Raw genomic sequence first — 57,468 nt, forward strand, 5'->3', positions numbered from 1 at the left:
CTCGATATACGCCATGCCAGAAGATTACACTGCCGAGATGCGCACGGGAATCAGGATCCGCGTTTTCGGACGGTTTCTGTTCCCAATCAGGAATGAGGTGCCATCGGCGTTTGCAGGCCGTGTCCCCCGGCGCATAAGGTCTGCGTCGGGGACACAGAGGTTAGGAATATATGGACACCCGCATAGCATCACTTGATGATGCGGCAGCTATGAGCCGAGTTCTACGCGAGATAATCGCGCATACAGGTCGAGAACGGCCCAACGATGAAGCGTTCGTGACCCGGCAATATCTCGCCAACCCGGCCAGTATTCGTTGCACGGTCGCGATTGACAACGAAGGGGTTGTTCTCGGCTTTCAGTCCTTGGTTCGAGCGGAAGCGGATAACCGTTACGACGTTCCGGCGGGCTGGGGGATCATCGGCACCCACATCAGCCCGCGCGTGCACCGACAAGGCGTAGGGAGCGCGCTGTTTCGATCTAGCCGGGAGGCGGCAGAACAAGCGCGATTGGAGAAGATCGATGCCTATATCGGCGCTGATAACCCATCGGGCCTTCGCTACTATGAAGCGATGGGCTTCCATACCTACCGTGCGCCAGAAGGCATTGTGCAAAAGGTCTACACGGTCGGCTAACACCACCCGGCACGCCCCTTTTCCGATACTCGATCCCATGCGAGGCGGGATCGCAGAACCTTGGGGTGTCATTCCGCCCCCAACAGCAACAACCACCAGCAGCGCATTTTTCAACAGCCCCGATCGTTTTCGGGACAGCGGCGGACGGCAGCTCACAGTTGAACCCGCCGTTCGGCGAGGCCCCGTATTTGGCTGTTTTGTCCCATGCGCCGTAAGGGCGGCCCCTCGCCCGAGCGAGGAGCCGACAGGTCAAATCTCGGTGTTCTCGGCGAGGGCAAGTGCGTCTTCCACATCGATGCCGAGATAGCGGACCGTGTTCTCGATCTTGCTATGGCCGAGCAGGATCTGGACAGCTCGCAGATTGCCGGTTGCCCTGTAGATGATTGATGCCTTCGTTCGGCGGAGCGAGTGCGTACCGTATTCACTTCGCATCAGACCGACCCCTGTCACCCATTCATCGACAAGCCTGGCGTACTGGCGAGTGCTGAGATGCCCATCACGATCGACTCGACTGGGGAAGACGTAGTCGTCCACCGTGCCGCCCCGCCGCTCCAGCCAAGCCAGCAGGCTGGCGCGAGCATCTGGAAGTAGCTCGAACTGAACCGGTCGGCCTGTTTTCTGCTGCATGACAATCGCTCGCGTTCGGACTTGCCCGCTGCTGACAAGGTCGCCGATCCTCATCTGCACCAAGTCGCAGCCTCGGAGTTTGCTGTCGATCGCCAGATCGAACAGCGCCCGATCTCGCAGGCGTCGACGCTGATTGAGATAGAACCGAATTTCCCAAATCTGCTTCGGTTTGAGGGCACGCTTCGCACCGACGGTTCTTCCGGCATTCCAGACTTGCCGCTTTGTGACGGTGCGCTCGGTTTCAGGCATCTCCATGATCGTTCTCCAATGGCCAGATCGGCCATCGGAAGAACGCTTGCGGGTATGACGGTCTCGTATTGCTCGGGGGCCTATGCCGACCAAAATATGCCGTTTAGCCATGTCGCAGCGAACGTCCGAATCTGCCAGAAGCCGCCGTCCAATGACGGATTTTCCAGCGCCCAAGGAATGACCGACATTGGGGACTTTCCTGCTAGGCGGCTTTGAGGATCGGAAGGCGCGAAAGCCGCCGGTGCGCTGTGTCAAAACCGTTCGGTTGTGACACTATGCCCGAGCCGTGGCGATGCTCGAGAGATCGGTTGTGGGGTCGATCTGCACCCCAGCTTCCTTTCGTTCGGAATAGCGATCGACGAGCTGGCCAGTGTGCGGGCGCAGCAAGATCGTGAAGCGCACCAGCTCTTCCATCACGTCGACGATCCGGTCGTAGTAGCTGGACGGCTTCATCCGGCCGGCGTCGTCGAACTCGTTGAACACCTTGGCGACGCTTGACTGGTTCGGGATCGTCACCATCCGCATCCAGCGGCCTAGCACGCGCAGCGTGTTGACGCTGTTGAACGATTGCGATCCGGCCGACACCTGCATGACAGCGAGCGTCCGGCCCTGCGTCGGTCGCATCCCGCCCATCGACAGGGGCAGGTGGTCGACTTGCAGCTTCATGATGCCGGTAATCTGGCCGTGCCGCTCGGGGCTGCACCACACATGCCCCTCCGACCACATCGACAGTTCGCGCAGCTCGTGGACGGCCGGGTGATCGTCCCCCGTCACCTGATCGGGCAGCGGCAGCGTGGCGGGATCAAAGATGCGCGTTTCGCAGCCGAAGAATTGCAGCAGGCGGGCCGCTTCCTCGACACACAGCCGCGAAAAGGACCGTTCCCGCAGGGAGCCGTAGAGCAGCAGGATGCGCGGGGGAGGATCACCGGCCCCCAACCCGAGGGCGGGACGGTCGAGCGCATAGCGGCGATCCAGCGCGGGAAGATGGTCGGGGTCGGAGAGCGTTCGGAGCGGCATTACAGACTAAGCCTTATGGCAAGCGCGGCGAGTGTCACCAACAGCACGGGAATCGTCAGCGTTGCGCCGACCTTGAAGTAATAGCCCCAGCCGATCCGGATTCCCTTCTGCCCGAGCACGTGCAGCCACAGCAAAGTCGCGAGCGAGCCGATCGGCGTGATCTTGGGGCCGAGGTCGCACCCGATCACGTTGGCGTAGATCATCGCTTCCTTGACCGCGCCCGTGGCGTGCGTCGCGTCGATCGACAGCGCGCCCACCAGCACGGTCGGCATGTTGTTCATTACCGATGACAGCAGCGCGGCGATGATGCCGGTCCCGAACGACGCGCCCCACACGCCGCCTTGCGCGGTGCGATCGAGCAGGCCGGCAAGATGATCGGTCAGCCCCGCATTCCGCAGGCCGTAGACGACCAGGTACATGCCGAGCGAGAAGATCACGACCTGCCACGGCGCGCCGGCCAGCACCTTGCGCGTCTGGATGACGTGGCCGCGCGCGGCGATCATGAGCAGGAGGACCGCACCGGCAGCGGCCACGGCGCTGACCGGCACGCCGAGGGGTTCGAGCAGGAAGAAGCCGGCGAGCAGCAGGGCGAGGACGACCCAGCCTGCCTTGAACGTCGCACGGTCGCGGATCGCGTCAGCGGGCGCGCGGAGCTGCGCCACATCATAGCTCGCCGGTATGTCGCGTCGGAAGAACAGCAGCAGCGCGACCAGCGTCGCGGCGATCGACGCCAGATCGACCGGCACCATCACTGAGGCATAATCGGCAAAGCCGATCCGGAAGAAGTCGGCCGACACGATGTTGACGAGGTTGGAGACAATCAGCGGCAGACTGGCGGTATCGGCGATGAACCCCGGAGCCATCACGAACGCCAGCGTCGCCTTGTCCTTGTAGCCTAGCGCCCGCAACATCGCGATAACGATCGGCGTCAGGATCAGCGCCGCGCCGTCATTGGCGAACAGCGCGGACACCGCCGCGCCGAGCAGTACGATCAGCACGAACAGCCGGCGACCATGCCCCCGCCCCCAGCGCGCGACATGGAGCGCCGCCCATTCAAAGAACCCGGCTTCATCGAGCAACAGGCTAACGATGATGATCGCGACGAACGTCGCGGTCGCGTTCCAGACGATGCCCCACACTACCGGCACGTCGGAGAGCGAGACGACCCCGATGAGCAGCGCGATCGCCGCTCCGCCCAGCGCGCTCCATCCGATGCCGAGGCCCCTGGGTTGCCAGATGACGAGCGCGAGCGTGACGACGAAGATAGCGAGCGCGAGCAGCATCAGGCGATGCGCTGACCTGCGGCGTCCACGACCTTTTCGCCGTCTTCCTTGGCAAACGCACCCTGTTGTGGCTCGGGCAGCAGATCGAGGACCGCTTCGGAAGGTCGGCACAGCTTCACGCCGAGCGGCGAGACGACCAGTGGCCGGTTGATGAGAACCGGATGCGCCATCATCGCGTCCACCAACACGTCGTCCGACAGCGCATCGTCACCAAGGCCCAGCTGCGCATAGGGCGTGCCCTTCTCGCGCAGCAGAGCGCGGGGCGTGATCCCGGCGCGCTCGATCAATTCGACCAACAATGCCCGTGAGGGCGGCGTTTTCAGATATTCGACGACGTGCGGCTCGATGCCGGCATTGCGGATCATCGCCAGCGTGTTGCGCGACGTGCCGCACTCGGGGTTGTGATAGATCACGATATCGACGGCCACGGGGCGTCCTTTCAGCAGCAGGGGGTAAGTTCGGCCAGAAGCGGCGCACACAGTTCAGGCGAACCGGCGCAGCAGTCCTTGACGAGGAACAGCATCAGCGCGCGCAGCCCGTCCAGATCGGCCCGGTAGATGATCGACCGGCTATGCCGTTCGGAACAGACCAGCCCGGCGCGGGCGAGAATGGCCAAGTGCGCTGACATCGTGTTCTGCGGCACGTCGAGCTGGCGGGCGACTTCGCCGGCGGCGAGGCCGTCCGGTTCATGGCGCACCAGCAGGCGGAACACATCGAGCCGCGTGCTTTGCGCGAGCGCGCCCAATGCAGAGATAGCCGACTTGTTTTCCATATATCCAGTTTAGAGGATATATGGAGCGACAGGCAACCCGGCCATTTCGGCGAAACCAGACCCGCAATGCCTTCCGGTTCGGAACAGGATATTAGGCGTAGCTCGCGCGCCGGCCTTTCCCGAAGACCAGCAGCATGATTGACTTGGATGACCCCCAGGCCGTCAAGGAAGCCGCGCCAAAATCGCCAGCGTCGCCTTCGTGGCCTTTCAAGACCAGTACGCCTCACCCCGCCAACTGACGATTAGGCTCCGGACTCAATCAACACCAGAAGGTGATGACGGCGGCGAGGACGACACCGGCCATGTAGTTTGTGGCGAGCTTGTCGTAGCGGGTGGCGATACGCCGCCAGTCCTTCAGTCGGCACCATAGTCGCTCGACGAGGTTGCGAGCGCGGTAAGCGTCGCGATCGTAGGGGATTGGGGTTTTGCGACTGCGGGTTGACGGTATGACGACTTCTGCGCCCTGGGCCTCAACCGCGGCGCGGATGGCGTTGCTGTCGTAACCCTTGTCGGCGATCAGTCGGTCGAAGCGGCCTGACGCCGCTTCGATCAGCGCCGGCGCCATTGTCATATCGGACAGATTGCCAGGTGAGATCAGCAGGATACGCGGGCGCCCGGCCGCGTCGGTCAGCCCGTGGATCTTACTGGTACGGCCGCCGCGCGATGTGCCGATGCCTTGGGCGAAGGCCCCCCTTTTGCGCCTGCCGCCGAGCGGTGGACCTTGATGCTGGTCGAATCGATCGCGACCGAGCCCCATACTCCGCTATACCCGGTCAGCGCTTCGAACACCGCGAACCACACACCTTGCTGGCTCCATCGGTGGAAGCGGTTGTAGATCGTCGTGTACGGCCCGTACTCGGGCGGACAGTCGCGCCAGCGCGCACCACTCTTCAGCATATGCACGATGCCTGAAATCACCCGCCGGTCGTCGACCCGTCGCGCCCCGCTACGGCCTTGCGGCAGCAACGGTTCGATCTTCGCCCACTCCGCATCGCTCAACCACGTCAACTGCCGCGCCATCCAACGCCTCCGTTCCATCCAGAAGCCTTGAATCAACACAAACGCCTGATCGCAAGTTGATTGAGTACGGAGCCTAGTCACCTGAATCCGAAGTTCGCCTCATTGTTTTTTGGCAGAAGCGTTTGACCGAGGCGAGGATATCATCGGCCGATTTGACCCATTTATAGGGCCTGGGTTTCTCGTTGTGGGCGGCGATGAAGGCGGCGATATCGGCTTCGAGTTCGGCCGTTGATCGGTGGACGCCCCGCTGCAATTGCTTTCGCGTCAGCTCGGCGAACCAGCGTTCGACCTGATTGATCCACGATGCCGATGTCGGCGTGAAGTGCACGTGCCAGTGCGGACGCCGGGCAAGCCAGGCCTTGATCCTGGGCGTCTTGTGGGTGGCATAATTGTCCATCACGAGGTGGACCTCGGGACCTTCGGGCATGGCCGCATCGATCTGCCTGAGAAAGTCCAGAAATTCGGTGGCGCGATGCCGCCTGTAGCATTTGCCGATGACCGCGCCGGTGGCGATGTCGAGCGCGGCGAACAGCGATGTCGTGCCATTGCGAACGTAGGTGTGGGTGCGCCGTTCGGGCACGCCCGGCGCCATGGGCAGGACCGGCTGCTCGCGATCGAGCGCCTGGATCTGCGATTTCTCGTCCACGCACAGCACGACCGCGCGGGTCGGGGGCGACAGGTAAAGGCCGACGATGTCCTGTACCTTGTCGACGAACAGCGGATCGCTCGACAGCTTGAACGTCTCCGACCGATGCGGCTGCAAGCCGAACGCATTCCAGATCCGGCGGATCGTCGTGTGCGACAGCCCAGCCTCGGCCGCCATCGAACGGATCGACCAATGGGTCGCATCCCGGGGCGTGGTGTTCAGCGTGCGCTCGATCACTTGTGCGACTTGCGCATCGCTCACCGTACGAGGCCGGCCCGCCCGATACTCGTCGGTCAGCCCCTCGACGCCGGCTTGCGCAAAGCGACGCCGCCACTTGCCAACGGTATGCTCGTGAACCCCGAGGCGCTCGGCAACCTCCTTGCTCTGCAGCCCGTCCGCACACAGCACAACCATCCGGCAGCGGTCCGATAATGAGCGCGGGGCCTTGTGGCGCCGCACCTGCGATTCCAGGAACGCGCGATCGGCCGCGCTCAATACCAATACGTTCGCCTGACGACCAACCATCCGTGCCTCCCGCCTTCGCGTAGAGACATGCAATGTAGCTTACTTCAGTTCCAGGTGATTAGGACATGGTGTCAAAATCGGTCGGTTTTGACACCATGTCCTAATCGCTCAGCTCCGTAGGGGCTGTACCTCTTTGATAAGATCGATCAGCAGGCGCAGCCCGGTCGGAAGGTGTCGGCGTCCAGAATAGTAGGCGTGGAAGCCGCTGCCTGCGCTCGCCCAATCCTTCAAAATCGGTTGCAATGCTCCGCTGTCGAGGTGGGGGCGAAGAGCGGCCTCCGTCGCGTAGATGATGCCCGAGCCACACAGTCCAAACGCGATGGCAGCGTGGCTGGCATCGACAGTCAGCGGGCCGGGTGTCGCAATGGCGCATTCGCTACCGCCGCGCTCGAACTCCCATTGATAGACCTGATCGTTCCCCAGGCGGATGCCGACGCATCGATGGTTTTGCAGGTCCTGCGGATCAGTCGGGGCACCGAAACGGGAAAGGTATGCCGGTGACGCTGCCGCGATCCAGCTTAGGTCCGGAGACAGCCGTTGTGCGATCATGTCCTCGGGCACCGTGCCGCCATAGCGGATGCCGGCATCGAAGCCGCTGCCGACGACATCGATCATCCGATTGCTCACGCTGATATCGATTGCGACCTCTGGATAGCGGTCCACGAAGATCGGCATGACCGGCTTGAGCAACAGCTCGACGGCATCCTCAAGAACGTTGATTCTGACGCGGCCTGCCGGGGCGTCGCGATACCGGTCCAGGGTCTCGCCCGCCGCAGCTATGACCTGCATGGGAGCTTCGATGGCGGCACGAAGCTCCTCACCCGCTGCGGTAAGAGTGACGCTGCGCGTTGTCCTGTTCAATAGCCGAACGCCGCGACGCCCCTCCAGTGCCGTGATCGCGTGGCTAAGGGCAGAGGTAGTAACGCCCATTGAGGTCGCCGCCCGACGAAAGCTGCCGTGCTTGGCAATCGCAAGGAAATAGGCGAAGTCCGCTAGGTCTGCTCGGCTCAGTTGCATGACGACCCCCTACACCATTGTTGAGCATCGTTCATCGGCTCGTTGCGGGCGGGGCTGGTAATGCTGGCGTGTACAGCACCTTAGATTGTGGTCCGAGACGCTCGTCATCGTGACGATCGGCTGATTGGAAGGGCGGCAACCATGATGAGGATCGGCATGTGCCTCGCCACGCTGCTGCTGCCCGTGGGCGCGCAGGCGCGGCAAGGAGCGACTGACATGAGCATCGAACGCAAAGCGGACATGAAGACCGTCGACGGTCCGGCGGAGTATTTTACCGGCAAGGCCACCATCACCGGTCAATTCCAGCGCGATGAGCCGTCGCGCGTTTCCGGGGCCATCGTTCACTTCGAGCCCGGTGCGCGTACCGCGTGGCACACCCACCCCGCCGGTCAGACGCTGATCGTGACCGAGGGCGTTGGCTGGACCCAGATCGCGGGCGGGCCGAAGCTGGAGTTTCGTGCGGGTGACATCCTGTGGTGCCCCGCCGAACACAAGCATTGGCATGGCGCCACGCCGCATGAAGGCATGACCCACGTCGCCATCCAGGTGTCGGTCAACGGCACGCCCGTGACGTGGATGGAGAAGGTGACGGACGAGGAATATCTCGCGCCGCTCGGCACGGAGTGATCGGATGCCGCACGTCATCGTGAAGCTCTGGCCCGGCAAATCCGACGATCAGAAGCAGCGTCTGACCGAGACCATCACCCGCGGCGTTATGGAGACGCTTGGATATGGCGAAGACACGGTGTCGGTCGGGTTCGAGGAGGTCGCTCCCGCCGAGTGGACGCCCAAGGTGTACGACCCCGACATTGCTAGAAAGTGGGCCACCCTGACGAAGCAGCCCGGCTACGGCGAGCAGCCAGCCGGACGGAGGAAAGAACGATGATCCTGAACGAAACGTTCGCGCTTTTCGATGGCGTCGTGATCCCCAAGCTGGGGCTCGGCTCCTGGCGGATAGATGACGCCGCAGTGTCACATGTCGTTCGCGATGCCGCAGCGATCGGCTACCGCCACTTCGACACGGCCCAAGCCTATGAGAACGAGCGCGGTGTCGGCGAAGGGCTGCGTGCCAGCGGCATTCCGCGCGACAATCTGTTCGTCACCACCAAACTCGTGGCAGAGTCCAAGCGGTACGCCGATGCGAAGAACCGCATCGATGGTTCGCTTCAGGCGCTCGGATTCGATCATATCGACCTGATGCTGATCCACAGTCCGCAGCCGTGGACCGAGTTCCGCGAGGGCGGCGATTTCGACGCCGGCAACCTTGAGGCGTGGCGCGCGCTGGAAGAGGCGCAGCAGGCCGGAAAAATCCGTGCGATCGGCGTGTCCAACTTCGAACGCGCCGACCTCGACAACATCCTGCGGCATGGCTCGGTGAAGCCCGCGGTCAACCAGGTGCTTGCGCATGTCGGCAATACGCCGTTCGATCTCATCGACTATTGCCGTGAGCAGGACGTGCTGATCGAGGCATATTCGCCGGTCGCACATGGTGCGGCGCTACAGCATCCCGTGCTTGTCGAGCTGGCGGCAAGGTACGGCGTCGGCGTAGCGCAACTCTGCATCCGCTACTGTCTGCAACTCGGACTGCTCCCACTGCCCAAATCGACCAACGCCGATCACATGCGCAGCAATGCGGCCGTCGATTTCGAGATCGGCGAGGACGACATGGCGATGCTCACAGGCTTGTCGGACGCCATCGACTACGGCGAGGCGAGCGCCTTTCCCGTGTTCGGCAAGTCGCGCCAGACCGCCGGATCGAACGCGGCCGCCTGATCGGCCGACTCTTCCCCATACAACCGGAGAGGTTCTCTCATGTCTGATCATCATCGTTTCGCCGGCAAGGTCGCCTTCATTACCGGTGCCGCCAGTGGCATCGGCCGTGCCACGGCCATCGCCTTTGCGGCCGAGGGCGCGCGCATCGCCATCCTGGACCGCACCGAGGACGCTCTGGCCGAAACGGCCGAGGCTGTGAGGAAGGCGGGGGCTGAAACCCTGGTCATCGCCTGCGACGTGTCCCAGCCCGATCAGGTCGAGGCGGCGGTCGGCCGGGTGGTCGAGATCTTCGGACAGCTCGACATCGCCTTCAATAATGCCGGCGTCGAGAACAAGGCTGCGCCTGTCCACGAGATCGAACTGGCCGAATGGGACCGCATCCTCGACATCAACCTGCGCGGCACCTTCATCTGCATGAAGCACGAGCTGGCGCAAATGGTGCGTCAGGGCAGAGGTGTGATCGTCAACACGTCCTCAGGTGCCGGCGTCCGCGGGGTGGCGGGTGGTGCCTCCTACACTGCATCCAAGCACGCGATCATCGGCCTGACCAAGGCCGCGGCGCTCGATTATGCCAAACAGAACATCCGCGTGAACGCGGTGCTGCCGGGCAATATTGAAACGCCGATGATGGATCGTTTTACGGATGGCGACATCCAGAAAGCGATTGATCTTGAGCCGGTCGGGCGCTTGGGCAAGCCGGAGGAAATTGCGGAAGCCGTTCTCTGGATGAGCGCTGATCTGGGCGCGTTCGTCACCGGCGCCGCAGTGTCCGTTGATGGGGGTTGGTCTCTCTGACCCGCACCATCCGATCGACGGTGGCTGATCTAAAAGATAGTGCCGGTGTCAAAACCGGACGGTTTTAACGCTCCAGACCCGACCACGGTTTGCCAGTGGTTTGCGCGTGCCAAAACCCCGGTTCAGAATGTCCGCTCTTAAGATCGGCAACTTACCTCGGCTACGTCTTCCTTTGGGTCGCTAGCCGACCGGCAGGCGATGCGCCGGAAGCCGCTATACAACTGAGCCGCAAGGAACGGCGGATTTGTCCCAAAGCATGGTGAAATGGCTCCTCGCCTACGGCGAGGAGCCATCGGGTCAGATCTCAGTGTTCTCGGCAAGGGCAAGCGCGTCTTCCACGTCGATGCCGAGATAGCGCACTGTGTTCTCGATCTTGCTATGACCGAGAAGGATTTGAACGGCACGAAGGTTGCCGGTCGCTCGATATATGATCGAAGCCTTCGTTCGGCGAAGCGAGTGCGTTCCATACTCGTTTCGCATCAGGCCGACACCGGTCACCCATTCATCGACAAGCCGTGCATACTGGCGGGTGCTGAGATGCCCGTTATGATCAATTCTGCTGGGAAAGACATAGTCGTCCACTGCGCCGCCCCGCCGTTCAAGCCACGCCAGCAGGCTGGTCCGGGCGTCTGGAAGCAATTCGAACTGAACCGGCCGACCGGTTTTCTGTTGCATCACGATCGCACGCGTTCGGATCTGCCCGCCGCTGACAAGGTCGCGGATCCTCATCTGCACCAGATCGCAGCCCCGGAGTTTGCTATCGATCGCCAGGTCGAATAGCGCCCGATCTCGCAAGCGGCGGCGCTGATTGAGGTAAAATCGGATTTCCCAGATTTGCTTCGGTTTCAGTGCGCGCTTCGCGCCGACGGTTCGTCCGGCATTCCAGACTGGGCGCTTTGTCGCGGTGGGTTCGGTTTCAGGCATCTCCATGATCATTCTCCGATGGCCAGAGTGGCCGTCCGAAGAACGCTTTGGCGCCTGATAATCAGGAATGCCCCGAGGCACCTGCCGACCAGAATACGTCGTTTGCGGATCAGGCTCTGAACGGCCGATTATGCCGGGAGCTGCCGATGGACCTCGCGGAAACGGAATGTCCGCAGGCTAATCTCAGACATCTGGCTCGGCTTTCTCGCGAGTTGGACCCACCCGCGAAACCGGTGCGGTTCGAAGCGTGTGGCCGGGGAGAGCAATCGTGTGCCGACTAAACTGTGCGGTCTCGCCACGGCGGGGCTCTTAGGGGCCATCCGGGGCAACAACGGACCAGGATTGCTGGCGGTTCGGAACGGCCGGTGCTGGACAGGAATTGGAGCCGCTTCGTTTTACCGCGTTCTGATTTGTAAATCGCCTACGATGCGTGCCGACAACCGAGCCGATAAGCCGCGCAGGTGGTGACACTGCACCGGCGATAGAACAACTCACCTCATTATTGATCGTCTGTGTTGCCGCCCCGCCTTTCGACAGGTTTTCAGGCGGTTTCGGAGTGTATGTGCGCCAAAGATAGGCCATAAGGATTAGCATAAGAACGATACATATTACCACCGTGTATTTAGACGCCACGTAGGTGCGCTCCCCACGTTTCACCCTCTTCCACTCATCCTTTAGCAGCTCCTTGGATGCCTCAACGTATTCCTCTTCTGCAGCCTTAATGTTGGTTGGTGTCAGGTTCGCGTTAATTGCTGCCAAACTCTCGAAGGCTTCCATGCTTTTAAGAAGCGCCTTCGCGGGCTTCTCGGTCGGATTGATCCGCAGTATGATTCCGTGGCTCGCCTCGTTAAGGGCCTTGTAGCTATCTATTATCGCTGTCGTGTTTGGAGCACCGGGTTGGGCTCGCGCACGAATGGCGTCAGCAATGGCGTTAATCTGAACGAGATAAGCGATCATGCACTTTCGCAGATCATCGATCCACGCCTGCCTGAACTCGGAAATCTTCTGCTCTTTGCCGATTATGAGGCCAAGTATCGACACAAAGCCCGCGATAATCGCGGCTCCTACCGCCCCGATACTGATATCGTTCATTGATCCCGTTCTGTTCCCTATTGCGTAAGCCGCATAGAGAATGCGAGGTCTGCCGCTACAAGGCAAGAAGGCCAGCGGCCTTTCAGAGCGGGGGCGCAAAGTGGCCGAACGAATAACCTTCCATTTCGAAGGCGCGCAAGCGGACGATCACCGCATGAACTTTTATGAAGCAGCGCGTTTTCAGTATGGTGCAGCGCGGCTTTTAGTGAAACTCGCACAATTTCGGGCGACCGGAAAGTTCGTCGCCAACATCAGCGATAAAAGCAACCATAACGTCGAGTTGGTAGCCCAAAGTGGCGGATCGTTCAACTACAACGTCGAAGAAACCAAGCCTGCCGCAGACGCATTTCTGAATATCGCACTCTCTGACTTAGTTGCCTATGTTGCCGAACGAGTCATCGAGAAGCTTGATGAAACTACGATGGCGAAAGTTGTATTGCCTGCTTTGGACTATGACGAGGATGAAGCCGAGGATGATGGTTTAGAGGTGACGGAGATCGATGACATGGCGGAGGCTGTGTTAGCAGGCGACAAACTGACGGCTTCCCTTTCGCCTGAAACATCGAAGATTATCAAGCGTCGTGTCGCTGAGGTTTATCGCGAGCGACGATTAGCCGCCGCTGCCAAAGCCATTGGGAAGATTACCGAGGACCAGAGTCAAAAGCTGTTGGCGATGGCTGCGCCCCTGATCGTTGAAATGGGAACCGCACTGCGAAAGAGCGCGAACACGCTCGAAATCACGACGCAGAAAAGAGGGCCTGTTAGATCTGTTCTCTTCCTCGACAGAAAAATGGCTCGGGAGATCGAAACGGCGGCGGTGGATCGTGTTATCACTCCGATCCTTGGCGATATCACACAATTCAATAAAGAGAATGGATGGGGTAAGCTGCGTATCGAGAACGGCGCAAAGATGATCAGTTTTAGCATACCATCGGACGTTCTTCCTACGATCCGGCAGACCCTTATTGACAACATGAAAAAGGACTTGGTTTACTTTAAGACCTACTTCGTTCGAGATCGCGCGAAGAAGGTTAAGCGCCTTATTGTCGTCGGCATCCTGCCAACACCTGCTTCCTAGACGCGCTACTAGGCTCAGCACGCGGTTCTTTGGCTTACGCCGCCAGACTGCCATGTGCAGGGCCTGCAAAACCACATCGGTTGTCTGACGGCTTTGCAACGATCATCCCACCACGCGGCGGCAGTACAGATTTAGTACGACCGCCAGATAGGCGAAGCATTCCATCGTGCGGATATAAGTGATGTCCGTCACGCAGGCGGCAGCAAAAGCGACGGCGCTGGGGGAAAGCTCACATTGACCTGACGTTCGTCAAAGATAGCATAAGGTACTCAAGGCGACAGCCCAGACCACACACTACCAAGATGGCGCGTTTTGGCGAATCGTCTGCCGCAGCGTGCAGTCGGGTCGCGCGCCTCCCCCGCCATCAGGTGAATGGTATTGGTGGCGCGACAATGCCAAATGTCGGCTCATGACAAAACATGCCGTTCAGCATGATACTCGGGAACGGCAGCAAAGTCCCACAACACGCCATTTGGGATGACAACGTATCTTTACAATCCAAGCGTTTCGGGGCGGCGGATCCAAGTCGCTTTCGAACCCAAGTTGGAACGCTGCGATGGGTCGCGAAAGCGCTCATCCGGCGGGGTGGTCATCGACATGGTAGAACTTCGGATTGCGCAGCCAATCGTCAATGGCCGAGGCGCGCCAGCCGACGCAGCGGGTGCTGAGTTGGATGTTCTTCGGAAAGGTGCCGTTGGCCATCTTGCGGTAGAGCGTGGATCGGCAAAGCCCGGTCTGGTCGAGGACGGCCCTCAGGCGCAGGATGCGGTCGGGGTTGGTGGACATGGCATCACCTCGCGGTTCTTGGGAAGGGAGCCGCCAAAGTCCTGCTTTTTCATCATCGGCGGTAGTGCCTGAGCGAGGCCCCGATTGGTCTGTCGAGGGACATCGAGACAGCAGAGTGCTGCCGTCTCCTGCGATGGCGCAGGACCGGGCTCTACGCCGCTGGCGCGGCGCCGAGCCGTGCCGTCTCGGCCCATGCGGGTTGCGATCCCTGACGGGTGACGGTGCGGCCTCCGCAGCGTCAGCAGGCAGCGCGGGGTGCCCCCACGCTGGTGTACGCGCCGGGCGCGTCTGGCGAGGGTGGGCGTCACGGCCCTGTAGTCCCGCCGCGGCGTGCTGCAACCTGCTGCGCCGGTCCTCCACGTACGTTTCGGCCCCTTGGGTGCAGCCCGCCTCGTATCGGCGGGACTGTCGGTCCGCTCCTGCCGCCCACCCTCGCCATTCCGGCCGGGCTGCGGTGGTTTTCAAGGAGTGAGGATCATGTCCAGGACCATCGACCAACGTCAGAGCCTTTATGCCGAGGTGACGGCCCGCGTGATTGCCGAGCTGGAGGAAGGACGGCTGCCCTGGGTGCAGCCCTGGGACAGCGCAGCCTGCGCCTGTACCATGCCGGCAAACGGGGTGACTGGCCGGCGCTATTCCGGGATCAACGTCCTGATCCTGTGGGCCAGGGTCATCGAGGGCGGCTACCGTTCGCAGCGCTGGCTGACTTACCGCCAAGCTCAAGCGGCAGGTGGCAATGTCCGCAAGGGCGAGCGCGGCACCACTGTCTGCTATGCCGACCGCTTCACGCCGAAGAACAGGGACGATGGGGGCTGTGACGACGAGCGGGACGCACGCACGGTTGCCTTCCTCAAGCGCTTCACCGTCTTCAACATCGACCAATGCGAAGGCCTGCCCGAAGCGTTGACTCGAACGTCGGAGGTCCGGCCCGAGATCGAGATCCTGCCCGAGGTCGCAGCCCTTATCGAGGCGAGCGGCGCGGACGTGCGGATCGGCGGAGACCGGGCCTATTACCATCCGGCCGCCGACTATGTCGCGGTGCCGCCGGTTGCGGCGTTCCATGCGCCGATCAACTGGTATCGCACCGCGCTCCACGAGCTTGGCCATTGGACGGGTCACCAGACGCGTCTGGACCGCGACCAGATGGGCGCATTCGGGAGTGCCAGTTATGCCCGCGAAGAGCTGGTTGCCGAGATGGCGAGCGCCTTTGCGTGTGCGTCGCTGGCGATCCAACCGACGGTGCGACATGCCGACTATATCGGCTCATGGCTCGAGGTGCTGCGCCACGACGACAAGGCAATCTTCCGCGCCGCAAGCGCCGCCAGCAAGGCGGCGGACTATCTGCTCCGCTTCGCAGTGGATGAGGGGCGGCCGTCATGATGCGGGGTCGGCGATTGCAGGCGCGCTTACGCGCCTGGAGCGCGCTGCCGGACCGTGACCGTGCGATCTTCGCCAGCGTGCGGATCGACGGGCTGGATTATGACGAAGCGGCGTGCCGCCATGGCTGCACCGCGCGGGACGTCGAGCACGTGATCGCAAGCGTCCTCATCGCCCTCATGGAAGCGGAGGAAGACGCTTCGCCATGAGGCGACCGCCGGCATTAACCCGGTACAAAGGATGTACGCATACGTAACGGTTCGCTAGGAATAGCATCATGCGCGACGACGTTGCTCATCTCCCGGACAAGAAGCGCCGCGATCTCGACCGGATCGTGGAAGTGCTGTTTGCCGAGTTCGAACAGGCAACGTCGCTGTCGACGCAGAAATGGCGACGGCAGGGCCGCATCCTCAAGGTCATCCTCTACGGCTCCTATGCGCGCGGTGATTGGGTCGATGATCCGATCGGCGGCTACCAGTCGGACTATGACATCCTCGTTGTCGTCAGCGACGAGCGGCTGACCGAGCTGGGTGAGTTCTGGGCCAAAGCCGACGACCAGTTCGTCCGCGAAGTGACGATCTCCAAGCGCATTTCGGTGCCGGTCAGTTTCATCGTCCACAGCCTTGCCGACGTGAACAACCAGCTGACGCAGGGTCGGCCATTCTTCATCGACGCCATCGAGCAGGGCATCGCTCTGTATGAGGTTGAGGACTACCCCTTCGTCACGCCCCAACCGCTGGAGCCAAAAGCGGCGCAGGCCGAGGCTCGGAAGCACTTCGAACAGTGGTTTCCAAACGCGGCGATGCGCCTGGACCTGGCTCGAACCGCGATCGAACGCGGGTATTTGAAGCAAGCGGCATTCGACCTGCACCAGACAACGGAACATCTGTACCACTGCCTGCTGCTGACCCTGACGCTGTACAGTCCGAAGTCGCACAAGCTGAATTTTCTGCGCAGCCAGGCCGAGCCACTCGTGCATGAGCTCATTGCCGTATGGCCGCGTGACACCAAGTTCGCGCAGCGCTGTTTCGAGTTGCTCCGTCAGGCCTATGTCAACGCGCGCTACTCGCCGCATTACAAGGTGACGCCGGCCGAGCTCGAATGGCTGGCCGAACGGGTCGAACTGCTCCAGCAGATCGTCAAAGAGACTTGCGAAAAACGGCTCGCGCAAGCCTGACGTTCGTCAGCTCGCGCTCGCATCATCGGCAAAGGCGCGCCGTCCACGCCGCGTCCAGATCAGGCGGTAGCGATCGCTGTCTTCGCTGCGCAGCCTGCTCGCCACGTCGACGAGCGCGCCATAGATCAGAGCGCGGTCGTCGTTGGTCAGATCGATGAGCCCCGCCTTGGCGATAAGGCCGCCCAGCTCGATCAACTGGCGGGTGCGCTCGCGCCGCTTCACTTGCCACTCGCGTACGTCATGCCGCGCCCGGCGCAGCTGGAGCCGGGCTCGGAGAACTGATGTCCGTCGCAGGGCTGCTGTCACCACGGCGAGCGCTTGGGCGTGCGCCGGATTTCGCGCGAAAGAAGGCCGCGCCGCGCGTCCGCTGCGCCTCCCTTCCGCGCTCGTCTGTCGATTCCACCGCAAGCAGTAGCGCCCCTGCCAGTTGCTCGATCGGCAGCGCATCGGCGCCGGTCGCGATGACCAGCTCGCCCAGGTGTTCGCGCTTACGGGCCTTCAGCTGTCTGGCCTTGTCATCGAGCGCTTTGAGATCGGCGTCATAGTCGCGGGGTTTGCGCATGCGGTCATCCTTCCGTTGTGGGGCAAAGATAATCCAGTTATCGGGGCATTCGATCAGCTGCAATGCGCCGGGATGACTTGGGACAACCGCTTCCCGAGATAGATGAAATCTTCGAAGGGCGCGCTTATACGTCGTGCCGACGTCGCTTGTGTAGTGTAAATGGATTGCCGCCATGGCGATCTACCATTTCTCCGCCAAGATCATCTCGCGCGCGAACGGCTCCTCGGCGCTGGCGGCTGCCGCCTATCGCTCCGCCTCGCGGCTGCACGATCAGCGGCTCGATCGCCACCATGACTTCTCCAACAAGGCCGGCGTCGTCCATTCCGAAGTGCTGCTGCCCGATGGTGCGCTCGAGGCGTGGCGCGACCGAGAAGCGCTGTGGAATGCGGTCGAGGCGGTGGAGGTCAGGAAGGACGCCCAGCTCGCCCGCGAGGTCGAGTTCGCCATCCCACGCGAGCTCGATCAGGCGGAAGGCATCCGGCTGGCGCGCGACTTCGTAAACCGCGAGTTCGTTGCACGCGGCATGGTCGCTGATCTCAACGTGCATTGGGATGTAGGCGCCGATGGCGAGCCCAAGCCTCATGCCCATGTCATGCTGGCCCTTCGCGAGGTGAACAAGGAGGGCTTCGGCAAAAAGAACCGCGACTGGAACCGCACTGATCTGCTCGAGGCCTGGCGCGAGCGCTGGGCAGGCCACGTGAATGCCAGGCTGGCCGAACTCGACATCGACGCACGCGTCGATCACCGCAGCCTGGAAGCGCAAGGGATCGACCTCGAACCCCAGCATAAGATCGGTCCGGCCGCGTCGCGCATGGTCGAGCAGGGGCTCAGCAGCGAGCGGTTCACCGAGCACCACGCCATTGCCCGCGCCAATGGTGACAAGATCCTCGCCAACCCGGCCATCGCCTTGGATGCGATCACCCGGACGCAGGCAACCTTCACCACTCGCGACCTGGCGATGTTCATTCATCGCCATAGCGAGGGAAAGGAGCAGTTCGACCAGATGATGGCAGCGGTCCGATCCTCACCTGAACTGGTCAAGCTCGGCAAGGATGGACGTGGCCAGGAGCGCTTCACGAGCCGCGACATGGTCGACACCGAAACGCGGCTGCAGCGCGCCACGGTAAGGCTCGAGGCCAGCCGTCGCCATGGGCTGAGTGATCAGCATCGCAGGCTGGCGCTGGTCCGTGCCGAGATGCGAGGGCTGACCCTGTCGGCTGAGCAGCGCAGCGCCTTTGATCACGTCACCAGCGGCCGAAGTCTGGGCGTCGTCGTCGGCTATGCCGGAACCGGCAAGTCCGCGATGCTGGGTGTGGCGCGTGATGGCTGGGAGAGCGCCGGCTATCGGGTCCAGGGCTTGGCACTGTCAGGCATTGCCGCCGAGAACCTCGAGGGCGGCTCGGGCATCGCCTCGCGCACCATTGCCAGCCTTGAGCATCAATGGGGGCAGGGGCGTGAACTCCTGACCGACAAGTCGATCCTCGTCATCGACGAGGCTGGCATGATCGGCACCCGCCAGCTCGAGCGGGTGATCGGCGAAGCGGAGAGGCGCGGCGCGAAGGTGGTGCTGGTCGGCGACCCCGAACAGCTCCAGGCCATCGAAGCGGGCGCGGCGTTCCGCAGCGTGGCTGAGCGCCATGGCAGTATCGAGATTACTGACATTCGCCGCCAGCGTGAGGACTGGCAGCGCACGGCGACGCGGCAGCTCGCCACCGAGCGCACTGGGGAAGCGCTTGGCGCGTATCAGCAGCACGACGCGATCCATGTCGCCGAAACGCGTGAGGCCGCCCGGGTCGATCTGATCGACCGTTGGGACCGGCAACGCCAGGCCGAGCCTGACGCCAGCCGTATCATCCTCACCCACACCAATGACGAGGTGGTGCTGCTCAACCAGGCAGCGCGCGGGCGATTGCGCGCCCGACAGGAACTCGGTGATGATGTCACCCTACAGGTCGAGAAGGGCGAGCGGCACTTTGCCGCCGGCGACCGGGTGATGTTCGGCCGCAACGAACGCGGCTTTGGCGTCAAGAACGGCTCGCTGGGTCGGATCGAAAGCGTCACCGCAACCCGCATGGCGGTGATGCTCGACAACGGCACGCCCGTGTCCTTCGACCTCAAAGATTATGCCGCTGTCGATCATGGCTATGCTGCCACCATCCATAAGGCGCAGGGCATGACCGTCGACCGGGTGCATGTGCTGGCGACGCCGGGGCTCGATCGGCACGCTGTCTATGTCGCGATGTCACGGCATCGTGAGGGTGTCGATCTCCACTATGGCCGGGATGATTTTGCCGACCATGACCGGCTTGCCGCCACGCTGTCGCGCGAGCGGGGCAAGGACATGGCGTCGGACTATGCGAGAGAGCCTACGGCCCAGGTGTCGCGCGCCTTTGCGGAGCGGCGCGACATCCGCGATCAGCACGACACACCGGCGCCGAAACGTAACATGTTCGATGGCCTGCAGTTGCGCAGGTCGCCTCCAACGCCGTCGCTCGATCCCGTCACGCCGCCCTCGCCGAGCAAGCCTGTCATCGCGGCACAAGCCCGCGCGTCCGAGCTTGGCGATGCCGTGGCCCGCCATGGTCGCATCGTCCAGGCCATGCGGCACGCGCAAAGCATCGGTGCGCCATACACACCGGAGCAGCGTCACGAATTGCGGACGAGCCGAGCGTTGCTCGACACGTTTGCCCCGCAAGCTTCGCAGAATCTCGAACGGGCCATGGCGTGTGATCTGCGTCTGATCGGGGAAACCGCACAGGGACGCACGACAGCAGCGATCCGAGCCATGCAGCTCGAAGCCGAGATGCGCGACAATCCTGCGCTACGCGCCGATGTCTTTGTCCAGCGCTGGCAGGCGCTCGAGCGACAGCGGCGTCTGCTAATGCGCGATCATGAGGAGACGCGAGCCAACCGGGTCGCAGACCGGATGATGGGCATGGCCAAGGGCCTCGAGCGTGATCCACAGGTCGAGTCCATCCTGCGCAATCGCAAGGCGCGGCTGGGTCTTGGCAACAATGCCGGCGCCAGCGTTGGCCGGGAGCTTGAGCAGATGATCGGGCGAACCCGCAGTCGTGGTCTCGGCATCGGGATGTAGTGCTAGTGCGGGGCAGCTCGTGCCGCCCAGAATATCCTCGAGTGCAGACGGTCTGCAATCAGGCAAAAACGGGTGGAAGCACGAACCCGCTGCGCGGGAGGGCGTGCGGGGCACGGTTGAGGTGATGTAACGAGCGTTGCGCGCCGGTTGAGCGTTTCGGGAGGCAGGCAGAGCATGGGGGCTCCACCAGAAGGAGCCCTGCCATGACCACACTCGTTCCAATTGCCGTCAGCCCGCTGCGCCAGCGTCTCATCGACGAGATGGACATACGGCGCTTCGGGCGCGAGACACAGCGCAACTACATCCGCGATGTCGGCCGGTTCGCGACATTCCTGGGGCGTTCGCCGGACACTGCAACGGCAGAAGACGTCCGGCGCTTCCAGATCGAGCAAGGCGAGCTGGATGTCCCGGCGCCGACCATGAACGCCATCGTGTCGGCACTGCGGTTCTTCTTCACGCAGACGCTCGACCGGCCGGACCTGGCGCGCAAGCTGGTCCGGATGCGGCATGAGCGCAAGTTGCCGGTGGTGCTGAGCCGGGACGAGGTAGCGCGGCTGCTCGACGCGACCACATGCCTCAAGCATCAGGCGGCGCTGTCGGTCGCCTATGGTGCGGGACTGCGCGCGGCCGAGGTCGCCGCCCTCAAGGTCCGTGACATCGACAGCGAGCGCATGCTGCTCCGGGTCGAGCGCGGCAAGGGCGGGCGGTATCGCAACGCCATGCTACCGACCGGACTACTGGCGTTGCTACGAGAGTGGTGGCGGGTCGGTCGGCGGGAGCGCGTGTTGCACGTCGACGGCTGGTTGTTCCCCGGCCAGCACTACCTCAAGCCGCTCAGCACCCGGCAGCTGCACCGCATCGTCGTGGAGGCAAGTGTGGCGGCGGGTATCGGCAAGCGCGTCGGGCCGCACACCTTGCGGCACTGTTTCGCGACCCACCTCCTCGAGGACGGGATCGACGTCCGCATCATCCAAACGCTGCTGGGGCACGCCAAGCTGGAAACCACCGCTTATTACACCCAGGCCGCCACGCGGGTCCTGCGCAACGTGACCAGCCCGTTTGAACGGCTTGCAACCACTGCTGCGGAAGGGAGGGTACCCAAGGGCTGAGCGGCGTTGCGCGCCTCACTCGAGGTCGCCGACATCTTCCGCGCTGCCGGTCCTGCGTACCGGGCCGCCCGCGCCGGGCACCTCAGCCTCGACCAGTTGAAGGTCATGTCGGCGATAGAGACTTGCCGTACCGCCATCATGGGCGGGCACGTCGAGGCCTGCACCGACTGCGGCCACTGGCGGGTCGCCTATAACTCCTGCCGCAACCGACACTGCCCGCGGTGCCAGGGGGCAGCCGCGCGCACGTGGCTCGCCGAACGCGAGGCCGACCTGCTCCCGGTCGGCTACTTCCATGTCGTCTTCACGCTGCCGGCCGAGGTCGCCGACATCGCGCTCCAGAACAAGGCGGCGATCTACGGCCTGCTGTTCCAGGCGGCGTCCGAGACGATGACGACCATCGCCGCCGACCCGAAGCACCTTGGCGCCCGCATCGGCATCACCGCCGTGCTTCATACGTGGGGCTCGGCGATGACTCACCACCCGCACATCCACATGATCGTGCCGGGTGGTGGCCTGTCGCCTGACGGCAGCCGCTGGGTGTCATCGCGCCCGGCGTTCCTCCTGCCGGTCAGGGTGCTGGGCAAGCTGTTCCGCCGTCTGTTCCTCACCCGGCTGATGGCGCTGCATGATGCCGGGCGGCTCGCGTTCTACGGCAGCCTCGCCTACCTCGGTGACCGGCGCGCCTTCCTGCGGCACCTGGCGCCGGTCAGGAAGAAGCGCTGGGTTGTCTACGCCAAGCCGCCGTTCGCCGGGCCGGAGACGGTGCTCGCCTACCTGTCGCGGTACACCCACCGCGTCGCCATCTCGAACAGCCGGCTGCTGCGCTTCGACCAAACCGGCGTCACCTTCCGCTACAAGGACTACCGTCGGGGTGGCGCCGACCGGCAGCAGGTCATGACCCTTGCCGCCGACGAGTTCATCCGCCGCTTCCTGCTCCACGTCCTGCCCAAGGGCTTTCACCGCATCCGCCACTACGGTCTGCTCGCTGGAGCCACCCGCAAGGTCGTGCTCAGCCACGTCCGTCAGCTGCTCGGGGTGGCACCGCCGGCCACGGTCGATGCGCCGGCCGAGCTGGATGACACTCGTCCGGCATGTCCGTGCTGCGGCGGGTACATGGTCGTCGTCGAGACCTTCGAACGTCAGCGCCACCCCCGCGCGCCGCCATCTGCTGCGCGGTCACCCGAGAGACTGGCGTCGTGACCCGGCACGGCTTGGCAGCACCCCACTCCGCGGCTTCCGTGCTTGCGGTGCCGATGCCACCTGCGCAGATCGCCATCAGCGGGGTGGCTACCTCGCCCCAAGCCGAACTTGCCGCGCTGGTGAGCCCGTCATGGCGACCTAAATACAGACCGTCCGCATCCAGGATCCTGCCCGCAACTGCCGTGCCGACCAACGCACGAGCAGGCCAAAACCCGAATTCCCCATAGGTCATGCTTGTGGCCCGCGGGTTCGGGCTTCCAAGACTTTCGTACGCCTGCCGGCATCCGAAACCCTTCAGGATTGCGGCACAGCCGCTTTGGGCCGGAAGGATTGCGTTCCCAGCCGTTCGTTCACCAGCCGTCAGACGGTAGCTACGCGCCATAACTTTCGTCATTCAAGTTGATTGGCAGCGCTTCCGAAGCTGCCGTTTACCCGAACTGCTGGCTAACGTCAGCTACTGGTCAAAAGCGCTTATCCCCCACCAGGTAGATGACCGCATCGAAATGGGCTGCCAGACCGCTGCCGCCTCATTGAAAGCGGCATCCATGAATAGCCGTCTACTGCGGACTTTCGGGCAGCAGCGTCACTTGATCCATTGCGCGAAGTCTAGTGACTACGAGGTTTCGCCGAAGAGAACGATCCGTATTGGCTCAAACTCATTGTTCTTTGATGAGTTGACTCGTCCGGGTTGGAAGCGTCAAATTTCACCGTGGCTGAAAGAACTCAGAACTTGGCGCTGCGACTGATACGGCAGGGCGTGGAGCCGGCGGACGCTGTGCGTGCGGGCGTTGTCCTGAGCGACTTACCTTCGCTAGCCGGAGCAAAGATCGCAGCTGGGCCGGTTGGCGGTGGTACGCCAAATTGGGCGGACTTCTTGGGGCTCACGGAAGGGCAGAAGGCTGACCTGTTCCAGCATTCAAGCTACGGGCTGGTCTTCGTCAGGGCGGCGGAACGCTGGTTCGCTATCGCTTTTGGGCTTGGCCATGCGAAGCTTGACGCCGCAGCCATCGAGCAGGACTTCGGCCTCCGCGTGGTTCTTAATGCCGTCGACCATCGCAAGCTGAAGAGTGCAGATGTCCGCACACCAGACGCGAACACGCTGAATCGTCGATCGCAGGCGAGTCGTGGCGCCGAGCGAACGGTGTTCGAAATCGACCCCGAACGGGACATCGTCAGAGGCTTGCTCGGCGAACCGAAGGACAAGGCATTTGCGACACGTATCAGCGGGAGCGACAGCTTGTCGGTTCGCCGCAAGGCGGCGGTGGGTGACTTGCCGACGATCTGCGCGAGGGCATTCGAGCTATACAACGAGGAGGCGTACAAGGCTGAGTTCGGCTGGATCGACCACATCAGGCATGTTCGTGATCAAGGAACGCTCGCCAAGCTCGAAGCAAGCCTTGTCGATACGATGACGGGAGCGCTCGTAAAAAACGCATCCGAAGTTGATGAGGTCAGCCTGGCCTTTCCTGCCATGTACGATCCAGACAAGGGTGGATCGGTCACCTTTCGTGGTTACGGCTCGCGTCTGGTCTATCCTGATTTAGAGGTGGCGCATTACCTTCAGGGCCTGAAGGACAAGGGCAAGGCCGCCTACACGGCGGACATGCTCGACAGCCATTTCGTCCAGGAAGTCGACGACGACGGGACATCCGCCGGTTCATCTTGGAAGATGCGGGATTGCTTAGTCTACGAAACGAAGCTGGAAGGCTCAACATACACCTTGTCCGGAGGGCGCTGGTACAAGATCGACAACGCCCTCGCGGAGGAGGTCGAGGCGTACTTCAATGATGTCGCCAAGGTCGACTTGCCGGCGGCTGCCGCCGGAGACAACGAGAAAACTTATAATGCTGCGCTAGGAAAAGCAGGCGGTGACTTGTTGTCGTTGGACGTCCAACTTGTGAAACCGAGTGATGCTTCCTCGCCGATTGAGGTATGCGATTTCCTTTCCAAGAGTGGCGCGCTCATCCATATCAAGGACAAATCTGAGTCTTCGAAGCTCAGTCACTTGTTCAACCAAGGCTTGGTGTCGAGTGTCGTGTTGAAGCGTGACGGCAAGTTTCGCGACGCGGTTCGAGCAAAGATAGTGGCTCAGCCAGGCGGGGCCGTCTTCAAAGACATTATCCCGGCGGCCGACCAGCCGTTCGATACCTCTAAATTCACGGTAGTTTTCGGCGTGCTGGTCAACTCCGCACCGGGCAAGGACCTGAAGCTGCCATTCTTCAGCCTGATCTCGTTTCGTCATGCCGCGAGGCGGATTGCCAACGAACTCGGCTACGGCGTGGCTTTCGCGTGGATTAAGAAGCCAGGTGTGGGTGCCGGGAAGAAGAAGGCGAAGGCAGTTGCGCCAGACGCACCAGTTTGATGCGCGCGATCGAGACATTTTATGTCCTAGCCTTCTCTAATGAAGTGGCGGCTCGCCAATCGAAGCGAAACGCGGCTGCATACCGAAATTATTGATGCCGTGGGCCACTTTGGGATCTCGCTGACAAAGTTGAATGACCGGCAGGTTTCGGGGAAACGCGATGAGTCCGCTAAATGGCTTGGATTGGGTTGGCCGGGAACGCCGGGGATCGCCACATCATTAATTTGCCATCGTCGCGCGTTCCCGGCACAACAGCGGTCAAATCATGGTCACGGAAGCAGATACCTGTCGCAAGCTGATCGTCCCCCGCCTGCAAGCTGCCGGCTGGGACGATGCGCCGTGTGCGATCCAAGAACAGCGTACTTTCACCGATGGTCGCGTGATGTTCGTTGGTGGTCAGCCACGGCGCGGCCAGAAGAAGCGCGCTGATTACATTCTGCGCTATCGGTCCGATTATCCTATTGCCGTTATCGAGGCGAAGGCCGGCTATCGATCCGCGCAGGACGGCGTGCAGCAGGCGCGTGACTATGCAGAGGTGCTGGGTCTGCGTTTCGCTTACGCCAGCAACGGCCACGAAATCATTGAAATCGACATGGCGGCAGGGACCGAGTTTGTTCGCTCGGACTTCCCGACGCCGAGCGAACTATGGGCGCGGCTATGTGATCGGCTCGATCTGGCCGAACCGGCAGCCGAGCGTATTCTTGAGCCTGGCTTCCCCGACGCGGACCGGCCGCTGAGATACTATCAGGAGATCGCGGTCAACCGTTCGCTGGAGGCAATTCACGGTGGTCAGCGCCGCTTGCTGCTTAACCTGTGCACCGGCGCCGGCAAGACCGCGGTCGCCTTCCAGATTTGCTGGCGGCTCTGGTCGGCCGCCTGGAACAAGCGTGGCGACCACCGCCGACCGAAGATTCTGTTCCTGGCGGATCGCAACATCCTGGTCGATGATCCGAAGGACAAGACGTTCACGCCATTTGGTGACGCGCGGTGGAAGCTCGGCGCAGGCGCGGTCAGCCATGGCCGGGACATCTACTTCTCTACCTATCAGGCCATCGCGGCGGACGAGCGGCGCCCCGGCCTCTACCGCGAGTTCGCCCGCGACTTCTTCGACCTTATCGTCATCGACGAATGCCACCGCGGCAGCGCGCGATCCGACAGCAGTTGGCGCGAAATCCTCGAATGGTTCGAGCCCGCCTATCAGATCGGCATGACCGCCACGCCGTTGCGCGAAGAGAGCCGCGACACGTACCGCTATTTCGGCGACGCGCTCTATACCTATAGCTTGGCACAGGGCATCGCCGACGGCTTCCTAGCCCCATACCGCGTACACCGGATCGTCACCGATCTTGATGCCGTCGGGTGGCGACCCAGCGCCGGGGAGCTTGACCGGTTCGGCCGCGCAGTGCCCGACGAGGAGTACCAGACCCGCGATTTCGAGCGCACCGTTGCGCTCCGCGCACGCACCGAAGCCATCGCCCGGCACCTAACCGATTTCCTGAAGAACACCGATCGCTATGCCAAGACGATCGTCTTCTGCGTCGATCAGGATCACGCCAGCGAGATGCGTGCCGCGCTGGTGCGGCTGAACGCGGACATGGTGGCGCGGCACCCCGATTATGTCGCCCGCGTCACCGCCGACGAAGGCGACATCGGCAAAGCAATGCTCGGCCGCTTCCAGGATGTCGAGGCGGACACGCCGGTCATCCTGACGACCTCGCAACTGCTTACCACCGGCGTCGATGCCCCGACCTGCAAGAATGTCGTGCTCGCGCGGGTGGTCGGCTCGATGGCCGAATTCAAGCAAATCATCGGCCGCGGCACCCGGATGCGGGAGGATTACGGCAAGCTGTGGTTCTCGATCCTCGACTATACCGGTACCGCCACCGAAAAGTTCGCCGACCCGTCCTTTGACGGGGAGCCGAGCGCTGAAACCACTACCGAGATCGACGAAACGGGCGAGATCGTCACGACGGAAACGGTCGAAGACGAAGCGCCGGCCAGAGAGGCTCCCGATCAACAACCGAGCGGTTCCACCAACGTGCCGCCGGACGACGAAGACGATGGCCTTCCCCGCAAATTCTACGTCGACGGCGGCGAGGTCGAAGTCGTCGCGCACATGGTCTACGACCTCGACGCTGAAGGCAAACGCCTAACCTGCCGCAAGCTCACCGACTGGACGGGCGAGAAGGTGCGCACGCTGTTCGCCACCCCGGCGGCGTTCCGGGCTGAGTGGGCGATGCCGGACAAGCGCGGCGCCGTGATCGACGCGTTGGCCGAACGCGGCATCGATCTTCACGCCCTTGCGCAGGAAGCCGGGCGCCCGGACGACGATCCGTTCGACCTGATCTGCCACCTTGCCTGGAATGCCCCGCTCACCACTCGGGCGGAGCGCGCGCGCCGGGTGCGCGACACCGATCTCTTCGGCAAATATGGCGATGATGCCCGCGCGATCCTCGATGCGCTGCTCGATCGCTATGCGGGCGGCGGTGCCGAGGAACTGGTGCTCCCTCAGGCACTGAAGGTGCAGCCGGTCTCAGATTTCGGCAATCCCAGCGAAATCGCGCGCCGATTTGGCGGCCCGCAGGCGATGCGGCAGGCCGTCGACGCGCTCAATCAGGCACTCTACGCGGCTTGACTTTCACTGCTCCACCGCCAATGTAGCAACATATCGTCAAGTGCCAGGAGGGCGTCATGAGCATCACCAGCGTTACCAGCCGGGAGTTCAATCAGGACGCCGCTCGCGCCAAGAAAGCGGCGCTGAACGGCCCCGTTTTTATTACCGATCGCGGCCGTCCCGCGCATGTCCTGCTGTCGATCGAGGAATATCAGAGGCTGACCGGCAAGGGCAGAACGCTGGCCGATGCGCTGGCCGATTGGAATGGCGGCGATTTTGATTTCGATCCGCCCAAGATGGATTTCGTATCGCGTCCGGCTGAATTCGACTGATGTTCTTGCTCGATACCAATGCCCTCTCTGCGCTGCGCCGTCCGAACCAGGGCAATCCGAATGTCCTTGCCTGGGCCGGGCGGATCAACCTGGCCGATTTCTTTCTCTCCACGATCACCGTGTTCGAAATCGAACGTGGCATCCTGCTTCTGGATCGCCGTGATTCCGTTCAGGCCGGCACGTTGCGCGTGTGGATGGACGATCGCGTGATGGCCGATTTTGCCGACCGCATCCTCCCGGTCGACATTCCCGTTGCGCGCCGTTGCGCCGCGCTGCACGTGTCCGATCCACGTCCCGAGCGCGACGCGATGATCGCTGCCACCGCCCTTGTCCACGGCCTCACCGTCGTAACACGCAATACCGCCGACTTCATCGCAACCGGCGTTCCGCTCCTCAATCCTTGGGAAGATCCCGCCTGATGGCCCGCGCGCCGCGTACTACTACCCCGCAGACCACCGCCCAACGTCTCGACACCATCGTGAAGTCCGCGCGCAAGATCATGCGCAAGGACAAGGGGCTAAACGGCGATCTCGATCGACTGCCGGTGCTTACCTGGGTGATGTTCCTGAAGTTCCTCGACGATATGGAGCGCGTCCACGCCGACGAAGCTGAACTGGCAGGCCAGCCGTTCCATGCAGCCATCGAGGCGCCGTATCGCTGGCGCGACTGGGCGGCGGACAAGGACGGCATCACCGGGCCGGACCTTCTCGCCTTCATCAACGCCGAGGAAGCGACCCGGCCGGATGGCTCCACTGGCCCGGGCCTGTTCACCTATCTTCGCTCCCTGCGCGGCACCAATGGGGGGCGCGACCGGCGCGACGTGATCGCCACCGTGTTTCGTGGCGTGCAGAATCGGATGGAAAGCGGCTATTTGCTGCGCGACGTGATCAACCTCGTCCACGGCATCCAGTTCGACAGCTCGGAAGAGATGCACACGCTCGGCCGCCTGTACGAAACGCTGCTGCGCGAGATGCGCGACGTGGCCGGCGACAGTGGTGAATTCTATACGCCCCGCGCCGTCGTGCGCTTCATGGTCGAGCGGATCGATCCGAAGATCGGCGAGACCGTGCTCGATCCCGCCTGCGGTACCGGCGGCTTCCTCACCGAGTCCTATGCTCATATGGCCGCCCAGGCGGACAGCGTGGAAAAGCGCCGGCAGTTGCAGGCTGGTTCGCTGCTCGGCGGCGAAGCCAAGCCGCTACCCTATCTGCTCGTGCAGATGAACCTGCTGCTCCATGGGCTGGAGGCACCGGACATTGATCCGGGCAACGCGTTGCGCTTCCGCCTGACCGAGATCGGCGAGCGCGAGCGGGTGGACGTGATCCTCTCCAACCCGCCCTTTGGCGGCGAGGAAGAGGCGGGCATCCTCGGCAACTTCCCCGCCGATCGCCGCACTTCAGAAACCGCCTTGTTGTTCCTCCAGCTCATCATGCGGCGGCTGAAGCGCAAGGGCAGAGGGCGGGCAGCGGTCGTTGTGCCGCATGGCGTGCTGTTCGGTGACGGCGTCGGCGCGCGGATCAAGGCCGATCTGCTCGAACAGTTCAACCTGCATACCGTGGTGCGCCTGCCCGAAGGTGTGTTCGCACCTTATACCGACATCGCGTCGAACCTGCTATTCTTCGACACCACCGGGCCGACCGGCGAGATCTGGTTCTGGGAACAGCCCGCGCCGGAAGGCCGCAAAAAATACAGCAAGACCGCGCCGCTCCAATCGGCCGATCTCGCCGACCTCATCGCCTGGTGGGACGTGCGCGGTGAAGATCCGCGCGCCTGGAAGGTCAGCGCCCCGGCGTTGATCGAACGCGACGGGGCCGGCGCGGTGCGCACCGTCAACCTCGACCAGAAGAACCCCAACACCAAGGCGGTGGAGGACCACCGCACGCCCAGCCAGATCGTGGCGGCGGCGCTGGAAAAGGAAGTCGAGGTACTGGCGATCATGGAAGAATTGCGCTCCCTAGTAGCGGAGCGCGACGCGGCATGACCTGGCCGATGGTGGCGCTGGGGGAGGTCGCTCGGCAGCGTAAGTCCTTCATCACGATTGATGACGAGGCTACGTACAAGCGTTGTCGCGTCCAGACTGGAGCCCGTGGGGTTGTGCTTCGCGATGCGGTTCCCGGAAGTGAGATCAAAACGAAGAAGCAGCAGGTTTGCCGATCGGGTGATTTCCTCGTCGCAGAGATAGACGCCAAGGCAGGTGGATATGGGCTGGTTCCTGAAACTTTGAATGGTGCAGTCGTAAGCAGCCATTATTTTCTTTTCGAAGTCGACGAGGGCCGTCTCGATCGAGAGTTTCTTGGCTGGTATTCCCGATCGAACCAATTTTTCAGTCAGGTTCATGCAGTCGGCTCAACGAACTATGCGGCAGTCCGGCCTGCGAACGTTCTTAGCTATAGAGTCCCCGTTCCTTCCCTCGCCGAACAGCGCCGGGTGGTGGAAAAGTTGGATGCGGCAGCGAACGCGATCGAGGTGCGGTCGCGTGGAGCTGCCTGCGTCGATGCTGAAATCGACGCGATGCTGGCGGCCGCCTTCGCCCGCATCATCGCCGACGCGCCGCTCCGTCCCATGTCTGAAGTGGCCCCGCTGGTCCGTCGTCCCGTGCGGATTGATCCTGATGCGGTGTATCCTGAACTAGGGGTCCGTTCCTTTGGCCGAGGAACATTTCATAAGCCGCCGCTTACCGGCATAGATGTAGGCAGCAAAAAGCTATTTAGCATTATGTCCGGCGATCTCTTGTTCAACATCGTTTTCGCTTGGGAGGGCGCGGTTGCGGTCGCGCGCGATGAGGACGAGCAGCGGGTGGGGTCGCATCGATTTCTGTCATGCGTTCCTGCATCTGATTTGGCGACCGCCACTTTCCTACGCTACTGGTTTCTCAGCCCCGCGGGACTGTTGGCTCTTAATCGCGCATCTCCCGGGGGAGCTGGGCGAAATCGCACCTTAGGAATCAAGGCGCTCGAAAGCGTCGCTGTCCCCGTCCCGGCGCTCGACTTACAGCACTGGTTTGACGGCCTGCAGGCCAAAGCTCGATTGGCGCGTTTGGCCCAAACCGCTGCCGCGGCGGAACTTGCGGCCCTGCTTCCCGCCATGCTTCATCAGGCATTCGGCGACAGCGCTCGCACCGTCTGAACCGGGGAACAGCATTGGCAAAACTCAACCGCAAGCAGATCAATGACGAGGTCCGCCAGATACTCGATCAGCACCCCGGCGGGCTGCGTTGGGCCGAGATACTCAAGCTAATCGCCGCTGCGCATCCGGAGACGCCTTCGAACAGCGTGCGCGGCGCGACGCATCTGCTGTTCCAGAGCGCCGATGGCATCGTCAAGATCGCGCGCGGCACCTATCAGCTCGCCAAATATGCCGACGCCGAGGCGGTCGACGCCGTGGCGCAGGACGAGGCGGTTGCCGCCATCCCCGTACCTATCGACACTCCCGATTGCACCGCCGCATCGGTTTCCGAGCAGGATTTCTACGCCAGCTTCGCCGAATGGCTGGAGGAGAATGACGAGGTCACCGTGGCGGGAGCGCTGGGCGGCAGCAGCCTGGGCGGCAAATGGGGCACGCCCGATGTGATTGGCGTGCTGAAGCCGCGCGCGCAGGACATCTTCAAGTTCGAACCGCAGATCGTCACTGCCGAGATCAAGGCCACACCTGCCCAGCCCGTTGTCGCCTTTGGCCAGGCGGTCGCCTATCGCCTGTTCTCGCACAAAAGCTACATTGTCGTGCCGCGCACCACGAGCAGTGACGACATGAACCGCCTAACCTCACTGTGCAGCATCCACGGCGTCGGCTTGGTCGTGTTCACCCTTGACCGTGACCTGCCCGACTACGCCGTCATCGTTCTTCCCGCCGTCGCCAGTCCCGACATGTTCTATGTCAACACTATGCTCGATCGCCTAAAGGCGAGCGAACCCGGGCTACTGAACCGGCTGTTTTGATCCGCCAAGTGGGCATCGACCCTTCGGCCTGTGCCGTATGCAGGCCTTAAACGGGGGGTATGAAACTGAGAACGAGCACCGGATTATTGAAAGGAGGGCATTGGGTCCTTCCCACTCCACCACGACTCACCATCTCGGCGGAAGGCTCACGCCGCTTCAAATAATCTCACATAGAGTGTGGGGAAAAATGTGGGGCAATCTACTGCTCTACAAAAAGTATTGTTTGTTCTCAGTTTGTTAAATGCGGGCTAAAGATTCCTCCCGCTCCGCCAAAAGTCATTGATTTCATTGGTTAAATTCCGGCTTTCGATCCCACAACCCAAGTCGCAACCCAAGTTCGGCGCCGGACCGGCGCGAATTGCTACGGCCTTTCGCGTCTCAAGGGGCGGCGGTTTGCCGCGGAACGAGATCCAATAAGGCGAACGAGGACGACATTGGGGCGAGACCTGTAGGCGGTGGCCCGATCTTTCGTGCCGCTTTTGATCGCGGAGCCGCAGCGGCAGCAACCGGCTCGACGCTCGAAGGGCATTTCGCGGACGCCAGGCGAACGCTTCTTCAGCCGCGCCGTCCGAGCTGGTCAATTCGCGTGGTCTCGCCCCGGCCTCGGTCCAGCAGCGGTTCGCGGCTGCCGTCGACGCTTCGCTTCCCCTGCTTTACCTTGGATTGATATTGATCCGTAACAACCAGATTTAGGGGATCGAACGCACGGCGGAGCGATGAAGGACATGGACGGCAGATTCGAGACTCTTACAGAGCGCCAACGGACCTATCTCCGCATGGTCCATAATCTCTGTAGTTCGCAGGAGATCGCCTTCCATACCGGCGAAACCGAGTCCACCATCAACGGCCAGATCAAGAAGGCGTGCCGGAAGCTCGGCGCCCACGGACGCATCGAGGCCGCCCGTCAATTCCACGACTATGAGCGCCGGGTCCAGCTTTTAGACCCCGGGGGTTCTAATTATGCGTCTCGACCGCAGCCGCTTTGGCCGCTTCCGTGGGTGATGCCGAGCAGGGCCGGGACCCTCAACGTGATGACGCGGCAGCAGGTGATATCATGGGCGCTGATCGTCTCGATCGGTATTCCCATGGCCGTCACCGTTGCCGCGATGCTCATCATCGCGATCTCCTTCCTCCTCGGCACCCACGCATAGCCGGGCGATGCGCCCAAGGAGGTTTCATGAACACGTTGTCGACATCGAGCCGTCTCGCCGCGGACGAACTGCGCCGCGCCGAACATGCGATCGTGCGGGCGACCCGCGATACCGCGCAGTTCCTCGTGACCACGCTCGACATCACCGAGACCCAAGGGCTCGCGCCCGGCTTCAACCACGCGACCGCGAAGGCGACGGTGAACGCCTTGTCGGCGCTGGTCGAAAGCCAGCATCAGCTTGGCCTGCGTGCCCATCACGCCATCGAACGGGCCGGCACGGCGCTCGGCCTCACCGCTACCGACTGGGGCACGGGCGATCCCAAGCCGGCCACCGGCACCGAACCGGAACACGCCGCCGCCTGACCCGCGGGCGGCAGATGGGGAGAGCATGAGTCCGTCATGACGGGATCGTTCCTCCTCGCGATGGCCTATGACGTCACGCTGGTCGCGGTCTGCACCTACGCCTTCGCGCGGGGTGGTCGCCCGGAGCGATGGGGAGCCTGCATCAACCTCGCCGGCGCTTTGCTGTCGAGCGCGGCGCGGTCGTCGGGGATCGCGACATGGGCACCGATGGACGGGGTGATCCTCGCGATCGATGCCGGCGTGGCGTTCGCCTTCTACCGCCTCGCCACGACGACGACCCGCTTCTGGCCGATCTGGGCGCTGGGTTTCGCACTCGGCGACATATTCGCCAGCGTCATAGGCCGCTTTCTGCCGGGCAGCATGGCGATCGGGTATGTGAACGGACTGGGCATCTATGCCTATCTCGCCCTGTTCGTTCTCGCGCTCGGCTGCGTGCGGCTTCCGGCGGATGCCGATGAAATCACACGATCTGGAGTAAGGCCATCATGCCACTCGCGGACGAACAGCGCATCAGCGTCAGACTCGAACTGCCACGATCCGTCGTCGAAGCCGTGATCCTCGCCGCGAGGCGGGACACGGGCGACGAGGCGGACGAACGCGACGGGCTGGCGCGCATCATCCTCAGGAACCGGCAGCGCCGGCAGGACAGCTTTCCATCGGTCGCGTTCGGCGAACCGGCCTGGGACATGATCCTCCAGCTTTATGTCGCCGACCATGCCGGGCGACCGATCGACGTGTCCAGCCTGTGCGCCTCCACCGGCGTGCCAAAGACTTCCGCCCTGCGCCATCTCGACCGGCTGGTGGAGGGCGGGCTTGTCCGCCGCGTCCCCGATGCCGTGGACACGCGGCGCGTCTTCGTGCTGCCGAACGATGCATTGCGCGAACAGGCCACACGCTGGCTCGACACCGTCAGGCTTGCGATCGAGATCGGACCGTCCTGACCCGCCGCATGACGGGACGGCGAGCGCTCCCGCCATGCCTCACGGGCGGCGTCATTCGTCCCTGAATGACGGCTGCTCCCCGACTGCCCGACGCACCGCTCGCCCGGATCGCGCCGGTGGAGACCGACGATGGGAAGACCGGTTCCGCACGTCTCGCACGCGCTCGACTTCTACCGCGATGCCCGCCGCTCGCGCCTCTGGGTCGATCGCACCGGGCTGGACGCCCTGTTCGCCACCCGCCATCCCCGCGCGACCGGCCATGCCGTCCCGCTGGTCGAACGGCGCGTCATGCGCGCCGATCCGCCGCTGATCCTCCTCGTGGCGGATGCCGGCCGACTGCCGCTGCGGGCCAACCGCCTGCGATTTTGCCGATCCGGGGGCGCACGCCGACCCGCTGCTCGGCCTGTTCTGGCCCGCGGCGGACGATCCCGCGATATTGCCCGTTCGCGCATCCGCCGCCCCCCGTCCTGGACCGGATACCTTCGACCTGCTGAAGCTTCCGGTCGCCGCCACCATCCTGCGCGAAGGCGCACGCGAACGAGCGGTGATCGCCGATGGCCCGCGTCACCTTCGCCTCGAAACCAGCGGCGACAGCCTGACCCGCGGCCCGGTGCGGCTTCACTACGACCTCACCGACTTCCACCGCCTCCGCGCGCGGCTGCTCACCCTCCATCGTCTCGAAGCCGTAGTACGGCTGGGCCGGCTGCCAACCGGCCTTTATGAGCGTGATCCGCTCGCGCTCCGGTGGATGAACGCGCTGGCGGCATGGACGATGAAGCAGGAAGGCGCCTCCCAGATCGAGATCGCCATCTCGCTGTTCGGAGCGGCGAGCGTCGATAGCGAAAGCATGGAACGGATGCGCAAGCGGGTCGCGCGCCTGCTCGACCTTGCCACGCGCCGGATCGCGCTGGCGCATCGGCGGTTTCTTGGCACCGCCCCCGAACCGTCGATCAGCGCGGAACAGGATCGCGCTTGACACGCCCCCTGTGTTCCATGTTTGTTCCGATAATGCCCTATGAGGGGTCGGTTCCGGCTGAGGGCGGAATGACACCCTAAGCGCCGGCGTCCTTGGGCCAAAGGTATTCGCCAGTGAGGAGGATGTGTGCCCATCCGAGCGGCGAAATATGGGCGAGAAGATGGTCGGGGGTATCGAGCCCTTCGCGGCGCCGGGCCTCAACGGCATGGCCAAGGTGCAGGGTGTTCCAGTAGACGATGATGGCGGTGAGCAGGTTGAGGCCGGCGATCCGGTAATGCTGCCCCTCCGTCGTGCGGTCGCGGATTTCGCCCTGACGGCCGATGCGCAGGGCATTTTTCAGCGCATGATGTGCCTCGCCCTTGTTGAGGCCGACCTGTGCACGGCGCTGCATGCCGACGTCGAGTATCCATTCGATGATGAACAGCGTCCGCTCGATCCGGCCCACCTCGCGCAGCGCGGAGGCAAGATCGTTCTGGCGCGGATAGGAGGCGAGCTTGCGCAAGATGCTGCTCGGCGCGACCTGTCCAGCGCTCATGGTGGCGGCGCAGCGGAACAGATCGGGCCAGTTGGAAACGATCAGCGCCTCACGCGCCTTGCCGCCCACCAGCGGGCGCAATTCGCTCGGCGTCGCGGCAGGGTCGAACACGTACAGTCGTTTGGATGGGAGGTCGCGGATGCGCAGTACAAGGCGGTAGCCGAGCATCGCGCTGATCCCGAACAGATGATCGGTAAACCCGCCAGTGTCGGCGTACTGCTCTTCGATCCGTCGCCCTGCCTCATTCATCGTCAGCCCGTCGAGTAGATAAGGTGCTTCGCTGACCGTGGCTGGAATGGTCCGCGATGCAAACGGCGCGAAGCGGTCGTTGACGTGGGTATAGGCCTTGATGCCGGGATCGTTGCCGTAGCGGGCGTTGATCGTATTCATCGCTTCGCCCTGCCGTGCGGCGGGGAAGAACTGGCCATCGGCCGATGCGGATCTGCCCATACCCCAGACCTGGGCCATCGGCAGCGCCCCTTGCGCCGCGACCACGTTGGCCAGCGCCTGGTCGATCGCCTCGCTTTCGACGTGCCAGCGAGCGAGACGGGAGAGTTGCCAATAGTCGTGAGTGTTGGAAGCCTCTGCCATCTTACGCAGGCCCAAATTCAGGCCCTCGGCGAGCAGGACGTTGAGCAGGCCGATCCGGTCTCCGCACGGCACGCCGGTGCGCAGATGCGTGAAGGCATCGGTGAAACCCAGCGCGGTATCGACTTCGAGCAGGAGATCGGTGATGCGGACGGGCGGCAGCCGGCGATACAAATCGAGCACCAGATCCTCGATCCCATCCGGCGCGTCAGCGGTGAGGCGATCAATGCGCAGCGTGCCGTCCTCGATGCTGCCTTTCGGAATTGTACCGCTGCGCGCGGCGCGACCGAGCCGGGCAAGGCCATCGGTGAGACGCACCTTGCGGTCAGCCAGCCAGACATACGGGTCAGACGGGACCGCTAGCTTCGCGGCATGCGCGACCGCCGTCGGCACGAGGACGTGGCGCAGGTCACCATACCGATGCGAGCGATCGAGCCATATGTCGCCCGAGCGCAGCGCGTCGCGCAAGTGGAACATGACCGCGACTTCCCGGAGGCGGGCATCATCATCGCCCTTCGCCCGCAATTGTCGCCGCCATTTGGAATGCGGGCGCAAGAAATCGTCGGCCGCCGGAACTGCGCCCTTGGTAGCGATGACGGTAGCCGCGTCCAGCAAAGGCCGTGCAACCGCCGCAGCTTTGAGGTCGAGGCATCGCAGCATGCGCGGGGCATACCGACGGAAGCGGTGATACCCCTGATCAACATGGGCCAGCGGATCGTCGCCCAAGGTGTCCGTCAACGTCTTGGCCGTAGCGACGAGGCTCGTGAGCCGTTCCCATCCCGCCCCGCGCGCGACCGCATCTTCCAGCGACGCGCCGTCGCCATGCGCTTCGAGCAATGATTGACCGAGTGCAGTGAAGCCGTTCAAAGTCGCAGTGGTAGCGCCTCTGGTTTCTACGACCCGCGCGTCATGCAGTTGCTTCGCGTCGCGCCAGGTGCGGCCAACGATCCGGTCATGTGTTTCGATCACCGCATCCGCCATCGCAGTGACCCATTCAATGACGCAGACCGCCATGATAGCGCGGCGCCGATCGGCGCCGAGGTCGCGCAGGCCATCGGCGAAGTAGCGCTCGCCCTGCCGGCGTAGCCGGGCGACGCGATGCGGTGGAACACCGGCAAGTAAACCATCATTGAGGTTCATCGCGCGCAGGAACTCGAGTCGGTCGAGCAGCCGGTTCGCCGCGGCGGAGTTGTTGCCCGGCTCAATCCGGCGCAGCCAGATGAAGCGGCTGATCGCCCCCGGCAGCATCTCGGTAGTCAGTCTGTCGAGCCCATCACAGGCGACGGGATCGAGACGGGCCGCGATCCGCTTCTCGATCCGACGTTCGGCGGCGACGAGCGCGTCCGCGCACAAACGCTCGATTGTCGTGATCGCCGGCAGGATGGTCATGGTTTCACGGCAGCGGGCAATGAAGGGGTCGGTACATAGAACGGACCCAGATATACGCTAAGCGCCGGCAGAGCCGATTAGGCGTGCGGAAACACCTGATTGTCGTACATAGGTGACGACAAATGGGTTTCCCGTCATTTCGCCCGTAGAAGGCCTTATCATGGGACTTTGCCGCCTATCGCCTCCGTTTCGGAATGGCAACTTCCGCTTGAAGCCGATATCCTACCTCCAAACAACAAGACGCAGCCTTTGGGGAACTTTGGGCGGACACAGAATTGGCTGCCAAAGAACCAACTCTGCAAAATGTCGTGGTTCAGCGGAACATACAGCAGTCAGTCACTAATCTGGCCACGGGCCTGTCGGGAGCCATGGCGTTGGCGTAAGCGCTCGACGGAGATGATTGAGAAAGGCGCCGACGCGCCTACTACGGCCATTTCTTTCGCCCAGTATCGCGACCACGTCAGCTCGCGGGCACTCCCAGTCGGGAAGAAGGTGAACAAGGCGCCCATTTGCTACATCATCGGCCACGTCCCACTGCGATCTGAGTATAATGCCTTGGCCTTGCAAAGCCCAGTCGCGGATGACCGATCCATCGTTGGCTGACAACGCCGGGCGAATGCGGATGATCGACGATTCATTGGGTGGTTTATGGAAACGCCACATCGTGACGTCCTCATGATTTTCCTGAACGACGAGGCATCGATGCCTGACCAGATCACCGAGAACGGCCAGTCCCGGCGCGTTGGCCAAATAGGCCGGGCTTGCGCATAGGATGCGCCCATTGGGGGCAAGTGTGGTCACGATGCTGCTCATCTGCCCACGCTCGCCAATATGGATGGCGATGTCGCAATCGTGACCCAGCCGCGCGGCAGGTGCGTCGCTCAGGTCGAGCATGGCGGTGATATCGGCGTGGGCTCTGGCAAAGCTGTCGAGAGCCGGCGCGACATGGCGGCGCCCGAAGCCGTAGGGGGCGGCAACGCGCAAGTGGCCGCGAATGGTCTGGCGCCGTTCGGATAATTCTTCACCAAGGGTTTCCAGCGTTTCAGCAACCATCAGCGCGCGGGTCAGGACTAGTTCGCCCTCGTCGGTCAGGCTCAGCCGCCCACTGCTGCGCTCCAGCAGGCGCACGCCCAGCCTTGCCTCCATCGCTTTGAGCCGCTGCGTGACAGCAGGCGGCGTGACATTGAGTTGACGTGCGCCCTCGGCCAGCGAGGATGCGCTGGAGATAACGGAGAAGAAGGCGAGGTCGTCGGAGTTCAGCATTAAGGCTAGAGTTAACCCAAGATGCATTTCTCGTAAATTGTGAAACGAGGTGAAAGAGCCCACAGAGGTATCATTCTTAGGACGCCTGCCGTGACAATTCCTGCTTCCGTGATCCAGAACCCAGTTCTGACCGATCTGCAAACGCCCTCTCTGGTGCTGGACGCTGCGCGAATGGATCGGAACATCGCTCGCTTGCACGATCATCTCGCGCCCTTCGACGTGGTTTTGCGACCTCATCTTAAGACGACCAAATCTATCGATGTAGCCAGGCACCTAATGGACAGTCCGCGAGGCCCGGCGACTGTGTCCACGCTTAAGGAGGCTGCCCGCTTTGCCGAAGCGGGCGTGCGAAACATGATCTATGCGGTTGGAATCACCCCGGACAAGCTGAAAGCCGTCGATGCGCTGCGGCGGCAGGGCGTTGATTTAGCCGTGGTGCTGGATTCACCCGAACAGGCCGAATTTCTGACCTCTCACGCGAGGGACACTGGCATAGCAATCGCAGCGTTAATCGAGATCGATTGCGACGGGCATCGCTCAGGGGTGCGCCCAGACGCCACCGCCCGCCTGATCGCCATCGGCGAGACTTTGTCCGCAGGAGGCGCCCTTCGCGGTGTGCTCACCCATGCTGGTGGCAGTTATGGCGCACGCGGCCGGGAAGCCTTGCGGGCGTGCGCGCAGGCGGAGCGCGATGGCGTCGTGTTGGCTGCGCAGACGTTGCGCGATGCCGGTTTCACCTGTCCGGTGGTCAGCATGGGCTCGACGCCGACGGTGCATCATGTTCAAGACCTGTCCGGGGTGACCGAGGTCCGCGCCGGTGTCTTCGTGTTCCACGATCTCGTGATGGCTGGCATCGGCGTATGCGATGTGGACGATATTGCCCTCTCCGTGCTGACCACCGTGATTGGGCATCAGCGCGAGAAAGGCTGGGTGTTGATAGACGCTGGTTGGATGGCCATGTCCCGCGATCGCGGCACAGCCAACCAGGACGTGGATCAGGGCTATGGACTGGTGTGCGATGTCACGGGGAGGCTACTGGCCGACATCGTCATGGTCGATGCCAACCAAGAGCATGGTATCATCGCAGTGCGGCCTGGATCGAACGCGGTTCTGCCTGACTTGCAAATCGGCGATCGCCTGCGCATTCTGCCCAACCACGCTTGTGCGACCGGCGCGCACCATGACCGCTACCACGTGGTACGGGGTCCCGGTGACCGCATCGAGGCCGAATGGCCGCGTTTCGGAGGCTGGTGATGGCCATCCCGTTGCTGCCGGTTCCTGTCGTCACCGATGGGGCTCCCCAACCCGCCGGGCATTATCCCCAAGGCATGATCGCCCATGGATGCGTCTATATTTCCGGGCAACTGCCTATTGGCCTCGAAGGCACAAGCTTTCTGAAGGGTAGCTTCGACGAACAGGCGCGACAGGCGATCGCCAATTTGCTTGCCATCGCGAAGGCTTCGGGGAGCAGCGCGGCCCAGTTGATCCGCGTGACGGTGTATATCGTGGGGGTAGAGAATTGGCCTCGCTTCAATGCCGTCTATACCCAAATGCTGGGCGATGCGTGCCCGGCGCGGACGGTCGTTCCCGTCAACGACCTGCATCATGGGTATCTAGTGGAAATAGACGGTATCGGCCTTGTCGGCTCGCAGGATGACTCGGCCTGAACATAGGCATCGAACGGACCTGGTAGCTGAGTGTCTCACCAACCGTGAGGTTGACGTGGTGTTGCGAGACGGTTGCAGCCCACCCAATCCAAAAGCGGGGCAGATTTGGGAACGGTCTTAGGGCCAATTGTACGGCTACTTAGTCAGACGGCAGGGATTGGTTAGAGCACCGGACCAATTCACAATATGGATCGGCGGGCGCTGCCAAAGACTTAGCGAGTTTCCATGTTCCGTATCGATAGGCGAAACCTTCTGGCTGGCGCAGCCAGCATCCCACTGACAGCTATCACTCCGATCGCTTTCGCCAAAACCGGCTTCTCCCCCGATCTACGTTTGCGTCCGACCGTGCATACTGGTGCTGAACGCTGGTCCCTACGCGACCGCATGTCACATTATGCTGTTCCGGGTGTCGCTATAGCAGTGGTCCGCGCGGGCCGGGTCGAGGCGTTGCAAGGGTTCGGCACACGTATCTCCGGGATGAATGCGGAGATAGATGCCGACACATTGTTCTCGGTGGGTTCAGTAAGCAAACTGACGAGCGCGGCCCTTTGCCTCCGACTGGCGGCGAGTGGTATCCTCGATCTCGACGGGGATGTGAATGGCTACCTCAAACGGTGGCGGGTTCCCGCCGGATCGAGAGGCGACGATCGCGCCGTCACGCTGCGGATGCTGCTATCTCATACCGGCGGATTCAATGTCCACGGCTTTGCAGATTATGCCCCCGGCGTTCCCCTTCCTACACTTGTACAGACGCTGAAAGGCGAACCTCCCGCGATGAACAAGGCGCTCGCGCGGATTGATCCGGCGGGTAGCCGGTCGCGCTACTCCGGCGGCGGCTACATGGTAATCCAGGCGGTGATCGAGGACGCGACCGGCGAAAGGTTCGATGCGGTAGCGAAGCGGTTATTATTCGGCCCACTTGGGATGCAGCGCAGCCGGTTCGAGGCCGCGCCGGTTCAAGACATTGGCAACATTGCCCATGCGCATAATCGGGATGGAGAGCCCGCAGCCCTTCCGCGCGGTTGGCAGAGTTTTCCCGAACTCGCCGCGTCCGGCCTGTGGACCACCGCCGGCGATCTGGCCCGCATGATCGTGGCGCTCGGCGCAAGCTATCGCGGGCGAGGCAGATTCATACCGCAGGAACTGGCAGTGGACATGATGACCGCCGTGACACCCGGCTTCAACGGATTAGGGCCTCGGCTCGCTGGCGAGGGGATGGCGCGCATCTTCCATCATGCCGGCGCGAACGACAGCTATAAGGCTTATGTAGAGGGCAATCTTGCATCCGGCGACGGACTGGTCGTGCTTACCAACGGGGAACGGGGAGACGTTTTGGGCGATGAAATCCGCAACGCTGTCTCTGACGCCTATCACTGGCCCGGAGACTGGTCCGTCGCGCTTCCCGCCGTCACACCGGTTGCCTCACTTCTGGATAGTTATGTCGGCACATATCATCGCCGCCCAGATCAAGACCCACTCATTACAGGGTTTCTGGACACCGGCTTCAGCGCGGACACTATCGAGATTGTAAGCGCGAACGATGGCCTTTCCATCAAGTCCAAAGGAAGGGATCGGAAGCTTGTGCCGATCGACAGCTCGGATTTCGTCATGCCGGACGGCTATATACCGGCAGCGACTCTCATGTTCAGGTTCGCTCGCGCCGCTGACCAGAAGGTCAGCCACCTGCGTGCTATCGCAGGCGCTGACGTGCTGGTCTTCGACAAAGCATAGCCAGAGATAGGGCAGCTATGCCTTTCCCGAAACGGTCGCATCTCGACGGGAAAAAGGGGGTGGATTGGGTAGCGGAAAACACTTGTTTGGCGACACCCCCGACCTGTGCCTTGCCCCAACCACACGCGCCTCTACCCATAACAGTCGACAAACCCTGTCGCTTTGATAGGGTGTGCGAGAACGTAGTTTCCGGGGTTTGTCGTACATGCTGGTCGGATATATGCGGGTTTCGTCGGCCGACGATCGCCAGACCGTCGATCTTCAACGCGATGCGTTGGTCGCAGCTGGCGTCGATCATCGGCACCTCCATACCGACAAGGCATCCGGCGCGCGCGACGATCGGCCGGGGCTGAAAGCATGCCTCGACTATCTGAACGCGGGCGACACGCTGATCGTATGGAAACTCGACCGGCTCGGACGCTCGCTGCCGCATCTGTTGACGATCGTCACCGACCTGAAGGCGCGCGGCATCGCATTCCGGTCGCTGACCGAACAGATGGACACGTCCACGCCGCACGGCGAACTGCTGTTCTCGTTGTTCGGCGCATTGGCGCAATATGAGCGGGCGCTGACACGCGAACGGGTGATGGCGGGACTGGCCGCTGCCAAACGCCGGGGACGCCAAGGCGGTCGCCCACCGATGATCGACGCCGAAACGCTTGAGCGGATCACCGCCGCGCTGGATGGCGGGGCCAGCAAGGCGTCCGTCTGCCGGACCTTCAAGGTGCCGCGTTCGACCCTGCTCGGCACGCTGGCCCGGATCGGCTGGACCCCGCCCGCCAAGGTCTGATCCGATGCCGCGTCGTGCCGTTTTGTCGGATGAACAGCGCGCGTCGTTGCTCGCGCTGCCCGACGATGAAACCATACTCGTCCAGCACTGGACGTTGAGCCACGACGACCTGGCCGTCATCGTGCGCCGGAGGCGGCCGCATAACCGGCTCGGTTTCGCTATCCAGCTTTGCGCGCTGCGCTATCCCGGTCGCCTGCTCCGCCCCGGTGAACTGATCCCCGCCGCCCCGCTCGCGTTCGTCGCCGAGCAATTGCAGGTCGCGCCCGAGGTGCTGGCCGATTACGCGACACGCGGCCCGACCCGGTACGAACAACTCGATGCGCTGCGCGATGCGTTCGGGTTTTCGCCACTCAGCCGGCCGCTGCGGACGACATTGCAGGAATGGCTCCTGCCGATCGCGCTGACGACGACCAGCGGGGCCGGGCTGGCGCGGTTGCTGCTGGGCGAGTGCCGGCGACGGCGCATCATCATGCCGGGCATCAGTGCGGTCGAACGGATGGTCGCGCAGGGGTTGCTCGATGCCGAGCGCCATGTCGCCGAACACCTCACCCAAGGGCTGGATGCCGGTCAACGCCATCTGCTCGATGCCCTTCTCCTGCATCATGCCGGTACGAACATGAGCAGCCTCGGATGGGTGCGACAGCCACCCAGCAAGCCCGGTCGCAAGACGTTCGCCGTCATCACCCAGCGGCTCGCGCTGCTCCGCGATATCGGGATTGATCCCGATATCGCCACGGGCATCCATCCCGAACGCCTGCGACGGCTATGTCAGGAAGGGGCGCGGCTGACCGCGCAACATGTCCGGACGCTGCAAGCGACGCGGCGTCGCGCAATCCTGGTGGCGACCGTACTCGAAACCATCGTCACGCTCACCGACGATGCGGTGCTGATGTTCGACCGTCTGCTGGGCCAGATGTTCCGGCGCGAGCAGAACAGCGCGGACACCGCGCTCAAGCGCGACCGACGTACCATCAACGGAAAAATCCGGCTGCTCGCCCGGCTCGGCGACGCCCTGCTCGCCGCCAGGGTGTCGGGTGGCGATCTCGCCGCTGCGGTCGAGGCCGCGATTGGATGGAACGATCTTGGCCGTGAGGTCGATGAAGCCCGCAAGCTGATCCGCCCCGATGCCGTCGATCCCGTCACGATCGCCGCGACCCACTACCCCGTTCTCCGGCAGGTCGGTCCCTCGTTCATCGCATCGTTCATGTTCGGGGCGGTGCCGGCCTGCCATGCGCTCGCGCGAGCGGTCGCGATCATCCGCGACCTTCATCTGGGTCGTTTGCGAAAACTGCCGTCCGATGCGCCGGTCGGCTTTATCCGGCAGGCTTGGCGTCGGCGGATCGGCCCCGGCCTTCCCAATCGCCGGACCTATGAACTGTGCGTGCTGGTGGAGCTTCGCGACCGGCTGCGCGCCGGAGACATGTGGGTCGAGGGAAGCCGGCGCTATCGTGCCGTCGAACAACAGCTCATTTCCGGTCCCGTCTTCGCCGCCATGCGCGCGGCCGGTCCCCTGCCGATCCCGGCACCGGATACCGCCGGTGTCTGGCTGGCGGAACGACGCGCCCGCCTTGCCCGTCGATTGGCGGAGGTTGAACGGAAGGCGGAAACCGATGCGCTGGAAGACGTGCAACTAAGTCTTGGCAGGTTGCGGATCTCGCCGTTGAAGGCCGTCACGCCCGAGGAAGCCGACAGCGCGCTTGCGCCGCTCTATGCCCATCTCCCCACTATCCGCATCACCGACCTCCTTGCCGAAGTCGATCGGTGGACCGGATTTAGCCAGTGCTTCACCCATCTGCAAAGCGGGCGTGTCGCCGATGAACCCCGCTCGATCCTGACGGCAGTGCTCGCCGATGCGACCAATCTCGGCCACACGCGCATGGCGGAAGCCTGCAATCTCGTGACCCAGCGCCAGCTTGGCTGGCTGGCTTCATGGCATCTGCGCGAGGAAACCTATGGCCGCGCGCTCGCCCGGTTGGTCGATGCCCAGCATACCGAGCCACTAGCCGCCCTGTTCGGGTCCGGCACCTCGTCCAGTTCGGATGGTCAGAACTTCCCGCTCGACCGCCGCGGCCAGGCGACTGGTGCGGTCAATCCGCACAAGGGGGCGGAGCCTGCCGTCTCCTTCTACAGCCATGTCTCTGATCGCTACGCGCCGTTCCATTCCACCGTCATTTCGGCGTCGGCGAGCGAGGCAGCGCAGGTGCTCGACGGGCTGCTCCACCACGGTGCCGATCTGCATATCGAGGAGCATCACGTCGATGGCGGGGGCGTGTCCGACCATGTGTTCGCGCTATGCCACCTGCTCGGATTCCGGTTCGCACCGCGCATTCCGAACATCGCCGCGCGCCGTCTCCACCTGTTCGACGGGATCGAACCCGGCCCCGATATCGCGCCGCTGGTCGCGGGCAGGATCGACGAAGGTCTAATTGCTGCGCACTGGGACGACGTGCTGCGCCTGGGAACCTCGATCCGCACCGGCGTCGTGAGCGCGTCGATCATGCTGGAACGGCTTGGCTCCTATCCGCGCGCCAATGGCTTGGCCCTGGCGCTGCGCGAGATCGGCCGCGTCGAGCGCACACTGTTCACGCTCGACTGGATCGAGCAGCCCGAACAGCGGCGTCGCGCGACGCGCGAACTCAACAAGGGCGAGGCCGAAAATGCACTGAAACGCGCCATCTTCTTCCACCGGGTCGGCCGTATTCGCGACCATGCACTGCAAGCCCAGAGCCATCGCGCGAGCGCGCTCAATCTCGTCGCGGGTGCCATCGTCCTGTGGAACACGACCTACCTGCAAGCCGCCCGGATGCATCTCGCCAACCTCGGTCGGCCGGTCCCGCCGGATCTGCTGCAACACCTTTCGCCGCTCGGTTGGCAGCACATCAACCTCACCGGCGATTATCTGTGGACCGATCCCGATACGCCATCATGCGCCCTCAGACCGCTTCGTCAGACCCGCGCCGTCGAAGGACCGGCAAGATCTTAGCGTATATCTGGGTCCGTTCTATGTACTGACCCCTGGTGGCGCTTGGCAAGGACGGGCGGGACCAGGAGCGGTTCACCAGTCGCGACATGATCGCGACCGAGGCGCGGCTAGAGAAGGCTGGCGACGAGTTGGCGGGCCGCGGCGATCATGGTGTGTCCGATCGGCAGCGAACCGGCGCGCTGGAGGCGGCCGAGGGGCGGGGATTGGTACTATCGGGCGAGCAGCGCGACGCCTTGGACCATATCACCGGGCGCGACGGGTTGGCGTCCGTCGTCGGCTATGCGGGCACAGGCAAGTCGGCGATGCTGGGCGTCGCGCGCGAGGCTTGGGAGCGCGAGGGCTACCAGGTGCGCGGAGCGGCACTGTCCGGGATCGCGGCCGAGAACCTTGAGAGCGGGTCCAGCATCAGCTCGCGCACGATCGCCAGCCTTGAGCATGGCTGGGCGCAGGGTCGCGACCAGCTTGGGCCGAAGGACGTGCTGGTGGTGGACGAGGCCGGCATGATCGGCACCCGCCAGATGGAGCGGGTGCTGGCCCATGCGTGTGACGCCGGGGCCAAGGTCGTGCTGGTGGGCGATCCCGAGCAGTTGCAGGCGATCAAGGCGGGCGCGGCGTTCCGGTCGATCACAGAGCGGCACGGTGCAGCCGAAATCACCGAGATTCGTCGGCAGCGCGAGGACTGGCAGAAGGAAGCGACACGGGCCTTTGCTACCGGCCGGACGGCCGAGGCGCTGGACGCCTATGCCGCGCACGGCATGGTCCATGCGGCCGACACGCGCGAGGCGGCACGGGCCGAGCTGGTCGATCGCTGGGACCGGGATCGTCAGGCCGAGCCGGACAAGACCCGCATCATGTTCACGCACACGAACGCCGAGGTGCGCGAACTCAACCGGGAAGCGCGCGAGCGGGTGCGGGCGAGCGGCGAACTGGGCGAGGACCGGACCGTCGCGGCCGATCGGGGCGAACGCGATTTTGCGGCCGGGGACCGGATCATGTTCCTACGCAACGAGCGGTCGCTGGGGGTCAAGAACGGCACGCTCGGCACACTGGAGCGGATTGAGGACGGGCGCATGGGCGTCCGTTTGGACGGCGGACACAGCGTCGCCTTCGACCTCAAGGACTATGCCGCGATCGATCACGGCTATGCGGCGACGTTCGGCAAGTCACAGGGCGTGTCGGTCGATCGCGGGCACGTGCTGGCGACGCCGGGCATGGATCGTCACAGCAGCCACGTCGGGATGACGCGGCATCGCGACGACGTGCAGCTCCACTACGGCCGCGACGACTTCGCCGATCAAGGCCGGCTCGCGCGCATGCTGTCGCGCGACCGGTCGAAGGATATGGCCGGCGACTATGCTCCGGAGCGCAGTAGCCAAGACTATGCCCGCGCCTTCGCCGACCGGCGCGAGATCCGGTTCCCGGAACTCGCGCGCCAGATGGTCGAGAAGGTTCGCGACAAGGCGCGCGGGATGTTCGCTGGATTCAGGCCAAAGCCCAAGAGGGAGCAAGGGGGGGCGAATAACACCGGTGGCATGTCCGCCCTTGGCGACCGAAGCCGTGAAAGGGGGGCGATTAACACCGGGGACAGATCGGGGCTGGGCAACCGGAACCCCGAAAGGGGTGCGATTAACACCGCCGCCTTGTCTTCGCGTGAGATGCCGCAAGAACAGGCAACGGCGATCCGGCGCTATGCGCGCGCCGTTGCCGATATCCACCGTATGCGTGAGCAGGGTCTGCCGGTCTTGCCGCATCAGGAGAGCGCATTGCGGCGAGCTGGCGAGGGAGTGGATGGCAGTGTTAATCGCCCCCATGCTTCGCATGACCTCGCATCAGCGCTGGCGCGTGATCCGAACCTGATCGAACAGGCGGCGAGCGGCGACACGGGCGGTGCGGTGCGGGCAATGGCCGAGGAGCAGCGTGTCCGCCTTGATCCGGACGCGCGCGCAGATCGGTTTGTCGAAGGCTGGCAGGCGATGCAGCGCCAGCGTGTCGGGCTGGAGCGCTCCGGCGACACCGCAGGTGCCGAGCGGTTGCAGGCGCGCATGGAGAAGGCGGCAGGCGGGCTTGCCCGCGATCTCCAGCTTGAGTCCGCGCTTCGCCGTCGTGCGCCTGAACTGGAGATCAGGATCGAGCGCGAGCGGTCGATCGGCGACGCGCTGGCGCGGTCAATCGAACCGCGCCGTGACCGTGACAGGGGCATGAGCCGGTAGAGTTCGTGCTTTCGGATAGGTTCGTGCTTTCGCGCGGGAAAGAGGGGCGACATGGACGAGGACGATCACGAACGGGATGCGGCAGCGGAGGCGTTCGAGGGCGTGCGCGGTGAGCTGGCGTTACTCCGGCGGGCGATCGAAGGGATCGCTGCCCGTGACGACCGGCCCGATCCGCCCGACTATAGCGAGACGCTGGGGCAAATTACCAAGCTGGCGACCGCCACCTACCAGCGCGCCGAAATCCTGAAGAAGGCAGCGGAGGAAGAGACGGTTGCGCGGCAGGTCGCAGCCCGGATCACTGGAGCCGTCGCCGAGGACCGGCAGGCGGTGAAGACCGCGGCCGGCGAGCTGCGCGACGCGACGCGTGCCTTACAGGGGGTAACCGTGTCAGCACGTCGCGGTGACGAGCAGAACCGCTGGCTGGCGTGGACGGCGATCGGCGGGATTGTCGTCGGCATGATCCTTTGGGCGGTGTTCGCTGGCATCGTCGCGCGCGCCATGCCTGAGAGCCTTCAATGGCCGGAGAAGATGGCGGCGCGCACGCTCGCCATGCCCATGTGGGAGGGCGGCCAACGCATGATGCGAGCTGGCGACGCGCAGGCGTTCGCCAACGTCACCGCCGCGGACCGGCTGGTGATCGCCAATCGCGAGGTGGTGGAGGCGTGTCGAAAGACGGCGCTCAGGCAAAAGAAGTCCGTGCGATGCACGATCAGCATCACCGCAAGCGAGCTGTAAAACGATCATAAGCGAGCTGTACGCCGAGATGGATACAGCTCACAAAAAAAGTATTTGCAGCTCGCTTGCATCCTTTGTCCAGCTCGGGCATTTTAGGGGATACAGCTCTGGTGAAAATATGAGCGAGCTGTTCGCTCTAAACCGATAGAGCTGTGGAGAAGTGGAATGTTGGAAGTTCGAGTCCCTGCCATGCGCGGGAAGATGGGTTCGCGTACCTATTACAGCTGCCTCATGCCCATGCAGGGGGTGCCGCAGTTCTTTAAGTTCACCAACTGGGTAGGCATCAGCCCCGAAGATCGGGAGCAGCGTGTCCTCAACGACAAGAGAGTCCCAGACCTCGCCGCGTATATCGCCGAGAATGAGGAGGATTATCTTTTCTCTTCAATCACCGCGTCCTACAAAAGCGAGCCGCGGTTCGAGCCATTCGCCGAAGGACTGGATATCGGTATCCTTGTCCTGCAACTCGGCGACGAACTCATCATCAACGACGGCCAACATCGGGCAGCCGGTATCGTTAGAGCGATTGAGAACGGCGTTCCGATCAACCGCGATGCCATCTCGGTATTGTTGTTTCCGTGGGAGTCGACGGGTCGAGTTCAGCAGATGTTTTCGGACCTCAACCGCTACGTGCAGAAAACGTCGAAGTCGCTCGACATTCTGTTCGACAAGCGGGACGACATCGCTGCTGCCACCCTTGCAATGATCGAGAAGGTGCCGGTTTTCCGCGAGCTGACAGACAAGGAAAGCGTTTCGCTTAGCGTCAAATCCACCAAGCTGTTCACCTTGGCAGCGCTCTACGATGCCTGCGTCGAGCTGCTGAAGGGGCGTGAGAAGCAGGACATCGTGACCAACGCGGGTCTGCTCGCCGATTACTGGAACGCGATCGCGGCGCACATGCCGGAGTGGTCAAAGGTGCTGAACGGTCAGAAGTTGGCGATCGAGTTGCGCCAGGAGAAGATCGTATCTCACTCTACCGTCCTGCGGGCGCTGGGCGGTTTGGGCGTCGATATCTTGGATCGGCCGGATTGGCAGGCGCAGCTTGCGGCGCTCGGCAACATCGATTGGTCGAAGAAGAACCCGGAGTGGGAGAATGTCTGCGTCGTGTCCAATTCGGTGGTGTCGAACCGCCAGGCACGGGCCGCGACCAAGGCGTTCATCAAGGCCAAGATCGGTCTGTCTCTCACTGACGGCGAGAAGAGAGCGCTGCCCGACCAGGCGGTAGCCGCCTAACTCGCCGGCTGATGTGGATGAAGAGGGAGGCGGCACAGCCCCTCCCTCGTTTTCAAGGGATAGACGTTATGGGCAAGAAGGTGATCGACGCGAAAGCGGACGCAAAGGGCAACATCACTGCTGTAAAGCTGAGCGGCAACAGCGGGTTCACCCCTTTGGAGACGGCGATGCGCATGGCCGATAAGGGGCAAATCGATAACGCGCATTCGGTTAACAGGGCGGGGGCGAAACCCCACCTGCGAACTAATCCCAACAGCCAAACCAGCGATAATCTCGATGATATGGCGGGGGATAAGTAGAGTGTTGCGGCCGGTGTCACAAACATTCGGTTGTGACACCGGCAAACTACTGGTCGGCTTAAACGGCCGATCGATTATTGCAGAAAATCTACGAGGTCGTTCTCCCGTTCCGTCCGATATCGGTGCCGTAACACGTAACGGATAGGCGAAATCGATTTCTCTTTGGTCTCCCGAATAAGTCGGCAATCTTGGACCTGATCCGCTAAACCTGGGTGTCTAGTGCGAGCGCCGTGCGCCGAGATCGGCTGGTTCAGCGATCGATAGAATGGACTAAATGTCGGGCTTGTTGTTCAGCGCCGACCAAGCCTACTCTCGTTCCGGGGAGATGAAGGCATGTCGAGACGACTGAGGCTGACGCGCTTCGCCGACGTATCGCTGGATGATCCGTTCTTTGATAGCTTGAAGGCGGGCTACGACGAATTTCCACGTTGGTTTGCCAGCAAGGCCAATGAGCCGCTCTACGTCGTCGACGACGGTGAGAGCGTCAGTGGCATGATCTATCTCAAGCGCGAAGACGGGGTCGTCGAGGACGTTGTTCCCCCGCTGCCCGCCGAAGCTTGGCTGAAGGTAGGCACGCTGAAGATCGACGGCGCTGGCACCAAGCTCGGCGAACGGGCCATCAAGAAGATCCTCGACACGGCCATAGCCCGCGGGGCGAACGGCGTCTACGTCACCGTCTTCGAAGTGCATCAGGCGCTCATCGCGTTATTCGAGCGCTACGGCTTCCGCCACTGGGGCACCAAGACGACCGGCAACGGTGTCGAGCAGGTCTACGTCCGCTCCCTGGTCGATCACGACGACGCCCCGCTGATGCGCTACCCCTTCATCAGGGCCGCCGGTAAACGGTATTGGCTCCTGGCGATCAAGCCGGAGTTCCACACCCAGCTGCTCCCGGACTCGATCCTCAACAACGAGCCTGAGGAGATCGTTCGCGACGTCTCCCATGCGAACACCATCCATAAGGTATACGTTGCGCGGCTGGCGCTGCAGCGGATGTCGACGGGCGACCCGGTGATCTTCTACCGGACGACCGATCGGCCGGGTCAGGCGAGGTTCCGCTCCGTGGTGACCTCGGTGTGCGTGGTCGAGGAGGTTCGCCAGCGACGTGACTTTGCCGACGTTGATGCCTTCCTGGCCTATACGAGTCCCCGCAGCGTCTTTTCTGAGGCCGAGCTGCGGGAATTCTACGAGACCTGGCATCGGCTGTCGGTCGCCAGGATGACCTACAACGCCGCCTTCGGGCGGCGGACAATCCGGCAGAACCTACTGGACGAGGGCCTCCTTAACCCCCAACAGCGCCCGGACTTTATCGAGCTGTCTCAAGCGACCTTCGATCGGATTCTCGAGCTTGGAGAGGTGGATGCGCGTATTGTTATCGATTAGGCCGGTGCACGTGGAGAGCATTCTGAGCGGCGTGAAGCGGTTTGAGTTCCGTCGCCGGATGTTCACGCGGCGCGACGTGCGCTCCGTGCTGATCTACTGCACCATGCCGGTGGGCCGGCTGGTCGCTGAGTTCGAGATCGCCGGCATACTGGAGGACACGCCCGAGGGGCTGTGGGCCAGGACGTCGGAGGCGTCGGGCATAACGCGCGAATTCTATGACGCCTACTTCGAGGGACGTGATCGCGCCTTCGCGCTCGCGATCGGCGAGCTCAACGTGTTCGAGACGCCGATCGCACCGGACGAGATGATCGACGACTTCACGCCTCCGCAGTCCTACCGCTACGTGCCACCGCAACGGCAGCTGTCGCTGCTGTGAGATGACGGGGGCTGCCTTATACGGCTTCATCGGCCTGCAGTCTTCGGGGCCAGGCAGGTTACCGCCGCCATAAGGCCGCGTAACTTAGGTTTCTGCGCGATCTGCCGTGCGATCCGATCGCCGAAGCAGCCGTCGAGTGTCAGCCCATAACCGCCCGAACGGAAGCGCAAGTGGCCAGACATATCCGCAAGCTTCTCAAAGATCGGCCGAAAGCCGTTGCCGTGACCGCTGTCGCGCGCAAAGCGCGAGACCCCGGCCTCGACCATGGCGAGCAAGGCCGCGCCATCGTCGCTCAGGCTCGCATGGTCCGGGTTGCGGGTCAGACTGCGAAGCGCGCCGATGCCAGTGTCCGCCACGACGAATTCAAAGCGCCCGGCCTCGGCGGAAAACATCGCCACGCCACTGTCGATCGCCTCGGAATGATCGATCACGTTGCCGATAAGTTCGCCCATGGCCGCGACAAGAAGTGCTGGCTTCACAAAGCCCGCAGCAAGCGCCGCTTTATGCGCATCGATCTTGAAGCCGTTGAGCGTCGCTTCCCCCACCAGGCCTGATCCTTGGATCAGGCCGCGGCGGCCATCGGGGGCCAGCCATTGCTGCTGCTCGCTCGCCAGTGCGGACAGAATCGGCGCAAGCGAGCCGCGTTCAAGCCAATCCTGCCCATGCAAATCACCGATCGAAATCCCGGACTCCAAGTGTGCAAGCTCGACGGCCGGTCCCAGTGTTTCCGCCCGGAAAACAGCTCCGCCGAGCTGCGGCACACTGCCGCGCTGTCGTGCGCGGCCGAGACCGTCGACAACGCGATAGTCGAAGCGTGGAGCCAGGAGGTCAGGCTGCAAGCTTGAACTTCGGCAATAGAGTGCCGAACCAATCGCGCGAGACACGAATATTGTTGGCGAGCAAAGCGTCCAGCCTTTCGTCGGCGGTAGTCATTTGCTTTATCCAGCGACGCTGTCCCTCATTGTCGACCCAAGCGACCTCGCGATGCTGCGCCTTCTCGAAGGGCGACGTATCTATGAAGATGACGTTGTAATATTCCGCCAGCAATCCGACCACCGGGAGCCCGCCCCTCAGGACAAGGTTGAGCCGCCGGCCCACATTCTGCGCGAGTTCGATCAGCCAAGCAGCGTGTTGCATCATACGGTTCGGAGTCTTGCCGCAGGTCGTGAACTCGTAAGCGATGTGCGTGACCTCGGGATGCGCGACGATATAGTCCGTCCAGCGCGCAAAATCGCATTCCGTCCGGCCATTCACATGAAGGGCTGCCGGCTGCCCTTCGGACACGATTTCGTGATAGCAGACGGCGATCCGCCGCATGGCATGGAGGTCGTCCCAGCGCGGGCGATCGACCATCAGACTGAAGTTGGGAACTGTAACCATCGACACCCCCAGGCGTCGGAAGTTTGCAACGGCCTTGAGGCGACCGCGCCGCTCAAGGCGCCACCAGCCTTCGACTTCCTTGTCCTGCGCCACGCCGGAGAGGAGGATTTCGGTAGCCGGATCAATCTTGAAGGTTTCGGCGATGCTTTCGCGCGTGTCGAATCGGCAGTCGGCGAAACGGTTGAAGAAACGATACAATGGCACAGCGACAGCGCTTGCCGGCACCGGCGCTGCAAGCGCACTGCCATGGAAGAGCATGGTGAGATGTTGGGGCAGATCGGGCCGTGCGAGCGGTGCAGCCAGAGGCGTTTCGAGAGCAAGCCCGTGCACTTCTCGAATGCGATCGGCGAACGTCAATGCATGAGGACATACGGCCGGACAGGCATCGGGCTTGCGGCAGCAATGGTCCAGGCAGTTGAAACCGGGCCCAATAACAGTCTGTCCGCCACAGGTCGCTTGGTCGGGACAACCAACGCACCCCAACGACATAGCAGCGCCAGGCTTACTCCAGTAACTCTTGAACGCTCGCTCCTGTTGGGACATTTCACTGAACCTCTAGCTAAACGAAACCTCGAAAACGCCACTGATTGGATCGGCTGCAACAATGTCGGCGCGGGCGATGTTGCACCCTTGTGCAATCGACTGAACAAGAGCCTGGCTGGGGCTGCAAACCTCGAGCACGGCCGAAACGCCACGGCGTCCGATCAACTTGCCGCCTTCCATCCGCACCGCGACCGTGTCACCGACCGCAAGGTTGGCATCGCCAAGTGCTTCGGCTTCGTAGCGGCTGGCGGCATGGTCCGGCGTCTTGCTGAAGAGGTCGGGGGTATTGGCCTCAACCGCCGCCTTGTCCCAGCATTTCTCGAAGGTCTTTCTCGTCTTTTCCTTGAAATCAGCTCCCATCCTCACTCTCCGCAAATATCGGCCTGTAAGTCTTGGTACGCCCACGCGACTGTTCACATAGCAAACCCATACTCGACAATGAAGCCAAGCGGTTGTTCCAAGCCGTTGCCTTGACTTGGCTATTCTCAATTTCCATCAATTGAACAGCGGTCGTCTCACCCTCGCGATTGACGAGATCGAAGGTCAGCTGCTGCATGGGATCAAGTTTGCCGACGTACCGGCAGCGCAGCATCGTCCCGTCATCACCGACGACACAGACCATGAGCACATCGCCGCGCGGATGGACGAGTTCGACAAGCTCATCGATCACGTCAGCATTGGCATTGGCAACCGCCGGATAGAAGTTCGACTTGCGGCCGCGCACGAATGTGCGGAAAGCAAGCACCGACTCCCGCAGATAGCTAGCGGTCGCGACCTCGATTCGACTGAAATCGAGAAACAGAGGCTCGGGCGTTGCCGGTTCGTCGCCGAGCGCCTCAATCAGCCGCACATAAAGCTGCCGGCCGCTCGGCGCCCCTGAGAGGATCGTCACACCTGCAAATTCAGCAATATCGAAAATCATAGCTCACATTCTCACGCGTTACACATGAGATATATGAAAAGAGGGATTCGAGTCAAGCTTTGCTAAGCCGTCCTAGCTTTGGATGGGCTCGCTGCGCTGGTGCATCGTGCAAGGGAAGTTGAGTAACCAGTGCGCGCGGCCAAGCCAGATCGTCTGTAACAGGGCTACGTGTTGCCAAAACGGTCCGGGCAGAACCTGCACACCAAGATGATGAGTTGGTATCAAAACCGTCCGGTTTCGACCGAGCGGCGCGACAGCGCATTTCCGCCGGCTTGCAGGTGTCAGAACCGCGTGTCGATAAAAGCGACTTCCGACAGGCTGAGGTCAAAAGGTCTACCTTTTAGCTTCCGCCTCATTGCGCACAGCCTCTTAAAAACGAGGGATTTTCGGAGAGCGGGAGCTGGGAGGCCGTTCGAGGTGTAAGCAGGGCGATCCAGCCTCCTGAAACTGTCTCTTGTTTGGGCGCCTCAAATCTGTGCATGCTGAAACGAGTTTCAGGAGGCGGCATGCTCGTCGGCTATGCGCGGGTCTCGACCCGCGACCAAAATCCAGCAGCGCAGATCGAAGCCTTGAAGGCGATCGGCTGCAACCGCGTATTCGTCGAGAAGCTGTCCGGAGCAAACCGCGACCGGCCAGAGCTGAAAGCCGCTCTCGACTACATGAGGGAAGGGGACACGCTTGTCGTCTGGAAACTCGATCGCCTGGCGCGCTCCGTGCGCCAGCTCGTCGAAACATCGGCTGACCTAGACGTGCGTGGCATTGGCCTCCGCGTCCTGACCCAGCAGATCGACACCACATCGGCCGGCGGTCGTCTCATCTTCCACGTTTTCGCGGCCGTGGCCGAGTTCGAGCGGGAGCTGATGCTCGAGCGAACCCATGCCGGCCTTGCAACGGCGCGCGCCGCCAATCGTCGCGGCGGCCGGCCGAAGGCTCTTGATGAGGCGCAGATCCGCCGGGCAAAAGCGATGCTCGCCGATCCGATGATAACCGTCGAGGAGGTAGCGCAGCAGTTAGGCACCGCTCCGTCGACGCTTTACCGACATATTCCAGGAGGCCGCAGCGCGGTCATGGGCGGAGCGGCATGAGCCAGGCATTGAAGATCAAGTCGAACGTCGTCACCCTCAAGACCGCGCGTCCAGAGGTTCGGCCGGTCCTGCCCGCGCTGCCGGAAAGGGCAGGGCGCTACCCCGAGCTGCGCTACATGGGATCGAAGGCGCGTCTACTGCCGTGGATCCATAGCGTTCTCAACGAGCTGGATTTCGAAAGCGCGTGGGATCCGTTCTCCGGGACCGGCTGCGTCGCCTATATGATGAAGGCGATGGACCGGCGCGTGATCGCGTCCGACTTCCTCAACTTTACCAGCACCGTCGCGCGCGCGACCGTCGAGAACAACAGCACTCACCTTGACGGAAAAGCCATTGCGCGACTGATCGATCGAACGCCGTCGACACATCATTTCATCGAGAAAACCTTCAACGGGGTTTTCTACACGAAGCCCGACCTGCAATTCCTTGACCGCGTGTCGGGCAATATCGGCCAGCTTCAGGATCCGCATCAGCAGGCGCTCGCTTATGCCGCCCTGTTCCGGTCTTGTCTCAAGCGCCAGCCCCGCGGTGTATTCACGATCTCGGGCGACCTGTCGCACTATGACGATGGGCGGCGCGATCTCCGGCTGTCTCTCGAGGAACATTTCCTCGAACAGATCGAGGTCTATAATGCCGCCGTCTTTGACAACGGGCGGAAAAATGCGGCGATCCGGTCGGACCTCTTCGATCTGCCCAGGCGGAAAGTCGATCTCGTCTATCTCGATCCGCCTTATGTCCCGCGGTCTGACGACAACTGCTACGTCAAGCGCTATCACTTCCTCGAGGGGCTGTCCTGCTACTGGCAGGGCCTGCCGATCGACGAGAAGACGAAAGTGAAAAAGATCGCCAAGCGGTACACGCCGTTTAGCTATCGGCGCACGGCGGTCGAAGCGTTCGACCGCATGTTTGCCCGCTTCGCGAAAAGCCAGAT

The 57,468-nt window shown here is 62.7% G+C and carries 55 protein-coding genes and 2 pseudogenes (1 of these 57 only partly in view); 37 read left to right on the forward strand and 20 right to left on the reverse strand.

All coding sequences use genetic code 11. The annotated features are described in order from the left end of the window. The first annotated feature begins 170 nt into the window (after positions 1–170). Entirely contained in the window at positions 171–632 is a 462-nt protein-coding gene (locus LRP66_RS14615; protein ID WP_230483339.1) for a GNAT family N-acetyltransferase, read from the forward strand. A gap of 249 nt (positions 633–881) precedes the next feature. Here the strand turns inward: LRP66_RS14615 and LRP66_RS14620 are convergent, their stop codons facing one another. The 8 genes from LRP66_RS14620 to LRP66_RS14655 form a co-directional block, all read right to left on the reverse strand. Beyond that, complete coding sequence (locus tag LRP66_RS14620; RefSeq protein WP_055786118.1) at positions 882–1,514, reverse strand: tyrosine-type recombinase/integrase; 633 nt, start codon at positions 1,512–1,514, stop codon at positions 882–884. Between the two features lie 267 nt (positions 1,515–1,781). Beyond that, positions 1,782–2,525 carry an arsenical resistance protein ArsH gene (gene arsH, locus LRP66_RS14625; protein ID WP_230483340.1) on the reverse strand — a complete coding sequence of 248 codons (744 nt, stop codon included), beginning with the start codon at positions 2,523–2,525 and terminating at the stop codon, positions 1,782–1,784. Then, positions 2,525–3,808, reverse strand: coding sequence for an arsenic transporter (locus LRP66_RS14630; protein WP_230483341.1), 1,284 nt, complete (start codon positions 3,806–3,808; stop codon positions 2,525–2,527). Before LRP66_RS14630 ends, arsH begins: the two co-directional genes overlap by 1 nt. Then, positions 3,808–4,236 carry an arsenate reductase (glutaredoxin) gene (arsC, locus tag LRP66_RS14635; protein WP_230483342.1) on the reverse strand — a complete coding sequence of 143 codons (429 nt, stop codon included), beginning with the start codon at positions 4,234–4,236 and terminating at the stop codon, positions 3,808–3,810. The genes LRP66_RS14630 and arsC overlap by 1 nt, the downstream gene beginning before the upstream one ends. An 11-nt stretch (positions 4,237–4,247) precedes the next feature. Continuing rightward, positions 4,248–4,580 (reverse strand): ArsR/SmtB family transcription factor, encoded by a 333-nt coding sequence (locus LRP66_RS14640; protein ID WP_230483343.1) that lies wholly within the window; start codon positions 4,578–4,580, stop codon positions 4,248–4,250. A 259-nt stretch (positions 4,581–4,839) separates the two neighbouring features. Then, positions 4,840–5,600 (reverse strand): IS5 family transposase gene (locus LRP66_RS14645; RefSeq protein ID WP_443026703.1). Its coding sequence is split into 2 segments (ribosomal slippage): positions 4,840–5,259 and positions 5,262–5,600, totalling 759 coding nucleotides; the frame shifts between segments, so codons are not numbered across the junction. Between the two features lie 73 nt (positions 5,601–5,673). Further along, positions 5,674–6,771 (reverse strand): IS630 family transposase, encoded by a 1,098-nt coding sequence (locus LRP66_RS14650; RefSeq protein WP_230483345.1) that lies wholly within the window; start codon positions 6,769–6,771, stop codon positions 5,674–5,676. Positions 6,772–6,879: 108 nt separating this feature from the next. Beyond that, entirely contained in the window at positions 6,880–7,788 is a 909-nt protein-coding gene (locus LRP66_RS14655) for a LysR family transcriptional regulator (RefSeq protein WP_230483346.1), read from the reverse strand. 141 nt (positions 7,789–7,929) lie between these two features. Between LRP66_RS14655 and LRP66_RS14660 the strand changes: the two genes are divergently transcribed. Genes LRP66_RS14660 through LRP66_RS14675 form a run of 4 tightly spaced genes read left to right on the forward strand, consistent with a single transcriptional unit; the run spans position 7,930 to position 10,356 of the window. After that, complete coding sequence (locus tag LRP66_RS14660; protein WP_230483347.1) at positions 7,930–8,415, forward strand: (R)-mandelonitrile lyase; 486 nt, start codon at positions 7,930–7,932, stop codon at positions 8,413–8,415. 4 nt (positions 8,416–8,419) lie between these two features. Next, positions 8,420–8,674: a tautomerase family protein gene (locus LRP66_RS14665; protein ID WP_230483348.1), complete on the forward strand. Its 255-nt coding sequence runs from the start codon at positions 8,420–8,422 to the stop codon at positions 8,672–8,674. Continuing rightward, a complete protein-coding gene (locus LRP66_RS14670) occupies positions 8,671–9,561 on the forward strand; it encodes an aldo/keto reductase (protein ID WP_230483349.1) in 891 nt (296 codons plus the stop codon). The genes LRP66_RS14665 and LRP66_RS14670 overlap by 4 nt, the downstream gene beginning before the upstream one ends. 39 nt (positions 9,562–9,600) lie before the next feature. Beyond that, entirely contained in the window at positions 9,601–10,356 is a 756-nt protein-coding gene (locus LRP66_RS14675) for an SDR family NAD(P)-dependent oxidoreductase (RefSeq protein ID WP_230483350.1), read from the forward strand. A 297-nt stretch (positions 10,357–10,653) separates the two neighbouring features. On the opposite strand, the gene LRP66_RS14680 is transcribed toward LRP66_RS14675, so the two are convergent. Both LRP66_RS14680 and LRP66_RS14685 read right to left on the reverse strand, forming a co-directional pair. Further along, entirely contained in the window at positions 10,654–11,286 is a 633-nt protein-coding gene (locus LRP66_RS14680; RefSeq protein ID WP_230483395.1) for a tyrosine-type recombinase/integrase, read from the reverse strand. A 303-nt stretch (positions 11,287–11,589) separates the two neighbouring features. Next, the gene (locus tag LRP66_RS14685) at positions 11,590–12,372 is read right to left on the reverse strand and encodes a hypothetical protein (protein WP_230483351.1); all 783 of its coding nucleotides are present in this window, start codon (positions 12,370–12,372) and stop codon (positions 11,590–11,592) included. A 40-nt stretch (positions 12,373–12,412) separates the two neighbouring features. On the opposite strand from LRP66_RS14685, the gene LRP66_RS14690 reads away from it, so the two are divergent. Next, positions 12,413–13,450, forward strand: a complete 1,038-nt coding sequence (locus tag LRP66_RS14690; protein WP_230483352.1) for a hypothetical protein — start codon at positions 12,413–12,415, stop codon at positions 13,448–13,450. Between the two features lie 15 nt (positions 13,451–13,465). Here the strand turns inward: LRP66_RS14690 and LRP66_RS14695 are convergent. After that, positions 13,466–13,642 (reverse strand): annotated as a pseudogene (locus tag LRP66_RS14695) (DDE-type integrase/transposase/recombinase); the annotation flags it as partial. Between the two features lie 381 nt (positions 13,643–14,023). Further along, the gene (locus LRP66_RS14700; RefSeq protein WP_230483353.1) at positions 14,024–14,236 is read right to left on the reverse strand and encodes a helix-turn-helix transcriptional regulator; all 213 of its coding nucleotides are present in this window, start codon (positions 14,234–14,236) and stop codon (positions 14,024–14,026) included. A 477-nt stretch (positions 14,237–14,713) separates the two neighbouring features. Here LRP66_RS14700 and LRP66_RS14705 point away from each other — a divergent pair, with 477 nt between their 5' ends. The 3 genes from LRP66_RS14705 (at position 14,714) to LRP66_RS14715 (ending at position 16,790) form a co-directional block, all read left to right on the forward strand. Next, a complete protein-coding gene (locus tag LRP66_RS14705; protein ID WP_230483354.1) occupies positions 14,714–15,616 on the forward strand; it encodes an ArdC family protein in 903 nt (300 codons plus the stop codon). Further along, entirely contained in the window at positions 15,613–15,822 is a 210-nt protein-coding gene (locus LRP66_RS14710; RefSeq protein ID WP_230483355.1) for a sigma-70 region 4 domain-containing protein, read from the forward strand. The genes LRP66_RS14705 and LRP66_RS14710 overlap by 4 nt, the downstream gene beginning before the upstream one ends. A 68-nt stretch (positions 15,823–15,890) precedes the next feature. Then, entirely contained in the window at positions 15,891–16,790 is a 900-nt protein-coding gene (locus LRP66_RS14715; RefSeq protein WP_230483356.1) for a HEPN domain-containing protein, read from the forward strand. Positions 16,791–16,796: 6 nt separating this feature from the next. Here the strand turns inward: LRP66_RS14715 and LRP66_RS14720 are convergent, their stop codons facing one another. Together LRP66_RS14720 and LRP66_RS14725 are read right to left on the reverse strand one after the other, a co-directional pair. Then, the gene (locus tag LRP66_RS14720) at positions 16,797–17,012 is read right to left on the reverse strand and encodes a conjugal transfer protein TraD (protein WP_230483357.1); all 216 of its coding nucleotides are present in this window, start codon (positions 17,010–17,012) and stop codon (positions 16,797–16,799) included. A gap of 16 nt (positions 17,013–17,028) precedes the next feature. Continuing rightward, positions 17,029–17,352: a conjugal transfer protein TraD gene (locus LRP66_RS14725; protein ID WP_230483358.1), complete on the reverse strand. Its 324-nt coding sequence runs from the start codon at positions 17,350–17,352 to the stop codon at positions 17,029–17,031. Between the two features lie 172 nt (positions 17,353–17,524). Here LRP66_RS14725 and traA point away from each other — a divergent pair, with 172 nt between their 5' ends. From traA to LRP66_RS14800, 15 genes are all read left to right on the forward strand, one after another. Next, entirely contained in the window at positions 17,525–20,446 is a 2,922-nt protein-coding gene (traA, locus tag LRP66_RS14730; protein ID WP_230483359.1) for a Ti-type conjugative transfer relaxase TraA, read from the forward strand. Positions 20,447–20,649: 203 nt separating this feature from the next. Next, on the forward strand, positions 20,650–21,555 hold the full coding sequence (locus LRP66_RS14735) for a tyrosine-type recombinase/integrase (RefSeq protein WP_230483360.1): 906 nt from the start codon (positions 20,650–20,652) through the stop codon (positions 21,553–21,555). A gap of 6 nt (positions 21,556–21,561) precedes the next feature. Continuing rightward, positions 21,562–22,755, forward strand: coding sequence for an IS91 family transposase (locus tag LRP66_RS14740; protein WP_230483361.1), 1,194 nt, complete (start codon positions 21,562–21,564; stop codon positions 22,753–22,755). Between the two features lie 730 nt (positions 22,756–23,485). Beyond that, entirely contained in the window at positions 23,486–25,117 is a 1,632-nt protein-coding gene (locus LRP66_RS14745) for a DUF6119 family protein (protein WP_230483362.1), read from the forward strand. Between the two features lie 265 nt (positions 25,118–25,382). Beyond that, entirely contained in the window at positions 25,383–27,752 is a 2,370-nt protein-coding gene (hsdR, locus tag LRP66_RS14750) for an EcoAI/FtnUII family type I restriction enzme subunit R (RefSeq protein WP_230483363.1), read from the forward strand. Between the two features lie 56 nt (positions 27,753–27,808). Further along, positions 27,809–28,063 carry a type II toxin-antitoxin system Phd/YefM family antitoxin gene (locus tag LRP66_RS14755; protein ID WP_230483364.1) on the forward strand — a complete coding sequence of 85 codons (255 nt, stop codon included), beginning with the start codon at positions 27,809–27,811 and terminating at the stop codon, positions 28,061–28,063. Beyond that, on the forward strand, positions 28,063–28,482 hold the full coding sequence (locus tag LRP66_RS14760; RefSeq protein WP_230483365.1) for a type II toxin-antitoxin system VapC family toxin: 420 nt from the start codon (positions 28,063–28,065) through the stop codon (positions 28,480–28,482). The genes LRP66_RS14755 and LRP66_RS14760 overlap by 1 nt, the downstream gene beginning before the upstream one ends. Further along, the gene (locus tag LRP66_RS14765; protein WP_230483366.1) at positions 28,482–30,044 is read left to right on the forward strand and encodes a class I SAM-dependent DNA methyltransferase; all 1,563 of its coding nucleotides are present in this window, start codon (positions 28,482–28,484) and stop codon (positions 30,042–30,044) included. The genes LRP66_RS14760 and LRP66_RS14765 overlap by 1 nt, the downstream gene beginning before the upstream one ends. Beyond that, positions 30,041–31,189 (forward strand): restriction endonuclease subunit S, encoded by a 1,149-nt coding sequence (locus LRP66_RS14770; RefSeq protein WP_230483367.1) that lies wholly within the window; start codon positions 30,041–30,043, stop codon positions 31,187–31,189. The genes LRP66_RS14765 and LRP66_RS14770 overlap by 4 nt, the downstream gene beginning before the upstream one ends. A 14-nt stretch (positions 31,190–31,203) precedes the next feature. Further along, positions 31,204–31,998: a hypothetical protein gene (locus tag LRP66_RS14775; protein WP_230483368.1), complete on the forward strand. Its 795-nt coding sequence runs from the start codon at positions 31,204–31,206 to the stop codon at positions 31,996–31,998. Positions 31,999–32,714: 716 nt separating this feature from the next. Next, positions 32,715–33,149 carry a helix-turn-helix domain-containing protein gene (locus tag LRP66_RS14780; protein WP_230483369.1) on the forward strand — a complete coding sequence of 145 codons (435 nt, stop codon included), beginning with the start codon at positions 32,715–32,717 and terminating at the stop codon, positions 33,147–33,149. Positions 33,150–33,175: 26 nt separating this feature from the next. Then, entirely contained in the window at positions 33,176–33,511 is a 336-nt protein-coding gene (locus tag LRP66_RS14785; RefSeq protein ID WP_230483370.1) for a hypothetical protein, read from the forward strand. 36 nt (positions 33,512–33,547) lie between these two features. Continuing rightward, positions 33,548–34,066 carry a hypothetical protein gene (locus tag LRP66_RS14790; RefSeq protein WP_230483371.1) on the forward strand — a complete coding sequence of 173 codons (519 nt, stop codon included), beginning with the start codon at positions 33,548–33,550 and terminating at the stop codon, positions 34,064–34,066. Beyond that, positions 34,063–34,452, forward strand: coding sequence for a MarR family winged helix-turn-helix transcriptional regulator (locus LRP66_RS14795; RefSeq protein ID WP_230483372.1), 390 nt, complete (start codon positions 34,063–34,065; stop codon positions 34,450–34,452). The genes LRP66_RS14790 and LRP66_RS14795 overlap by 4 nt, the downstream gene beginning before the upstream one ends. Before the next feature lie 325 nt (positions 34,453–34,777). Beyond that, positions 34,778–35,428: a DUF2285 domain-containing protein gene (locus tag LRP66_RS14800; RefSeq protein ID WP_230483373.1), complete on the forward strand. Its 651-nt coding sequence runs from the start codon at positions 34,778–34,780 to the stop codon at positions 35,426–35,428. A gap of 76 nt (positions 35,429–35,504) precedes the next feature. Here the strand turns inward: LRP66_RS14800 and LRP66_RS14805 are convergent. Further along, positions 35,505–37,964, reverse strand: a pseudogene (locus LRP66_RS14805) (Tn3 family transposase); the annotation flags it as partial. 315 nt (positions 37,965–38,279) lie between these two features. Then, positions 38,280–39,407, reverse strand: coding sequence for a LysR family transcriptional regulator (locus LRP66_RS14810; protein ID WP_230483374.1), 1,128 nt, complete (start codon positions 39,405–39,407; stop codon positions 38,280–38,282). Here LRP66_RS14810 and LRP66_RS14815 point away from each other — a divergent pair. The 11 genes from LRP66_RS14815 (at position 39,375) to LRP66_RS14865 (ending at position 52,607) form a co-directional block, all read left to right on the forward strand. Continuing rightward, positions 39,375–40,457 (forward strand): alanine racemase, encoded by a 1,083-nt coding sequence (locus LRP66_RS14815; RefSeq protein WP_230483375.1) that lies wholly within the window; start codon positions 39,375–39,377, stop codon positions 40,455–40,457. The genes LRP66_RS14810 and LRP66_RS14815 overlap by 33 nt on opposite strands. Further along, positions 40,457–40,870 carry a RidA family protein gene (locus LRP66_RS14820; RefSeq protein WP_230483376.1) on the forward strand — a complete coding sequence of 138 codons (414 nt, stop codon included), beginning with the start codon at positions 40,457–40,459 and terminating at the stop codon, positions 40,868–40,870. The genes LRP66_RS14815 and LRP66_RS14820 overlap by 1 nt, the downstream gene beginning before the upstream one ends. 225 nt (positions 40,871–41,095) lie before the next feature. Then, the gene (locus tag LRP66_RS14825; protein ID WP_230483377.1) at positions 41,096–42,601 is read left to right on the forward strand and encodes a serine hydrolase domain-containing protein; all 1,506 of its coding nucleotides are present in this window, start codon (positions 41,096–41,098) and stop codon (positions 42,599–42,601) included. A gap of 205 nt (positions 42,602–42,806) precedes the next feature. Beyond that, positions 42,807–43,391, forward strand: a complete 585-nt coding sequence (locus LRP66_RS14830) for a recombinase family protein (protein WP_230483378.1) — start codon at positions 42,807–42,809, stop codon at positions 43,389–43,391. Positions 43,392–43,395: 4 nt separating this feature from the next. After that, positions 43,396–46,374, forward strand: a complete 2,979-nt coding sequence (locus LRP66_RS14835; protein WP_230483379.1) for a Tn3 family transposase — start codon at positions 43,396–43,398, stop codon at positions 46,372–46,374. Positions 46,375–46,409: 35 nt separating this feature from the next. Further along, positions 46,410–48,584 (forward strand): AAA family ATPase, encoded by a 2,175-nt coding sequence (locus tag LRP66_RS14840; RefSeq protein WP_230483380.1) that lies wholly within the window; start codon positions 46,410–46,412, stop codon positions 48,582–48,584. Positions 48,585–48,635: 51 nt separating this feature from the next. Beyond that, positions 48,636–49,319, forward strand: a complete 684-nt coding sequence (locus tag LRP66_RS14845) for a DUF6118 family protein (RefSeq protein ID WP_230483381.1) — start codon at positions 48,636–48,638, stop codon at positions 49,317–49,319. Between the two features lie 189 nt (positions 49,320–49,508). Next, on the forward strand, positions 49,509–50,549 hold the full coding sequence (locus tag LRP66_RS14850; protein ID WP_230483382.1) for a DNA sulfur modification protein DndB: 1,041 nt from the start codon (positions 49,509–49,511) through the stop codon (positions 50,547–50,549). Between the two features lie 68 nt (positions 50,550–50,617). Next, complete coding sequence (locus LRP66_RS14855) at positions 50,618–50,848, forward strand: DUF3892 domain-containing protein (protein ID WP_230483383.1); 231 nt, start codon at positions 50,618–50,620, stop codon at positions 50,846–50,848. 333 nt (positions 50,849–51,181) lie between these two features. Beyond that, complete coding sequence (locus tag LRP66_RS14860; protein ID WP_230483384.1) at positions 51,182–52,231, forward strand: GNAT family N-acetyltransferase; 1,050 nt, start codon at positions 51,182–51,184, stop codon at positions 52,229–52,231. Between the two features lie 10 nt (positions 52,232–52,241). Further along, positions 52,242–52,607, forward strand: coding sequence for an ASCH domain-containing protein (locus LRP66_RS14865; RefSeq protein ID WP_230483385.1), 366 nt, complete (start codon positions 52,242–52,244; stop codon positions 52,605–52,607). A gap of 26 nt (positions 52,608–52,633) precedes the next feature. Here LRP66_RS14865 and LRP66_RS14870 read toward each other — a convergent pair whose 3' ends face one another. The 4 genes from LRP66_RS14870 to LRP66_RS14885 all read right to left on the reverse strand — a co-directional run bounded on the left by LRP66_RS14870 (position 52,634) and on the right by LRP66_RS14885 (position 55,452). Then, positions 52,634–53,446 (reverse strand): hypothetical protein, encoded by an 813-nt coding sequence (locus LRP66_RS14870; protein ID WP_230483386.1) that lies wholly within the window; start codon positions 53,444–53,446, stop codon positions 52,634–52,636. Beyond that, a complete protein-coding gene (locus LRP66_RS14875) occupies positions 53,436–54,344 on the reverse strand; it encodes a hypothetical protein (protein ID WP_230483387.1) in 909 nt (302 codons plus the stop codon). Before LRP66_RS14875 ends, LRP66_RS14870 begins: the two co-directional genes overlap by 11 nt. A 198-nt stretch (positions 54,345–54,542) precedes the next feature. Next, on the reverse strand, positions 54,543–54,890 hold the full coding sequence (locus LRP66_RS14880) for a hypothetical protein (RefSeq protein WP_230483388.1): 348 nt from the start codon (positions 54,888–54,890) through the stop codon (positions 54,543–54,545). Then, on the reverse strand, positions 54,880–55,452 hold the full coding sequence (locus tag LRP66_RS14885; protein ID WP_230483389.1) for a hypothetical protein: 573 nt from the start codon (positions 55,450–55,452) through the stop codon (positions 54,880–54,882). Before LRP66_RS14885 ends, LRP66_RS14880 begins: the two co-directional genes overlap by 11 nt. A gap of 506 nt (positions 55,453–55,958) precedes the next feature. Between LRP66_RS14885 and LRP66_RS14890 the strand changes: the two genes are divergently transcribed. Next, on the forward strand, positions 55,959–56,537 hold the full coding sequence (locus LRP66_RS14890; protein WP_230483390.1) for a recombinase family protein: 579 nt from the start codon (positions 55,959–55,961) through the stop codon (positions 56,535–56,537). After that, a protein-coding gene (locus LRP66_RS14895; protein WP_230483391.1) for a DNA adenine methylase crosses the window boundary here: on the forward strand, positions 56,534–57,468 show its 5' portion. It continues 172 nt past the right edge of the window; the window shows 935 of its 1,107 coding nt (coding positions 1–935); the start codon lies at positions 56,534–56,536; its stop codon lies off the right edge, out of view. Before LRP66_RS14890 ends, LRP66_RS14895 begins: the two co-directional genes overlap by 4 nt.

This window comes from Sphingomonas sp. Leaf21 (assembly GCF_916858675.1).
Lineage (GTDB): Bacteria > Pseudomonadota > Alphaproteobacteria > Sphingomonadales > Sphingomonadaceae > Sphingomonas.

Coding starts and splice junctions, on each gene's coding strand:
- LRP66_RS14615 (WP_230483339.1), top strand. CDS start 171: ATGGACACCCGCATAGCATCACTTGATGATGCGGCAGCTATGAGCCGA.
- LRP66_RS14620 (WP_055786118.1), bottom strand. CDS start 1,514: ATGGAGATGCCTGAAACCGAGCGCACCGTCACAAAGCGGCAAGTCTGG.
- arsH (WP_230483340.1), bottom strand. CDS start 2,525: ATGCCGCTCCGAACGCTCTCCGACCCCGACCATCTTCCCGCGCTGGAT.
- LRP66_RS14630 (WP_230483341.1), bottom strand. CDS start 3,808: ATGCTGCTCGCGCTCGCTATCTTCGTCGTCACGCTCGCGCTCGTCATC.
- LRP66_RS14640 (WP_230483343.1), bottom strand. CDS start 4,580: ATGGAAAACAAGTCGGCTATCTCTGCATTGGGCGCGCTCGCGCAAAGC.
- LRP66_RS14650 (WP_230483345.1), bottom strand. CDS start 6,771: ATGGTTGGTCGTCAGGCGAACGTATTGGTATTGAGCGCGGCCGATCGC.
- LRP66_RS14655 (WP_230483346.1), bottom strand. CDS start 7,788: ATGCAACTGAGCCGAGCAGACCTAGCGGACTTCGCCTATTTCCTTGCG.
- LRP66_RS14660 (WP_230483347.1), top strand. CDS start 7,930: ATGATGAGGATCGGCATGTGCCTCGCCACGCTGCTGCTGCCCGTGGGC.
- LRP66_RS14665 (WP_230483348.1), top strand. CDS start 8,420: ATGCCGCACGTCATCGTGAAGCTCTGGCCCGGCAAATCCGACGATCAG.
- LRP66_RS14670 (WP_230483349.1), top strand. CDS start 8,671: ATGATCCTGAACGAAACGTTCGCGCTTTTCGATGGCGTCGTGATCCCC.
- LRP66_RS14675 (WP_230483350.1), top strand. CDS start 9,601: ATGTCTGATCATCATCGTTTCGCCGGCAAGGTCGCCTTCATTACCGGT.
- LRP66_RS14680 (WP_230483395.1), bottom strand. CDS start 11,286: ATGGAGATGCCTGAAACCGAACCCACCGCGACAAAGCGCCCAGTCTGG.
- LRP66_RS14685 (WP_230483351.1), bottom strand. CDS start 12,372: ATGAACGATATCAGTATCGGGGCGGTAGGAGCCGCGATTATCGCGGGC.
- LRP66_RS14690 (WP_230483352.1), top strand. CDS start 12,413: ATGCGAGGTCTGCCGCTACAAGGCAAGAAGGCCAGCGGCCTTTCAGAG.
- LRP66_RS14700 (WP_230483353.1), bottom strand. CDS start 14,236: ATGTCCACCAACCCCGACCGCATCCTGCGCCTGAGGGCCGTCCTCGAC.
- LRP66_RS14705 (WP_230483354.1), top strand. CDS start 14,714: ATGTCCAGGACCATCGACCAACGTCAGAGCCTTTATGCCGAGGTGACG.
- LRP66_RS14710 (WP_230483355.1), top strand. CDS start 15,613: ATGATGCGGGGTCGGCGATTGCAGGCGCGCTTACGCGCCTGGAGCGCG.
- LRP66_RS14715 (WP_230483356.1), top strand. CDS start 15,891: ATGCGCGACGACGTTGCTCATCTCCCGGACAAGAAGCGCCGCGATCTC.
- LRP66_RS14725 (WP_230483358.1), bottom strand. CDS start 17,352: ATGCGCAAACCCCGCGACTATGACGCCGATCTCAAAGCGCTCGATGAC.
- traA (WP_230483359.1), top strand. CDS start 17,525: ATGGCGATCTACCATTTCTCCGCCAAGATCATCTCGCGCGCGAACGGC.
- LRP66_RS14735 (WP_230483360.1), top strand. CDS start 20,650: ATGACCACACTCGTTCCAATTGCCGTCAGCCCGCTGCGCCAGCGTCTC.
- hsdR (WP_230483363.1), top strand. CDS start 25,383: ATGGTCACGGAAGCAGATACCTGTCGCAAGCTGATCGTCCCCCGCCTG.
- LRP66_RS14755 (WP_230483364.1), top strand. CDS start 27,809: ATGAGCATCACCAGCGTTACCAGCCGGGAGTTCAATCAGGACGCCGCT.
- LRP66_RS14760 (WP_230483365.1), top strand. CDS start 28,063: ATGTTCTTGCTCGATACCAATGCCCTCTCTGCGCTGCGCCGTCCGAAC.
- LRP66_RS14765 (WP_230483366.1), top strand. CDS start 28,482: ATGGCCCGCGCGCCGCGTACTACTACCCCGCAGACCACCGCCCAACGT.
- LRP66_RS14770 (WP_230483367.1), top strand. CDS start 30,041: ATGACCTGGCCGATGGTGGCGCTGGGGGAGGTCGCTCGGCAGCGTAAG.
- LRP66_RS14780 (WP_230483369.1), top strand. CDS start 32,715: ATGAAGGACATGGACGGCAGATTCGAGACTCTTACAGAGCGCCAACGG.
- LRP66_RS14785 (WP_230483370.1), top strand. CDS start 33,176: ATGAACACGTTGTCGACATCGAGCCGTCTCGCCGCGGACGAACTGCGC.
- LRP66_RS14790 (WP_230483371.1), top strand. CDS start 33,548: ATGACGGGATCGTTCCTCCTCGCGATGGCCTATGACGTCACGCTGGTC.
- LRP66_RS14800 (WP_230483373.1), top strand. CDS start 34,778: ATGCCGGCCGACTGCCGCTGCGGGCCAACCGCCTGCGATTTTGCCGAT.
- LRP66_RS14815 (WP_230483375.1), top strand. CDS start 39,375: ATGGATCGGAACATCGCTCGCTTGCACGATCATCTCGCGCCCTTCGAC.
- LRP66_RS14810 (WP_230483374.1), bottom strand. CDS start 39,407: ATGATCGTGCAAGCGAGCGATGTTCCGATCCATTCGCGCAGCGTCCAG.
- LRP66_RS14820 (WP_230483376.1), top strand. CDS start 40,457: ATGGCCATCCCGTTGCTGCCGGTTCCTGTCGTCACCGATGGGGCTCCC.
- LRP66_RS14825 (WP_230483377.1), top strand. CDS start 41,096: ATGTTCCGTATCGATAGGCGAAACCTTCTGGCTGGCGCAGCCAGCATC.
- LRP66_RS14830 (WP_230483378.1), top strand. CDS start 42,807: ATGCTGGTCGGATATATGCGGGTTTCGTCGGCCGACGATCGCCAGACC.
- LRP66_RS14835 (WP_230483379.1), top strand. CDS start 43,396: ATGCCGCGTCGTGCCGTTTTGTCGGATGAACAGCGCGCGTCGTTGCTC.
- LRP66_RS14845 (WP_230483381.1), top strand. CDS start 48,636: ATGGACGAGGACGATCACGAACGGGATGCGGCAGCGGAGGCGTTCGAG.
- LRP66_RS14850 (WP_230483382.1), top strand. CDS start 49,509: ATGCGCGGGAAGATGGGTTCGCGTACCTATTACAGCTGCCTCATGCCC.
- LRP66_RS14855 (WP_230483383.1), top strand. CDS start 50,618: ATGGGCAAGAAGGTGATCGACGCGAAAGCGGACGCAAAGGGCAACATC.
- LRP66_RS14860 (WP_230483384.1), top strand. CDS start 51,182: ATGTCGAGACGACTGAGGCTGACGCGCTTCGCCGACGTATCGCTGGAT.
- LRP66_RS14880 (WP_230483388.1), bottom strand. CDS start 54,890: ATGGGAGCTGATTTCAAGGAAAAGACGAGAAAGACCTTCGAGAAATGC.
- LRP66_RS14885 (WP_230483389.1), bottom strand. CDS start 55,452: ATGATTTTCGATATTGCTGAATTTGCAGGTGTGACGATCCTCTCAGGG.
- LRP66_RS14890 (WP_230483390.1), top strand. CDS start 55,959: ATGCTCGTCGGCTATGCGCGGGTCTCGACCCGCGACCAAAATCCAGCA.